This window comes from Amycolatopsis sp. EV170708-02-1, from assembly GCF_022479115.1.
Classification (GTDB): Bacteria; Actinomycetota; Actinomycetes; order Mycobacteriales; family Pseudonocardiaceae; genus Amycolatopsis.
Genome location: NZ_CP092497.1, coordinates 2,633,301 through 2,688,781 on the forward strand (window position 1 = coordinate 2,633,301; position 55,481 = coordinate 2,688,781).

Sequence of the window (55,481 nt, forward strand, 5' to 3'; positions counted from 1 at the left end):
ACGGGCGGTCCGGCCGCCGGCGCGTCCGGGTGCCGGGCGGAAGCTGGTCAGCGGGCTGCTCATCGCGGCGGTCGTGCCGTTCGCGGTGCTGACCGGGCTGCGGCTGGTCGGCTACGACGGCAACACGTACACGATCGCGGCGCTCGCGCTCACCCCGTACGCCGGGATCGCGACGCTCGTGCTCGGTGTCCTCGCGCTGGGGCTGCGCCGCTGGTGGACCGCGGTCGTCGCGCTGGCGCTGACCTGCACGATCGCGTCGCTGGTCCTCCCGCGCGCCTTCGCGAACGAGCAGAAGGCGCTCGACGGGAAGCACGTCCGCGTCCTGGCGTCGAACATGCTCGGCGGCCGGGCGGATCCGGCCAGGATCGTCGGCTACGTGAAGGAACACCAGGTCGACGTCCTGAGCCTCACCGAGCTGACGCCCGAGGCGATCAGCGCGCTCGACCGGGCCGGGTTGTTCCAGGTGCTGCCGTATCGCGTGCTGCATCCGGCCGAGTGGGCGTCCGGCTCCGGGCTGGTGTCGAAGTACCCGCTCACGCCGCTGAAACTGAGCGGCGACTCGGACTACAAGCAGCCCAGCGCGAGTGTGGATCTCGGGGACGGCGTCCGCGTCGAGGTCGTCGCGGTCCATCCGTCGGCGCCGATGTGGGACCGGCACGAGTGGGTCGCCGAGGCCAAGGACCTGCCGTACGCCGACGCCGAGCACGATTTCCGGATCCTGGCGGGCGACTTCAACGCGAGCCTCGACCACGCGCTCTTCCGCGAGCTGCTGACCAGGGGATACGTGGACGCGGCCGATCAGCTGGGGAAGGCGCTGCAGGGGACCTGGACGAACGGGATGGTGCCGCCGGTGGCGATCGACCACGTGCTGGCGGACAAGCGGACGGCCATCGCGGACTTCAAGGTGCTGGAGACGCCGGGCAGCGATCACGACGCCGTCTACGCGGAGATCGTGCTGCCCGGGCAGTGACCCCTCGCGTCTCGTGAGTGGTAAGGATGGTTCTAACCGTCCTTACCACTCACGAGGTGAGCAGCGCGTCCAGTGCTTCGAGGGTTTCCAGGCCGTTGGTCGCGAGGGAAACGCCGCGGCCGTGCCGGATCCCGGGTTCGCGCGGGTTGATCCGCACGAGGGCGCCGGTCGCGGCGCTGGCGAGCTCCGAGTATCGCCGCACGGTCGGCACGGCCTGTCCGGCGCCGAGTTCCACCACCACGAGGTCGCGATGCGTGCGGCGCCACGCGTTCAGCTCGTCGAGCTGCGCCTGGCTGCGCTGCCCGAACCAGTCGTAGTCGCCGAACATCAGGATGTTGGGCCGGGCGAGACCACCGCAGCGCGGGCAGGACGGCAGCGGGGACGTCGCGCGCATGGTGTCTTCGTCGATCGGGACCTCGACGTCGTCCGCGGGCCAGATCTCCTTGGTGCACCCTTCGAAGCACTGCAGGTGATGGATGGATCCGTGCGCCTCGGCGACTCGCGGGTAGCCCGCCTTCTGGAACTGTCCGTCCACATTGGATGTGAAGGCCCGGGTGCCGCCCGGTTTGCGCGCTCCCCACGACAGCAGGAGCCGGAATCCGTCGTGCGGGACGGTGGCGCGGTACAGCGCGAGCCGATGCCCGTAGAAACCCCAGGCCAGCTCGGGATCCTCGGCGAAATGCCGCGGGTCGGCCAGCTCGACGAAGCTGATGCCCAGCCGCTCGTACGGTGGATACGCCTTCCAGAAACCTTCATCGCCCCGGAAATCGGGCAGGCCGGAGTCGACGCCCATCCCGGCGCCGGCGCAGACGAGCAGCGCGCCGGCGCCGTCGATCAGTTCCGCGGCTCGTTCGAGCTCACTCACCCGGCTTCGAAGCCTGGACGACCTCGAATTCCAGCAGGTTCGCACCCGTGGAGACCGGCTTCGCGCGCTCGCCCGCGTGCGCCTCGCGCGCCGGGCCGGACGCCCACGCCTGGTACGCCTCTTCGGACTCCCACTTCGTGTAGACGAAGTACCGCGTCTCGCCCGAGACCGGGCGGAGCAGCTCGAAGCCGAGGAAGCCGGGCTGATTGTCGACGGCGTGCAGCCGCGCGGCGAACCGCTTCTCCAGCTCGGGGCCTGCGCCTTCGGGGACCTCGATCGCGTTGATCTTCACGACAGCCATGCGGCCAGCCTACGACGAAATCCTTTTGCGCCGCGATGTGATGCGTGGGACCTTCCAGACGATGGCTGACACCAAGATCCTCATCTCCGGAGCGAGCGTCGCCGGACCGGCCTTGGCCTTCTGGCTCACCCGGTACGGCTTCCAGGTGACCGTCGTGGAGCGCGCGCCGTCGTTGCGCCCCGGCGGCCAGGCCGTCGACCTGCGCGGAACGGCCAAGGAGGTCGCCCGCCGGATGGGGCTCGACGAACGCATCCGCGCGGCCTGCACGGATACGAAGGGCGAGACGCTCGTCGACCGGAAGAACCGCACGAAGGCCACCATCCGCGCCGACGACTTCGACGGCGACGGCGTCGTCGCGGAGATCGAGATCCTCCGCGGCGACCTGACCGGAGTGCTCTACGAAGCGACCCGGGAGAGGACGGAGTACGTCTTCGGCGACCGGATCACCGCGCTGGACGAGCGGGCCGACGGTGTCGGCGTCACCTTCGCGAGTGGTTCGAGGGCGACGTTCGACCTGGTCATCGGGGCGGACGGGCTGCATTCGGGCGTGCGGGCGCTGGTCTTCGGCGAGGAATCCCGGTTCGTCCGGCATCTGGGTTCGTACCTGGCGTTCTTCACCGTGCCGAACCGGCTCGGCCTGCGGAACTGGGCCGTCGGCTACGACGACGTCGGCCGGTCCGCGGGGATCCGCGCCATCCGCGACGGCGACGAGGCGATGGCGTACTTCGGGTTCGCCTCGCCGAAGGTCGACTACGACCATCGCGATATCGAGGCGCAGAAGGCGCTGGTCCGCCGGTTCGCCGCCGGGATGGAATGGGAGGCGCCCTGGCTGCTGGACCGGATGGACGAGGCGCCCGACTTCTACTTCGACTCGTGCGCCCAGGTGATCATGGAATCGTGGTCGCGCGGGCGCGTCGGGCTGCTGGGCGACGCCGCCTTCTGCCCCTCGCCGCTGTCCGGGCAGGGCACGAGCCTGGCGTTCGTCGGCGCGTACGTCCTCGCCGGGGAACTCGCCGCCGGTCTCGACACCGGGCTCAAACGCTACGAAGCCGTCATGCGCGAGTTCGTCGAGAAGACGCAGGAGCTGGGGCGGGAGAACGCGGAGTCGATCTTCGCGAAGTCGCGGACGGCGCTGCGGATGCGGTACCTGGCGATGCGGGTCATGCGGCTGAAGCCGTTCGCCGCGTTGGCCTCACGGAAAATGCGGGACGTCGTGAACGGCATCGACCTGCCGGACTACCCGGGCCGCGTTTAGAGGACTGAACGCGGGAGGGTGCCACGGCGACAGGTCGCGTGGCTCCGAGTCGGCCATGTGATCGGAACGTGCCGTCCGCCGGTGTCGCGAAAGCCACTTTCGGGACATCAGACGTCGCGAACGTGGCTTTCGCGACGCGCCAATGCGGGGGTACCCGGGCCGCGTTTAGAGGACTGAACGCGGGGTCAGCCGCGCAGGGTGCCGGGAAGGAGTTCGGCGTCCGGCGGGATCGTCGTCCCGTGGAACCACGCGTCGAAGAACGGCCGCAGGTTTTGCTCCGAAAGCTTGATCGTGAACGCCTCGAAGTCCGCCCACGTCGCGTTGGCGTTCCGGTACGCCGCCGGCCATTCCTTCAGCAGCCGCGCGAACGCGCCTTCGCCGATCTTCCGCCGCAGCGCGTGGACGGCCAGGATCCCCTTGTCGTAGACGCCGCGGAATTCCTGCCCGGCCCCCATGCCGACCAGTTTCGGCTTCCAGAAATCGGTGCTGCCCCGCATGATTTCGAGGGCGGCGCGATAACGGTCGTCCAGGTTCTCGTTGTCCCGCGACTCCTGCCAAAGCCATTGCGCGTACGACGCGAGACATTCGTTGAGGCAGATGTCCGACCACGAATTCAGCGTCACCGAATCGCCGAACCACTGGTGCGCGGTTTCGTGCACCACGGTGATCAGATCGGCCCACTTCGCGTAGGTCGGCCGGGTCTGGGTCTCCAGTGAGAAGTGGATGTCCTCGTCGAGATAGATCCCGCCCGCCGCGTCCACCGGATACGGCCCGAACTTCGAGCTCAGGAAGCCGATGATCTCCGGCAGCCGCCTGCCCGTGTCGCGCCGGTCCTCGGCGCCCGGCGCGTACGCGTTGACCACCGGCGTCCCGTCCGGGAGCGCCATCCGGTCGACGGTGAACTTGTCGATCGCGACCGTGGTCAGGTAGGCGGCCACGGGGGTGCGTTCCTGCCAGGACGTCGTGGTCCAGCCGTTCGCCGCGGTCTTCTGGATCTCGCGCCCGTTCGAGATGACCGTCCAGCCGTCCGGCACGCGGGCGGTCAGGGTGAACATCGCCTTGTCGCGCGGGGTTTCGTTGACCGGATACCAGAACGACGCCGAATGCGGCTCGCCGACGATGAACGCGCCGCCGTCCTTCGACTTCTGCCAGCCGTTCTCGCTGCCGCCAGCCTTGGGCGTCGCCGACGGATCGCCGCCGTAGAGGACCTTCGTGCGGAAGCTGGTCCCATTGCGGATCGGCTCGGCGGGCGTCACCACCAGTTCGAACTCGCCTTCGCGGGCGAACTTCGCCGGTTTACCGTCCACTTCGACGGATTGGACGGTCAGGCCGCGTAAGTCCAAGTTGTACCGATTGAGGTCTTGGGTCGCTTTCGCGATCACCGTGGTGTCGCCGTCGAGACGCCCTTTCGCGGGGTCGTAAGTGATCCCGACCTGGTATTCGGTCGCGTCGTAGCCGCCGTTTCCGTCCATCGGGTAATACGGGTCGCCCGCGCCCGACGCGCCCGGCGCTGGGTTCATCGGCGGCGGAGGGGGCGTGGCCGGAGGAGGATCGGCGCTGCAGCCGATAATCAGGGCGCAGACGACCCCCAGGACCAGACCGGCGGCGGGGACACGGCTGCGCATGGAGGGGAGCTTAGTGGTGATTCAGCGCGACGGGTTGGTCACTTTCGGCGGTGACGGGCCGCCGATCGTCCTTCTGCACGGCCTGATGGGCAGGGCGACGACGTGGTGGCGGGTCGCGCGAAGGCTCGAACCGTACGGGCGTGTCCACGGCCTCGACGCGCGCGGGCACGGACGAGGGCCGCGCGGCGGGCCCTGGCGCACCGAACGGTTCGCCGACGACGTCGCCGAGGTGCTGCGGACCTTCGGCGAACCCGCGGTCCTGATCGGACATTCGATGGGCGGCCTGCACGCGTGGGTCACCGCGGCCACCCATCCCGAGCTCGTCCGCGCCGTGGTCTGCGAGGATTTCGCGCCGGATCAGCGCGGCCGGACCGTGGACACCTGGCGCGGGTACTTCGAGTCGTGGCCGGTCCCGTTCCGGTCGCTGGCCCACGTGCGCGAGTTCTTCGGCGACACCGGCGACTACTTCATCGAATGCGTCGAGGAACGCGAAGACGGCTACCACCTCATCGCGTCACTCCAGGACCTGTACGAGATCGCGGCCGAGTGGGGACGGCGTGATTTCTGGGAATTCGTCGAGCGAGTCAAATGCCCGCTGCTCGCGATCGAGGGCGAACGCACCGCGATGCCGCACGGCCAGCAGGCCGAGCTGGCCGCACGTGTGCCCGGCGGCCTCGGACGGCACATCGTCGTCCAAGGCGCCGGGCACGTGGTGCACGACGAAGCGCCGGAGACCTACCTCGGTGCCGTCGAAGCGTTCCTCTCCGACGTCATCGGTCAGCCCTTCGCCAGCTGAGCGTCGATCCAGGCGCGCAGCTTCGTTTCGCCCGGGTAGCCGATGTTCCGCGACGACGGCAGTTCCGCGGCGTTGCGGACGCCGACCAGCGTCGGGAGATAGCGGATGTTGTACCGGGTGGACAGGTCACGGCTCTGGTCGACGTCGACCTCGCCCAGCAGGAACCGGCCGCCGTACTCACCGGCGAGCCGCTCGATCACCGGCTTCATCTGACGGCACGGCGGGCACCAGGTCGCGCCGAAGTCCATGATGACCAGCTTCTCCTTCGAGATGTTCATGACTTCGGCGTAGTTGGCCGACGTCACCGTCACCACGTTCTCGGCCGTCGGCGCCGCCGAGGCCACGCCGCCGCCGAAACCGGTGACGAGGGCCAGCACACCGGCCAGCACGCAGACGAACCGTTTGCACTTGGACAAGACGATCTCCTTTCAGGACGAAGACCACGTCGGCAGATCGTTCGCGACCCAGTCTTCGATGCCTTCGCGGTACTTGCGGACGTTCGTGTACCCGAGCTCCAGCAGGCGCCGTCCGACGAATTCGCTGTTGCGGCACGGCGTGTTCGCGCAATAGACGACGATCGCGGCGGCCTTGTCCGGAAGCACCGACGGTGCCAGCCGGTCGGTGAATTCGGCGGCTCGTTCGTAAGGGAAACCCGGAATGTTGAGCGCTTCCGGCAGATGTTCCTTTTCGAAATAGGCGACCGGCATCGTGTCGACCACGACCACCGATCCGGACTCCATCCGGGAGAGCAGTTCCGTTCGGGTGATCAACGGCAGCATGGTGCCCCTTCTTTCGGCAACCGTGATTGACGATTCACATCGTCGGCCGTCTCGCGGGACACGCTCTAGTGCCGCCTCGGCATGCCGAAGGGTTATCCGGCCGCCTCGTGAGTGGTAAGGACGGTTCTAGCCGTCCTTATCACTCACGAGACTCGACCGGCGATGTCACGTGACTAGCCGGGCGACACGCGTGATCCGGCGGACGACACGCGTGGCTGGAGGAACGACACGACCACGACCGGGGTTCCGCCGCGAGTCGTCCGTCTGATCACGTGTGTCGTCCATCCAGCCACGCGTGTCGTCCGGTCGGTCACGCGAACCCAGTGGTCATCCGGCGGCTACGCGGCCGTGGCGGTGCAACCACGAGCGGTACGGCGCCGTCCGTTCGGCGAGCCGCCAATATCCCGCCCTCGCCTCGGTGACGAGTTCCGGGAAACCGTGCGCGCACGGCCCGTCCTCTCGCCACGCGAGCACATGCCGCACGCACATCGGCGCCCCGCGAGCGGCCGGATGGCCAGCCCGTCCGCCGGTGGCCGGGTCGGCTGGACCAGCCCGACGCCGTACCCGCCGCTGACCAGGTCCTCCCGCACGGTGTCGATGTCGACGTCGTGGGTGATCCGCGGATCGAAACCGTGCGCGAGACACATTTCGCGGAACACCACCCGGCAGCCGTCGCCGCCGCTCGACACGATCCAGTCCTCCTCGGCGAGTTCGGCGAGCTCGATCTCCTCCTCGCCGGCGAGCGGATGCCCCGCGGGGATCGCGACGAAAGACGGCTCCTCGACCAGCGTCAGGGTCCGCACCTCCGGCGGCACCGGGAGGCCGCGACGGCCGCAGATCATGATCAGCGCGAGGTCGATGCCCCGGTTCGCGACCTGCGCGAGCAGCCGCGTGCGCGAAGTGTCGGCGCGCGTGCGGAACGGCTCGCCGGGGCGCAGATCGCGCAGTCCGCCGAGCAGCGACCCCGTGATGGCGCTGTCGTTCCAGCCGATCCTGATCGACTCGCCCGTTTCGGGCTCCTGACGGTGGAAATCGTGCTCCAGTTCGTCGAAGGTGAGCACGATCGCCCGCGCCCGGCGCAGGATCAGGGCGCCGAGTTCAGTGGGCCGCACCCCGTGCTGGTCGCGGTGGAACAGCGGGCCGCCGACCATCCGCTCGATCCGGCGCAACTGATGGCTGAGCGCGGGCTGCCCGAGCCTCAGCCCGGCCGCGGCGCGATTGAGACTGCCGGCGGCGGCGATCGCACAGATCACGCGAAGATGCCGAACCTGAATCTCCATGACTTCGTATACCGCGACCGGATCGCGCCCGGCACCCCCGAAAGTAGAGACCGCCGATTTCTCATAACCCGATGACAACATTCGGTGGCAATACCCGCATCATCGCGCCGTGGCTACGTTCGGTCGACGCACCGCAGATCACGCGAATCAGGAGCCGTCTTGCCGCGACCACTGCCACTCACGGAGCATTGCGCCGATCCGCTGGCGCGGGCCGAGCACGTTTGTCTCGGCGTCAGCCCGTTCAACAGCCATTTCACGGTGGAACGTATCGCCGATCTCGCCCGCTGGGCCATGTCGGCCTTTCGACGATTCCATTTCTTCGTCCCGGACGGCCCGTCCGCGTTCACCCTCGAAGCTCTGGGCTACGACCCGGTCCGCGCCGCGCAAAAGGCGCAGCGGCAGGGCAATTACACGCGCAACAAGATCGTCCGGGCACTGCAGCAGGTCTGCCCTTCGGATCCGCACACCTTGATACTGGACGCCTCGGCGCTGGAGGCCGACAGCGCGTATCTCGGCTTGCTTTCCGAGGCGCACCACCGGTTCGCCACCGACCCGGAGTTCGCCGAGCAGTGCCTCGGCGCCACGGGCTGGGTGCTGGACCGGCGCCTGCCCGAAGGCGAACACCCCACTCGTGACCAGTTGCGCAGCGCGGTCCGGTACTTCCTCGCCGAGTTACCGATGTTCGTCGGCACCGTCGCCGTCGCGGGCGTCGAAAGCTCCGTGTTCGCCTATCACCAGCGGGTCGCCTTCCTCGAACGGCTCTATCGCGGCGAACTTTCGTGGCGGCCGTTGCCGGGCCAAGGGTTCGTCGTCCTCGAACAAGCCGTCCCGGAACGGGTGGAATGATCGTGGAACACGACGACTTCTCCCTGCGCCGGGTGCCCGCCGAACGCCGCTACTCCTGGGTTTCCGTCGCGCTGCAACGGTTCGGGCAGGTGTCCTCGTTCCATCAGTTCCTGCTCGGCGCGGTGCTGGGTTTCGGGATGACGTTCTGGGAAGCGGTACTGGCCATCACGATCGGTTCGGTACTGCTGGAGATCATCACCATCCTGATGGGGGTCGCCGGCACCCGGGAAGGGCTTTCGACGTCGGTGCTCGCGCGCTGGACCGGCTTCGGCACCGGCGGATCGTCGCTGGTCGGGCTCCTGATGACGGTGAGCCTGGCCGGATGGTTCGGGGTGCAGAACGACGTCTTCGCCCACGGCCTGCACGCCCTGATGGGTGGCCCGCCAGTGTGGGTGTGGGCGCTCGCGGGCGGCGCGCTGGTCACCGCGATCGTCGTGTTCGGCTTCCACGCGATGGCCTGGACGGCGTATCTGACGGTGCCCGCTTTCCTGGTGCTGGCAGGGTTTTCGATCATCACCGCGCTCGGCGACCATTCGCTGCCCATGCTGATGTCCGAGCCGCCGCCGGGGCCGTCGATGTCGCTGGCGCAGGGCACCACGCTGGTGGCGGGCGCCTTCATCATGGGCGCGATCATGACGCCGGACATGACCCGGTTCAACCGGTCCGCGTCCGACGTGGTGAAGCAGACCCTGGTCAGCGTCACCCTCGGCCAGTATCTGATCGGCCTGATCGGGGTGCTGCTCGCGCACGCGGCGAAAAGCGCCGACGTGGTCGGGATCATCACCTCGTCGTCCGGGGTGCTCGGCACGCTGATCCTGGTCACCGCGATCCTGAAGATCAACGATTGGAACCTTTACTCGTCTTCGCTCGGGCTGGTGAACGCCGTGCAGGTGCTGCTGTCCCGGCGGCTGGACCGCACCGCCGCGACGCTGCTGCTCGGCGGCCTCGGCACGGTGCTCTCCGCGATCGGCATCCTCGACCACTTCACCACCTTCCTGACCTGGGTCGGCGTGCTCACGCCGCCGGTGGCGGGTGTGGTGATCGCCGAGTACTACGTGGTCCGGCGCTGGAAACCGGACCTGGATGCGACCCGCGCGTCGGGGGAACTGCCGTCCACCTGCCCGTCCTGGGTGCCCGCCGCGCTGATCTGCTGGGTGGCCGGAGCGGCGGTGGGGATCTGGCTGCCGTGGGGGATTCCTACGGTGAACTCCGTTTTCGGTGCTTTTCTGCTGTATGTTCTTCTCGGCAGACGGACCACGGCCGCGGCGGTTCCCGCGGCCACGACTTCTTCCGGCGGGTCGAAAACCCGTTCGTGACAAAGGAGTTCGACGTCGTACAGCTGGATGTCCACCACCTGCGGGTGATCCGGGCGATCGCGGACACGGGCAGTCTTTCCCGTGCCGCGATCGCGCTGGGCGTCACCCAGCCCGCGGTTTCCGCGCAACTCAAACGGCTGGAGAACATGCTGGGCTACCAGTTGTTCGACCGGTGCGAAGGCGGCGTGACACCGACACCGATGGGAGAGCTGCTCCTACGCCGGACCGCCGCTTTGCTGCCACAGCTGGACAAACTGCTCGAAGACATCGAGCAGCGCGTCTGCCCCAGCGGCCCGCCCGGCGTCGTCCGGGTGGCCGCGGTGGCCAGCGCGCTGGTGGCGTGTCTTCCGTCGCTGGTGACCCGGTTGTGGCCCGAGGTCGCCGAGGTGCAGGTCGTGCACGACGACCATCCCGAGCGGCTGCTGCCACTGCTGGCGCAACGCCGCGCGGAATTGGGGCTGGTCAAGGACTATCCGGGCTACGAGCTCGAAATCCCCGCGAACGTGGACACCGCGGTGGTGGTGACCGAGCCGACCTTCGTCCTGCTGCCGGAATTCCATCCGCTGGCGCGGGAGAAGGTCGTCGACCTGAGCGATCTGCGGGACGAATCGTGGGTGATGGTGTCCGATTCGTCGGCGGCCACGTTCACCAAATACTTCGCCGACACCTGTGCGCGGCACGGCTTCACCCCGACGTTCACTCATCAGGTGACTTCGCAGCAGGTGGCACTGCTCGTCGTCAAGGCGGGCGCGATCGGGCTGTCCCAGCCGATCTGCGATCCGTGCGATCACGGCATCGTGACCCGGCCGCTGCGCGGGGATGTGTTGCCGCGCAGGCATGTTCTCGCCTGGAACAAGGAGACCTTCGTGGCGGGACGGCGGGACGAGCTGCTCTCCGCCGTGGTCGAAGCGTACTGGGCCGAGGCGCGGAAGGCCCCCGTCTACGCCGAATACCTGGCCAGGCCTCGTGAGTGGTAAGGACGGTTAGAACCGTCCTTACCACTCACGAGGTCGTTCAGCTCCCGGGAAAGAGGAGCGAGTCCGGCGGCCGCACCGTGCCGTCCAGCCAAGCGTGGTTGAACTCGCCGAGATCGCGTTGTGTCATCGCGGAGACATAGAGCTCGAAGTCGTGCCAGTTCTGGTTTCCCTGCGGGTTGATCGCCGGGAAGCCCGCCAGGATCTGGAAGAACGCGTCGTCGCCGACGAGACGGCGCAACGCGTGCACCATCAGCACCGCTTTGGCCGTCGGCGCGAATTCCGTGCCCTTGCCGGGATCGGTGAGCTTGGGCGCCCAGAACGCCGCGTCGTCGCGTACTTTCGCCACCATTTCGCGGTAGCGACGGTCCAGATCGACGCCGTTCTTCTCGTCCCACAGCCACACCGCGTACCGCGCGATGGACTCGGGCATCAGCGCGTCGCGCCACATCTTGCCGCTCACCCCGGCTCCCCACCATTGGTACGCGCTCGCGTACAGCAGATCGGCGATCGTGGCGGCGCGGCCGTACACCGGCCTGGTCTGGGCTCCGTGCGTGTAGCCGAGGGAGCGGTCGAGGAACAGCCCGCCCGCCGCCGACTGCGGATAGTCGCCGAATTTCCCGGTGAGGAAGTCCAGCACCTCGGGCAGCCGCCCGCCGATCGTCTTCTTGCCCACGGCGCACGGGTGATAGGCGTTGATCGCGGTCCGTCCACCGGGAAGCGTGATCCGCTCGATCTCCCAGCGGCCGATGCCGAGCATCGCCGTGCTCGGCGCGAGGGCGGTTTCCTCCGACCACGTGACGGTGTGCCGCCCGTAGCCAGTGGGCACGTCGGAGACCTGGGATCCGTTGCCCAGCACGGAGAACTCGTCCAGGACGGTGACGGACACGCGAAGGGTCGCCTTGTCGGCTTCGGTGTCGTTGACGGGGAACCAGGTCATCGCCGAACGCGGCTGCCCGGTGGCGACGGCGGAATCGCCGTACGCGGCCAGCCAGCCGACCCGTCCCCGCGCCGTGGCGATCGGTTCCGGACGCCCGTCGTAAGCGACCACCACGGTGAACCGCGCCCCGTCGGCCAGCGGGGTCCGCGGGGTGATCACCAGCTCGTGTTCGCCCTCCCGGCGGAACGTCGCGGCCACGCCGTCGACGGTGACCGAACGGACGGTGAGACCACGCAGGTCGAGGTCGAACCGGTCCAGGTCTTGTGTCGCGGTGGCGGTGATGGTCGCCTTGCCGCTCAGGAACATCGAGTACGGCGCGTAGTCCAACGCGAGCGAGTACTGGTCGACGTCGTAACCGCCGTTGCCGTCCTGCGGGTAGTAAGGATCGCGTCCGAGGACGGTGCCGTCGGGCGAGACGTGTACGTACCCGTCGCTGCCGGGGGCCGGCGTTGCCACCGCCGAAGCCGGGCAGGCGCCGAGCATCGTGGTGGCGAGCAACGCGGTGCACAGTGGCTCCTGCCACCGAATCCGCACGGTCATGAACGAGCCTTCTCTCTGCCGGGGAGGGGTGTCCGGCCATCGTGCGTACGCCCGCACGGCGCGCGGCACTGCCAGCCGGTCATGCCGCCGGGTTATCCCGGCCGATAACCGCGCGGCATACCCGCCAGGGACTACCCGCGTCACCCAGCAAAAGAGATCGTCGAGGCATGCTGCCCCTCCCGGCGCTGCTCGCGCTGACGACCACGGTGTTCCTCGGCTGTCTCACCGAAGTGCTGCCCGCCGGGTTGCTGCTGGGCATGTCCGAGGATCTGGGCGTTTCCCCGTCGGCCACCGGGCAGCTGGTCACGGTCTACGCGATCACGACCGCGCTCACCGCCATCCCGCTCACGGGCGCGACCCTCCGGGTGCCCCGCAAACGCTTGCTCCTGGTGCTGATCTTCGGGTTCCTGGTGACCAACCTGGTGATCGCCGGGTCCTCGTCGTACCCGCTGATCCTGGCGGCACGGGTCGTTTCCGGTGCGCTGACCGGGGTGATGTGGTCGCTCGTCGCGGGCTACGCGATGCGTCTCGCCCCGCCGGGACTCACCGGACGCGCGCTGGCCGTGGCGATGTCGGGTACGCCGATCGGCTTCGCGCTGGGCGTGCCCGCCGGAACCGCGCTCGGCGAGTTCGCCGACTGGCGCTGGGCGTTCGCCGCGATGGCGCTGATCTCCGTGCCGCTGCTGGCGTGGGTGTCCGTCGCGGTCCCCGCCGTGCCCCCGGAACCGGCGGGCCCGACCCGGCCGCTGGCCGCGTCACGGCTGCCGGGAATGCGCCCCGTGCTGGCGACGGTGGCGCTGTTCTCGTTGGGGCACAACGTGGCCTACACCTACATCGGTCCGGTGCTCGCCGGGCTCGACGCGGAATCGATGCTGGGCGCGGCGCTGCTCGTGTTCGGATGCGCCACCGTGGGCGGACTGTTCGCGGTCGGCTCCGCGCTCGACAGCCGTCCGCGCGCCGTGCTCCTGTCCTGCTCCGCCGTGACCGCCGCCGCCATCCTCCTGATGGGGATCGGCGACGGTGTCCACGGCCTGGTGCTGGCCGCCGCCGGCTTGTGGGGCCTGGGATTCGGCGGCGCGCCGACCGCGTTCCAGGCCGTCACCGCCCTGCTCGCGGGCCCCACGGCCGACGCCGCCCAGTCGCTCACGATCGCGGCCTGGAACGGCGCCGTCGCCGGGGGAGCCCTCGTCGGCGGGCTGCTGCTGCCGCTGGGGACGTCGTCGCTCCCGTGGTGCGCGGCCTCGCTGATCCTCGTGCCGCTGCTGTTCAGCCGGCGAGTCGTGCTTTCAGCGCCCGCGGATCGGTGCCGGAGCCGACGATGAGCGGCCAGACGTCGGAGCCGAGGAACCCGGTCTCGTCGGTCGCCGCCGTCGCGCCGCAGGTGTCGCGCTCCAGCCCGTGCCGGGCCGCCACCGCGACCACCGCGTCCTTTGTGGACTGTCCGAACAGGCCGTCGACCGGGACCGCGAAACCGCGTGCCCGCAGAAGTTCCTGTGCGGTCCGCACGCGTGGTCCGGAGTCGCCGGGTTTGAGCAGCGGCCACTCCGGCAGGTCCACCTTGGGCGACGAGGCGCCCAGCAGCTTGCCGACCTCGGTGCGCAGTTCGGGAAGCCGGTTGTACAGCACGGTCCCCGGGCATTCGGTCGAGTTGAAGTCCCGGTGCCCCTTGATGAACTCCGGCGAGATCCCGTACTGCGACGCGATGTACGCGACCAGCTTCACCAGCGAGTCCCAGAGCGCGGGCGTGACGTCCTCTTTGCTGTAGAGGCCCTCGTTCTCGATCCCGATGCAGGTGCTGTTGTTGTTGCCCACGTTCGCGCCCAGCACGTGCTGGGTCCCGCCGCGCAGGATCTCCAGGCTGCGGTGCCGCCCTTCGGTGATGTGCCCGCCTCGGCTGTTCGTGAACTGCTGGCCGGTGTCGATCCAGCCACGGGTGTCCATATGGAAATTCTGGATCGAACGCGACGCCCAGAAGGCGTGTTCGAGCGTGTAGTCGGTGACGTTCCCCGGCTCCACCGTGTGGTGCACGACGATGTACGTCGGTTTGTGGTTCTGGACCTCGATGGCCCCGGCCGGCGGGCGGGCGTTCCAGGCCGTCGTGTCGTGGATCTTGGGTTCCGCCACCCCGGATGCCGCGTCGGCGGCGGAAATCGTCGCTGTCCCCAGTAGCCCGACGGCGCTTACCGTCAGGCCGCCCTTGAGCGCGGTACGTCGGTCGAAGTCGGCCACGGGCGTAACTCCCATCATGCGCGTTGGCCGGAAAACTAACCCGCGATCGCGCCGATGACAACCATTGACCAACTTTTGTCGTAATGCGTTAGTGTTCGCCAGGGAGTGCGAACAGACCGTCCCGGGTCTGTTCGAGGAGGCCGTCGACGAGCAGGGAGTCGAGGCAACGGTCGCGCTGCCCGGATTCGTCCCACACGAGATCGAGCCGCGCTTTCTCCACCGGGCCTTCGCTGCCGCGCAGGACGTCGAGCAGCAGCCCGCGCACCTGGCGATCGGTCCCGGCGAACTTCTGAACCTGCTTCGCGGGCCCGGCGTAGGCGGGTTTGCCGGCGTGCTGCCAAGCGCAGTCTTCGTAGATCGGGCAGTCCGCGCACCGCGGGGAGCGCGCGGTGCAGACGAGCGCGCCGAGTTCCATCAGTGCCGCGGAGAGTTTCGCGGCGGGCGCGTCCTCCGGCGGAAGCAGCGCCTCGACGTCGGCCATGTCGCGGGTGTTCGACGGCGGCCCGGCGTCACCCGCGCCGTGCACCGCCCTGGCGACCACGCGCCGGACGTTCGTGTCCACCACCGGTGCCCGCTTGCCGTAGGCGAAGGCGGCGACCGCGCGGGCGGTGTACGCGCCGATACCCGGCAACGCGAGCAGAGTGTCCACATCGGACGGAACGACGTCGCCGTGTTCGGCGGCGATGACGGCGGCCGCGGCGTGCAGCCGCAGCGCGCGCCGCGGGTAGCCGAGTTTGCCCCAGGCGCGCACGACCTCACCCTGCGACGACGCCGCCAGCGCCGACGGCACCGGCCAGCGCGCCATCCAGTCGAGCCAGATCGGCTGGACACGCGCGACCGGGGTCTGCTGCAACATGATCTCGCTGACGAGCACGCCCCAAGCGGAGCATTCCGGCTCACGCCAGGGCAGGTCGCGCCCCACTTCGTCGAACCACTCGGTCAGCACATCCGCGTCGACGCCCACCGGGCCCAGCTTAGTGGCGGAGCTGAAGGGCGCTTTCCCCGCATCGCATGCGGGGAAAGTCCCCTTCAGCCCTACGCGACCTCGGTCAGCCGGCCCAGCTTCACGTCGTAGACGAAACCGCGCACGTTGTCGGTGTGCGGCAGGAAGTCGCTGCGCCGGACACGCTGCACCGACCGGCGCACGCTGTCCTCCACCACCCGGAACGCCTCGACCGACCACGTCGGGCGCAGCCCGCTGGCGGCTTCGAGCTCGTCCTTGAAATCGTCTTCGGTGACCATGGACAGGCCACAGTCGGTGTGCTGCACGATCAGCACCTCACGCGTGCCGAGCTTCCGCTGGCTCAGCGCGAGCGAGCGGATCATGTCGTCGGTGACGACGCCGCCCGCGTTGCGCAGGATATGCGCTTCACCCTGGATCATGCCGAAGATCTCGAACACCCGGATACGGGCGTCCATGCAGGTCAGGATCGTCACGTGGAGCGATGGCCTCGGCGACGAGCGGTCACCAGGAGTGACATCACCCAGCTCCTGGTTTCGCTTCAGCAGTACGTCGATTGAGGTCACGTGTTCATTGGAACCGACGCGCCGGGCGAGAGCAACGCGTACGGGCGCAGATCACGGGCCGAACCAGCGTTCTTCAGCCGTTCGCGGCGGCGCGGACGTACGCCCGACCCGCAGTTCCGTCGGCAGCGTGATCACCTTCGGCCCGACCCGGTCGGCGGAGCTGAGCAGCAGCTTGCCCGCCGCCTTGCCCTTCTCGAGCACCGGCTGGTGGACCGTGGTGAGCCCGGAACGCTCGGCCTCGGTGATGCCGTCGAACCCGGTGACCGTCAGATCCTGCGGCACCCGCAGCCCACGGCGCTCCGCCTCGGCCAGCGCGCCGAGGGCGAGGATGTCCGAGGTGCAGATCACGGCCGTGACCTGCGGATACGCGTCGAGCAGCTGGCGCGCGGCCGACGCGCCGTCGTCCACGGTGTGGTCGAAGCGCTCGACCACCGGAACGGTCGCCCAGTCGACCCCGGCCGCCGAGAACGCGGCGGCCAGCGCCTCCAGCCGGATCCGCTGGACGTGGAAATGGGCGGCGCTCTGCCGCTGGATGGAGACGAAGTCGTCGTTGCGCTCGCGGGCCAGCCGCATGCACAGCACACCGATCTGCCGGTGCCCCAGCGAGATGAGGTGCTCGGCCATGGCGGTGACCGCGGCCGCGTCGTCCGGGCCGACCCGGTCGACGCCGTCGACGCGTGGCTGGTCGACGATGACCGTCGGCACCGGGCGCTCCAGCACGGCGCCGAGATGCGGGTCGTCGTCGGGGACCGAGTAGACGACGAAGCCGTCGACGCCGGCGCGGTGCACGGCCGCGACGTCCTCCCGGCCCGGGCTCGCCGGGACCAGATGCAGGCCGACGCCCGCGTCCTCGCAGGCCAGCGCGAGCCCTTCGAGCACGCCGACGGCGGCGGGGTCGCGGAAGGCGTAGGAGAGGTTCTCGGTGAGCAAAAGACCGACAGCGCCGGCTTTGCGCGTCCGCAGTGAACGGGCCACCGGGTCCGGGCCCGGGTAGCCGAGGCGGCGCGCGGTCTCGAGGACACGGCGGCGCAGCTCAGGGGACAGCTGGTCCGGTCGGTTGTAGGCGTTGGAGACGGTGGTCCTCGACACACCGAGCTCTGCGGCCAACGACGCCAGTGTCGCCTGCCTCCTGGTGCGGATAGGACGGCCCATCCGCAAACCGTAACGGTTCAGAACGTTTTGCAGAAGCATCACCCGACGTGTGGCAGGTCTCGATTCAGAGTGACCCTGGGTACAGCTCGTGCCTGGACGGGGAGCATGGTCATCCGGATGGGGTACAGTTGAATCTGACAACGGTTTCCATTACCCGGCATTGGGGACACCTGGCCTGGGCATCCGCAGGAGTGCAGTAAATGAATTCCCGCCGTACTAAGAGTGTTTTCGCGGCCGTGTCGGCCCTGGCCGTCCTCGCGCTCGGCGCGACGGCCTGCGCGTCGAGCGACAAGGCGTCGACGGGCTCCGGTTCGCAGAACGCGTCCGCCGCGAACCCGGGCGGTGGCGAGAAGATCAAGGTCGTCGCCTCGACCGACGTCTGGGGCAGCGTCGTGACCGCCGTCGGCGGCGACAAGGTCGAGGTCACCTCGATCATCCACGACCCCTCGGCCGACCCGCACTCCTACGAGACCACCGCGAGCGACGCCATCGCCGCGAAGAACGCGAAGCTGACGCTGTCCAACGGCGGCGGCTACGACGACTTCTTCTCGAAGCTCGCCGACCAGGCCACCGGCGCGCAGAAACTGGTCGCCGTCGACATCGCCGCGACCGGCAACGAGAACGAGCACGTCTGGTACAGCCTGCCCGGCGTCGAGAAGATCGCCGACCAGGTCGCCGCGAAGCTCGGCGAGATCCAGCCCGCCTCGAAGGACGCCTTCACCGCCAACGCGACCGCGTTCAAGGGCAAGACCCAGGAGCTGCTGAAGAAGGTCTCGGGCCTGGGCGCCTCGAACGCGAAGGTCGTCGCCACCGAGCCCGTCGCGCACTACCTGCTCGACAGCGCGAAGGTCACCGACGCGACCCCGCCCGCCTTCGCCGAGGCCGTGGAAGCGGAGCAGGACGTGCCCGCCGCCGCGCTCAACGAGGTCAAGCAGCTGATCTCCGGCAAGCAGGTCAAGGCCCTGATCAACAACGCGCAGACCACCACCCCGGTCACCCAGCAGGTCGTCGGCGACGCCAAGAACGCCGGGATCGCGGTCGTCGACGTCACCGAAACGCTGCCCCAGGGTGTGACCGACTACATTGCATGGATGACCAAGGAAGTGGACGCGCTGGCCGGAGCACTGAAGTAGTGACCTCCGTACCCGCCGAAGCCCGCCCCGCGGTCCGTGTCCGCGGGGCGAGCCTCGCGTTCGGCACCCGGACCCTCTGGTCCGGGCTCGATCTCGACGTCGAGCCCGGCGAGTTCCTCGCGATCCTCGGGCCCAACGGCTCCGGGAAGAGCAGCCTGCTCAAGGTGCTGCTCGGCCAGCAGGGGTTGCCCGAGGGCACGGTCGAGATCGCGGGGCGGCGCCCCGGCGGGACCAACCGGCGGATCGGCTACATCCCGCAGCAGCGTGCCCTCGACGAGGGCCTGACCATGCGCGGGGTGGACCTGGTCGGCCTCGGCCTGGACGGGCACCGGTGGGGGACCGGGCTCTTCGGGATTGCGAAGCGGCGCCAGCTGGTGGCGAAGGCGATCGAGTCCGTCGGCGCCCAGGCGTACGCGAAGCAGCCGGTGGGGCGGCTTTCCGGCGGCGAGCAGCAGCGGCTCCGCGTCGCGCAGTCGCTGGTCGGCGACCCCGAAGTCCTGCTGTGCGACGAGCCGCTGCTCTCCCTCGACCTCGCGCACCAGCGCGCGGTCAGCGAGCTGATCGACGAGCGGCGGGCCTCGGCGGGCACGGCCGTCCTGTTCGTCACCCACGAGATCAACCCGATCCTGTCCTATGTGGACCGGGTGCTCTATCTGGTGAACGGCCAGTTCCGGGTCGGCAAGCCGGACGAGGTGATGAACTCGGAGACGCTGTCCGAGCTGTACGGCACGCGGATCGAGGTGCTGAAGGTCGGCGGGCAGATCCACGTCGCCGGAGCCCAGAGCGCGTTGTGCGAGGACGAACCCCACCACATCGACGAACGGGCCAGTTAGCACCGTGGACAAGATGTTCGATTTCGCCTTGACCGGCGAACTCCTCGGCCTCGATTTCGTCCAGACGGCCCTGCTCGCCGCCGCCGTCCTCGGCCTGGTGGCCGGGGTGCTCGGCCCGCTGGTGGTCATGCGGCGGATGTCGTTCGCCGTGCACGGCACCGCCGAGCTGGCCTTCACGGGCGCCGCGGGCGCGCTGCTGCTGGGCGTCGGTGTCGAACTCGGCGGCCTCGCGGGCGCGGTCATCGCCGCCCTGCTGATCGGGCTCCTCGGCGGCCGCGAGTCCGAACGCGACTCCGTGATCGGCGTGATCCTCGCCTTCGGCCTCGGCATGGGCGTCCTGCTGCTGTCGTTCTACGAAGGCCGCAGCGCGAACAAGTTCGGCATCCTCGTCGGGCAGATCATCACCATCGACTCGACCAACCTGAACCTGCTCGTCGGCGCGTCGGTCGTGGTGCTGGTGGTGCTCGCGGCGATCTACCGGCCGCTGCTGTTCGCCACGGTCGACCCGGCGGTCGCGACGGCGCGCGGTGTGCCGGTGCGGCTGCTGTCGCTGATCTTCGCGGTGCTGGTCGGGATTTCGAGCGCGCTCGGGGTGCAGATCGTCGGCGCGCTGCTGGTGGTCTCGCTGATGGTGACCCCGGCCGCGGCGGCCGCGCGGGTCACGGCGAGCCCGTGGAAGGCCACCGTGCTGTCGATCGTGTTCGCAGAGATCGCCGCGCTCGGCGGGATCATCCTCTCGCTCGCGCCCGGGAAGCCGGTGAGCGCGTTCGTCACCACGATCTCGTTCGTGATCTACCTGGTCTGCCGTCTCATCGCATGGCTGCGGGGGCGTTCGTCGCGGATTCGCGTCGAGCCGACGGCGACGGCGCAGCCCGCGCTGCGCTAGCGGATCGGATTCTCGGCGAGCGCCTTCTTGAGCGGTTCGAGGAAACTCGGGTCGATGAAGGCGAGCTGACCGCCGGCCACACTGCGCTCCACCGCCTCGACGACCACGACGTTCGCGTTCACGAAAGCGTCGACGGCCTCGGCCTGTGACGTCTTCTGCGTGAAATGCGCCAGCATCGTCAGGTTCGTGAACGCGCCCGAGAGATACCGCGAAGACGCCTTGGTGAACGAGTCGCCGTAGATCAGGATCTTGTCGTCCACGGTCCCGATCAAGGGGCTCGCCGTGCGGTAGACGGGCCGGTCGATGTCGCCGTTCGGCTCGCCCGCGCGCTCGACGACGCCGTCCGGGCGGAGGCTGTACAGCGTGTTCGTCTTCGTGCCCTGCTTGCTGATCAGCGGTGGCAGATCGGCCACGGTGTCGTACTGGCCGACGGGAACGCTGACCCAGGTCTGGGTGACCCCCGGTTTGATCGCGTTCGCGATGGCGCGCGTCATCACCAACGCGCCCTCGTCGGCCCAGTGGGTGTCGTTCGGCGGGTAGATCGGACGCTGCACCCGGCCCTCGGAAGCACGGAGTTCGGGCCGCAGGTCGATCGCGCGCGCGTCCTTGAGCATCCGGTGCCAGGTGGTCGCCTCGGCCGACCGCGAGCAGTCCTTGCCCGGGTACGTGTCGGGCAGGAACTGCGGCACCATCGTCGACTTGTCCGGCGCGACGACGAACTCGAACCGCCGCCCGGACTGCTCGACCGCGCGCCGCAGCTCGTTGATCTTGGCGATGGTCTCGGGCAGCGGACGGGAAGGATCGCATTTCGCGTCGGCGTCGTAGCCGTAGTACAGCCAGCCGTCGCGGCCCTGCACGACCCGGCGGTAGCCGGACGCGGCGTTCGGCGTCGGCCCTGGGTGGGCGCGGTCTTGGACGGCGACGGCGCGGGCGGCGCGGGGATCGGGCCGGCCTGCTGCTGCGGTGGCGGCTGGTCGAGCGGGGCGCCCTCGCCGAAGACGCCGCGGCTGATCGCGTCGGCGGCGGCGATCGCGCCCGGGCGGAACGACAGCTGGTCGATCGCCCAGGCGGGCATGTCGGTGAAGAAACCCCAACCCCGGTCCAGGCCGGGGAAGCTCGCGAGCTTGTGGTTCTCGATCTCGCCCGGCCGGACGCCGAACACCCACAGCAGCGCCGGGGTGGTGAAGAACAGAAGCGCGCTGATCAGCGCGGTCAGCTGCCTGCCGCCGTGGCGGGGACGGTGCAACGCGTGCTCGCGCGGAAGCCACGCCTCGTGGACGGCTGGCAGCTGCTGGGGTTCGGACGCCACCCCTCCACCGTAATCATCCCGTGTCTCCCGCACGTGAGAACCGCCCCCAAAGCGCGTTTAGCCCGCTAAACGCGATCCTTGGTTCCGGGGCCGATGTCCCCAATGCGGCATTGGAGACACTGAGCGTCCCCAATGTGGCATTGGGGGCATCGCGCTCCTCGGGCCGTGGCCGCACGCTCCGTCCCCGCGTCCCGCCCCGCGCCCCGCGCCCCGCGACGCCCCGCGACCCGCCCGTCCTGCGCCCCGCACCCGCCCCCGCCCTCAATCGCGTTTAGCAGGCTAAACGCGATCAGCCCTTCAGGACGGCCGGACAACCCGGATCGCGTTTAGCCCGCTAAACGCAGGTGCTCCGCCACGCCCCGTCCTCGATCGCGTTTAGCGGGCTAAACGCGATCAGTGCAGCATCAGCAGCACCTGGAGCTCACCGACCAGGAAGCCGATGAGCCCGCCGACCGCGATGAGCTTCCATTCGTCCTGCCGGAACGCCGGCCTCAGCAACCCCTCGAACTCCAGCGGCGTCAGCCCGAGCATCCGCCGTTCGACGATCTTCGCGACGTCCATCGCCTCGGTCAGGTAGCCCTCGGCGTGGCGGATCGTCGGGGGCAGCCGCTCCAGCGCCTTCCGCGCGGCCGCCTGTTTGATCTCCTGCAGCCGCTGCCCGCCGACGGCCATCGCGACCATCGGTTTCGCGACACTCGCCTGCTCGTCGACGGCGTGCGCCACGAGCCGCTCGACCAGCGCGTACAGCCGGTCCGACCGTGGCCCGCGCAGGACGGCGTCGAGAAGGTTCGGCACGGTGAGGATCTCGTTCGCGATCATCTCGCCGTACTGATGCGCGACCTCCGCCCGCCGCCGCTGGAACTTGCCCTGCAGGATCACCCGGCCGAACCGCACCGGCTCGCGTGGCACGAAGATCAGCTTGATCGCCAGCCAGTCGGTGAACAGCCCGATGCAGCCGCCGAAGATCGGCAGCACCCACGGCTCCTTCGTCAGCGCCCACACGAACGCCTGCACGACGCCGAGCCCGAAGCCGAAGTAGATCCCCGTTCGCGCGATGAACGCCATCTCCGGTCGCGACGTCTCGCGGATCAGCCGGACGAGCAGCTTCTTGTCCCTGGTGAGCCGCTGCACGGTCATGTGCTGGAAGTCGAGCACCTCGTCGAGGTTCTCGGTCATCTCCTCCATGAACTCGCGCACCAGCCGTGGCGTCGACGCCTGGACCTGCTTGATCAGCAGCTCCTGCGCCATCGTCGGCATGACCTCCCAGAGCCGGGGATGGTGCTTTTCGAGCACTTCGCGGGCGACCTCGTCCACGGCCCGCAGCAGCGGCTGCTCGATCTCGCGCGTGATAATCGCCGGGTCGATCCGCCGGAAGACCTCCTTGACGTCCAGCAGGTTCGACGTCAGCAGCTCGGTCGCGACGGCGGCCATCCGCCCGCCGTGTTTGGGCACCACGCCCTGCCAGCCGAGGAAGGGTTTGATCCCGACGAATTCGAGCGGTTTGAACATCATCTCGATGGCGACGCGTTTGGTGACGTAGCCGATCAGCGCGGCGACGAACGGGATCGCGGCGTACAGCCACCAGTGCCGGGCGAGGTCGTCCAGGACGACGTCCACACGACCTCCTCGCTTCGCTCAGGGAAGGGGGAAACGGTATCGGGTGGCCGTCAGTGAAGCAGCAGAAGCACCTGAAGTTCACCGACAAGGCCGCCGATCACCGCGCCGACGGCGATCAGCTTCCACTCGTCCTGCCGGAACGCCGGGCGCAGCAGCTGTTCGAATTCGAGCGGGTTCAGCCGCCGCATTCTGTCCACAATGGTGTTCCGCACGTCGAGCGCGTTGACCGCGTAGCTCTCGGCGTGGCGGATCGTCTCCGGGATCCGCGCCGCCGCCTTCGCGGCCGCCGTCTGCTTCATCTCCTGGAACCGCCTGCTCCCGACGGCCATCGCGACGAACGGTTTCACGACACTCGCCTGCGCGTCGATCGTCCGCTGCACCTCACGGGTGATCATCGCGAACAGCTTGTCCGATTTCGGCCCGCTCAGCACGGCTTCGAGCAGGTTCGGGATGGTGATGATCTCGCGCGCGATCATGTCGCCGTAGTCGGCGGACACCTGGTCCTTGCGCTTCTGGAACACGCCTTGCCAGGTGTACAAGCCGAAGAACCGTTTCGGCTCGCGCGGCAGGAAGATCATCTTCAGGGCGATCCAGTCGGTGAACCAGCCGATGCCGATACCGAACAGCGGCAGCACGATCGGCGACTTCGTCAGCGCCCACACCAGCAGCTGCACACAGCCGAGGGAGAAGCCGAACACGATCCCCGACCGCGCGATGAACCGCATCTCCGGCCGCGAGATGTCGCGGATCAGCCGGTTCAGCAAGGCCTTGTCGCGCACCAGGTTCGTCACGACCATGTGCTTGAGGTCGAGGACGTCCTCGATGTTCTCCGCGATCTCGCCCATGATCTTCGTGATCGCGCGCGGCGCCTCGGCCTGCACGCGTTTGAGCAGCAGTTGCTGGGCGGTGTTCGGCAGTACTTCCCAGAGTCTGGGCTGGTACTGCTCCATCACTTCGCGGGTGACGTCCTCGACGATCCGCAGCAGCGGCTGCTCGATCTCCTTCGCCACCTGGGCCGGGTCGAGCCTGGCGAAGATCTCCTTCGGGTCGACGAGGTTGTTCGTCAGCATCTCGGTGGCGGTGGCCGCCATCCGCTCCGCGTTCGCGGGCAGCACTCCCTGCCAGCCGAGGAACGGTTTGACGCCGACGAATTCCACCGGTTTGAACATCATCTCGATGGCGACGCGTTTGGTGACGTAGCCGATCAGCGCGGCGACGAACGGCATGGTGACGTACACCGGCCAGTGCTCGCCGAGATCGGCGATGACGGCGTCCACTTCCGAGCCCCTCCCGCGTCCTGCTTGAAGGGCAACCTAGCCGCCTGTCCTCAATGGAGGAGTAACAGGACCTGAAGTTCACCCACGAGCCCGCCGATCACCGCGCCGACCGCGATCAGCTTCCATTCGTCCTGCTGGAAGGCGGGACGAAGGATCCCTTCGAACTCGAGCGGGGTCAGCTGCTGCATCTTCGTGACGATGGTGTTGCGGACGTCGAGCGCGTCAGTGGCGTAGCTCTCCACGTGTTTCACCGTTTCGGGGAGATACGCGATCGCCTTTTCGGCCGCGGCCTTCTTCATCTCCTGGTACTGGACCCCGCCGACGGTCAGCGCCACCAACGGTTTCGCGATGCTCGCCTGCGCGTCGATGGTCCGCTGCACCTCGCGGGTGATCATCGTGAACAGCTTGTCCGATTTGGGCCCGGTGAGCACGGCCTCCATCACGTTCCGCACGGTGAGGACCTCGTCGGCGATCAGCGCGCCGTAGTCCTTGGCGACCGCCTGGCGGCGTTTCTGGAACATGCCCTGCCAGCTGAAGAACAGGAACCGGCGCGGCTCGCGCGGGTAGAAGATCATCTTCAGCGCCAGCCAGTCGGTGACGAACCCGGTGACGAAACCGAAGATCGGCATGATCAACGGCTGCTTCGTCAACGCCCACGCGACGAACTGGATCAGGCCGATGACGAAGCCGAACCAGATGCCGGAGCGGGCGATGAAGCGGAGCTCCGGGGTCGCGACCTCCTTGATCAGGCGGCAGGTCAGCGATTTGTCGCGGACCATCGCGTTGATCAGCATCTCGTTGACGTCGAGGACCTCGTCGATGTTCGTCGACACCTCGCGCATCAGCCGCGCGACGACCTTCGGCGCCTGCGCGCGGACCTGGTCGACCAGCATGCGCTGCGCCCGGGTCGGCAGCAGTTCCCACAGTCTGGGCTGGTACTGCTCCATCACTTCGCGGGTGACGTCCTCGACGGCTTTGAGGAGCGGCTCTTCGAGCTCCTTGACCATCTCCTCGGGATCGAGCCGGGAGAAGATCTCCTGCGGATCGACGAGGTTCTTGGTCAGCAGGTCGACGGCGGTGGTCGCCATCCGGCGCGAGTTGGCCGGGATGACCCCCTGCCAGCCGAGGAACGGTTTGATCCCGACGAACTCCAGCGGCCGGAACATCATCTCGATGGCGACGCGTTTCGTGATGTACCCGATGAGCGCGGCGATGAAGGGCATCGTGGCGTAGACGTGCCAGTGCTCGCGGATGTCTTCGAGGATCGCCGAGATGTCCAACCGGGCCTCCGCTGCTTACGACCTGTCAACAATGCAGGATGCCATGTGATCGGTCCACCGCACGCCGAGTGCAGCCGTTTGGCGGTACTGCCCGACGGGTGCCCGCTCATTAAGGTGGCCGCCATGGTCGCTCCTGAGAAGACGGCGCCTCAGGCGCCCTCAGCGAAATCGTCCCCGTTCGCGGGCGCTGTCCGCGGTTACGACAAGCGTCAGGTCGACGAGCGTCTCGCCGAACTGGCGACCGAACTCAAGCAGACCTCACGCAGCCGCGACGAGGCCGTGGCGACCGCCGGTGAACTCACCAAGGCGCTCGGCCACGCCCAGAAGGAGCTGGACGAGACCAAGGCCGCCCTCGTGCGGATGAGTTCGAGCCCGTCCGGTGCCGGCGCGATGGCCGAACGCGTCCGCATGATGATGCAGCTCGCCGAGGAGGAGATCGCCGACCTCAAGGCCGCCGCGGAGGCGGACGCCAAAGCGACCCGGGCCGAAGCGGACAAGTACGCCCACGAGACCCAGCGCGCCAGCGACAAGGCGGCCAAGGACGCGCAGGCCGAGCGGGAAAAGCTGCTCGCCGACGCCAAGGCGGAGATCGAGCGGCTGAACTCCGAGGCGGCGCAGAAGCGCAAGGAGCTGGACCTGGAGAGCGTCCGGGCCCGCGCCGCCGCGGACAAGAAGGCCGAGGAGGCTTCGGCGGCTCGTCGCGCGGAGGCCGAGAAGGCGTCCGCGGACAAGATCGCGGAAGCCGATCGGGTGTCGGCGGCCAAACGCGCCGAAGCCGAGCGGATCTCGGCGGAGAAGATCGCCAAGTCGGAGAAGTCTTCGGCGGAGGACATCGCCGCGAAGCAGGAGCAGGTCGCGGAGGCCCTCACCGACGCGAAGACCCAGCAGGCCGAAGCTCAGCAGGCGCGGAAGCTCGCGCTGGAACTCCGGTCGAAGGTGGCCGACCGGCTCTCCGCCACGGACGTCGCCGTCCAGGAGGCCATCCGGCTGCTGGCTCCCGCCCCGGATGCCGACGAGGCGGCCAAGCCCACCGAGGCACCCACGCCGAAGCCCGCTCCTACCAAGTCCAACGGCCCACGCCCCTCCTGAGCTCTCAACGCCGGACGACGGCGAACAGCTCGTCGTCGATCCAGCCCCTGGTGTGCAGCTCGGCGCAGAATCGCTGGTACGACTCGGCGAGCGCGGCACTCTCGCGCTCGTCGGGTTCGACCAGTGTTCCCTCGCCGAGCCCCGCGGACGCCTCGGTGAGCCCGCCCGGCAGGACCCCCGCCGCGGCGAGCAGCGCGGCGCCGTAACCCGTTTCCGCCTGCGGTGACACCCGCAGGCCGAGGCCGGTGACGGTCGCCCTGATCCGTGTCCACAAAGGACTCTTGCTGCCGCCGCCCGCCGTCAGCAGCGGATCGGTGACCGTGACGCCGAGGCGGCGCAGGTGATCCAACGCCAGCCGCTCGAGGAAGGCGACCCCCTCTAGCCTGGCCCGGTGCAGCTGCACCTCGTCGGCTTCGCCCGAAACGAAGCCCTCCGCGTCCGGACTGGCGAACGGGAAGCGTTCGCCCTTGCGCCGCAACGGATACGCGACCACCTTCGCCGGACCCAGCGCGGCCGCCGCCGCGTCGAGTTCGGGAAGGCGATCCTGCCCGGCGACGGCCTCTCCGCCGGTGTTCGACGCGCCGCCGGGCAACCACCAGCCGTCCGGATGACGGTGGCTGTACATCGCCCCCGTCGGATCCGGCACCAGCTCTTCGGTGACTCCCTTGAGCACATACGTCGTGCCGAGGATGCCGACGAAGCTCCCGGGGGCGACCGCCCCGGCCGCGAGCTGGCCCGCGCAGCCGTCGGTCATCCCGGCCACGACCGGGCAGCCCGCCGGGAGCCCGGCGACCGGACGGGCGACCTCGCCCAGCACGGTGGCCGGCGCGACCACCGAGGGGAGCAGGCCCGCCGGCACTCCCAACGCCTCGAAGACCTCGGCAGGCCATTCGAGGGCGAGCGGGTCGTAGCCGCTCTTCAAGGCATGCGACCAGTCGGTCGCCACCGGCCCGCCGGTGAGCTCCGCGGCGATGAGATCGGGGGTGTGCCGGATCCCGGCGACGCCGGGGACGTGCCCGGCCAGCCACGCGATCCGGCCGAGCGCGGCCGTGGCGGACACGCCGAAACCGAGCCGCCGCCAGCGATCCGCGCCGAGCCCGGTGGCCTCGCGGTTGAGCTCCGCGCCGCGCCTGTCGTCGTACATCAGCGCGGGGGTGACCGGCTCACCGGACGCGCCGACCCCGACGATCGTCCCCGACGTCGCGGCGACGGCCACCGCGGCGACCTCGCCGCCCCTGCCCGGCAGCTCGCCGGTGACCTTCGCCAGCACCGTCTTCACCGCCGGCCACCAGGACCGGGCGTCCTGCTCGCTGTGCCCGCGGCCGTCGCGGACCGGCGCGGGCAGCGGCTCGGCGGCCGAAGCGAGGACGGTGCCACCGCGCACCGCGAGGGCTCGGACCCCCGCGGTGGCGACGTCGATGCCGATCGTGACGGGTTGGTTCACGTGGTGACGACCTTCTCTCCGACTTCTTGCAGACTCTTGTCCTCTTCGATCGCCTTCGCCGTCTCATCGGGCAGCTTCAGGTAGCGCACCATGACCGCCGCGACCAGATACAGCGCGGCGAAGACGATCACCACACCCGCCGCGCCCAGCGGGCCGAGGAACACGCTGACGATCGCCGGGCCGACGAACGCCGCCGCGCCCGCGCCCAGGTTCAGCAGGGCCATGGCGCCACCCTTGTTCTCCGGGGCGAGGGAGGGGAGCAGCGCCGAGATCGGCACGAACCCGGCGAGCGTGGCGCCGTACAGCGCGCCCACGAGCAGCGCGAGCCAGTAGTACTCGGCGCCCATCGCGATCGGGACGAAGTAGAGCAACAGGATCGAGATCGCGCAGCCGATCGCGCCGAACCAGAAGATCGTGGTGCGCCAGCCGATCCGGTCGCTCAGCACACCGAAGATCAGGTTGAAGAAGATGTTCGTGCCGTAGATGACCGAGACCAGGAGGAGCCAGCGGCTCTCCCCGAACCCGATGTCCTCGATGAAGATCGTCGGGAAGAACACCAGCATCCCGAACTCGGGCGCGGTGTTGATGACGCGGACGAGCATCCCGACGCCGACGCGGGGCTTCTTCCACGCGATCGACACGCTGGACACGAGGCTCTGCACCGGTTTCACGTCCGGCGGCGCGAGCCGGGTGTACCCCGTCCGCTGCCGGACACCGAAGATCGCGAGCAGTCCGCCGAGACCGAGCAGCACCACCGACACCCAGAGCGTCCCGTACTGGCCCAGCACCGGGTTCGTGAAGCTCGCGACCAGCGCGCCCAGCGTCGGCAGCCCGCCGGTGAACGCGAAGTAGAACCAGCCCACCGCCGCGCCGAGCCTGGCGACCGGCGCCACCGCGGTGATCCAGACCAGGAAACCGAACGCGAACATCGGATAGCCGAATCCGCGCAGACCGTAGAACACCAGCATCAACGGGTAGTTCTCACCCGATACCGCGACCGCGAGGAACAGCACGTCGAACACCAGCCAGATGGCCAGGCCGATCATCATCACGCGACGCGGGCCCCACAGATCCGACAACGCGCCCGACAACCACGACGCCAGCATCACGGCGACGCCGTACACGGTGATCACGTACGAAGCCTTGATCTCGGTGCCCGCGCCGTTGTCCGCCATGAACGGCGCGATGAAGCCCGACTCGACCCCGTCGCCGATCATGAACAGCAGCAGCCCGGCGTAGCCGAGGAACAACGGGGCGGGCAGGCCCCAACGGTTCAGTACGCGGGCGAACCCGCTCCCGGATCGCGATAACGGCGATGTTACCTGGTTCATGCACGCCTCCATGACGTCGTGTTCAGCGTATCATGGATCGTGTTAACTTAACTTTCAAGATGTTACGTCGGTGGATTTTCGTGTTAGCCTCGCGCGCCCGGGGCGCTGGTCTCGGCCGGGCGCGGGCCATCGAGCGTCCAGGAACATCCCCGCTCATCGATGTCGGCTCCGTCGCGAGATCAGGTCTGGTAGGCAATGCCGGTCCGTCGGAACGCGTTGCGAAAGCCGCTTTCGCAACGCTGCCTTCCGTCGATGGGTGCCCCACCCCTCTGGTTCAAGTACGTGAAGGCCCCTTCACCGCGTCTAGCGCAGCGAAGGGGCCTTCACGTACTTTCAAACGAGCCCTCAGAGCTCCGCGATATCCACTTCCACCTGGCTCCGCATGTCCTCGGCCAGGTGCTCTTCCACCCCGTCGTCGACGATCAGCACATCGAAGTCGCTCAACGGCGCCAGCCGGTGCAGCGCCGCGCGTTCGGTCTTGCTGTGGTCCATCAGCAGCACCTTCGTCCGGGCGCTGGCCAGCATCGCGCGTTTCAGCATCACGATCTCCGGCTCCTGGTGGAACGTCATCCGCGTGTTCATCGCCGAGGTCGAAACGAAGGTCGCGTCGACGTTGATCCGCTCGATCGCTTCGAGGCTCTGCATGCCGAGGAACGAGTCGTGGGTGGCGGAGTAGTCGCCGCCGATGCAGATGAGCCGCAGATCGGGAACGCCTTTGAGCAGTTCGATGGCGCCGAGGTAGTTCGTCGCGACGGTCAGCGGGGTGACGCGATACAGCATCTTCGCCAGCGCGAGCGCGCTCGTGGAATCGTCGAGCAGGATCGACATCCCCGGTTCGACGCGGGCGAGCGCGTGCGCGGCGATGGCCATCTTCTCCTCCGAATGCACGTTCATCCGGTAGTCGGCGTTGCTTTCGAAGACCGTCGACGGCATGGCGGACACACCTCCCCGGTACTTCCGGAGCAGGCCGCGCCGCGCCAGTTCGTCGACGTCGCGGTGCACGGTCATGGTGCTGACGCCGGTGAGTTCCACCAGTTCGGCGATGCTCGCGGAGCCGATCGTGAAGACGTGTTCGGTGATCAGCTGCTGACGCGTGTTACGAGAGTGCGCGCTCGCACCGGCCGTCTTCTCATCGCTCATGTGGTCCAGTATCGCGTGCGGGCCGGCTGATTGAGCCGCAGCAGGCCGGTGCGCGTGCCGTCGATCTCGATCTCCGTGACGGCCGCGTTGTCCAGCCGCGGGAACACCGTGCGGTAGTTCCCGAGCGGGATGCCGAGCAGTGCGCACAACGTCAGCCTGATCAGCGTGTTGTGCGCGACGACCAGCACCGTTTCGCCCGGCGCCTCGGCCGCGATGCCGCGCAGGGCGCCGGCTCCCCGGGCGGCGGCGTCCGCGGGAGGCTCGGAGCCGGGGAAGGCGCCGCTCACCGGGTCGGCGAGAAACCTCGCGACCGCAGCGGGATCCGCCTCCGCCAGCTCGGCCCTGGTGCGCCCCTCCATCAGTCCGAAGTGGACTTCGCGCAGCTCGTCGACCACTCGCAACGGCAGGTCCAACGCCTTGGCGGACGGCTCCGCGGTGCGGCGTGCCCGGCTCTGTGGCGAGCAGAACACGGCCGACGGCCCGGCCGCCGCGGCGAACGCGGCCAGTTCGTCCGCCTGCCGGAGCCCTTCCTCGGTCAGCGCGACGTCGCTGCTGCCCGCGTACCGGTTCTCGGCGTGCCATTCGGTCTGGCCGTGCCGTGCCAATAACAACCGTGCGACCACGGGATCCCTCCTCGGGGCTTGTCCAGATCACATCATCGATGTTAACTTAACAGCATCGATGTGAAAGGAGATGCCGGATGGCACTCGCCGCGGTGGTGTTCGACCTGGACGGTGTCCTCGTCGACAGTGAACACCTTTGGGAGGAGAACTGGGTGGCGTATGCCGCCCGGCACCGCACCGAATGGACCGCTGAGGACACCGCGTCCGTGCAGGGGATGAGCGCGCCCGAATGGGCCGCGTACCTCGCGAAGCGGTCCGGCACCCCGGAAAGCGCGGCCGAGGTCGAGCGTGCCGTGGTGGACGGCATGATCGCCGCGATCGAGGCGGGTGAGGCGCCCTTGCTGCCGGGCGCCGGCGAGATGGTCCGCGAGGTGAGCGCGAAGGTGTCGGTCGCGCTGGCGTCGTCGGCCGCCCGCCGCGTGATCGACGCGGTACTCGACAAGCACGGGCTCACCGGCGAGTTCTCCGCGACCGTCTCCAGTGCCGAGGTCGCCAGGGGCAAGCCGAGCCCGGACGTCTATCTCGAAGCCGCGGCCAGGCTGGGCCGGTCCGGCGAGGAATGCCTGGGCGTCGAAGACTCCAGCAACGGCATCCGCGCCGCCGCCGCGGCCGGGCTCACCGTGATCGCGTTGCCGAATCCGGTGTACCCGCCGAAGCCGGACGCGCTGGAGCTGGCCGCCGAGGTCGCGGAGAACAACGACGACGTGCGGCGCAAGCTGCTCGCGTACCTGTCCGGTGAGTTCGCGGAAGCGAGCGGGCGATGACGGTCCTGGGTGCCGCGGAGACGTTCAAACGCGATTGGCTGGACGGGTTCGTCACCGCCTACGGGCGTTCGGTGCGCAAGGTCCCCGGTGCCTACGGCGTGCTGCGCCGGGAAGAATCCGAACCCAAGGTCGCGGTGGTGATCGGCGGTGGCTGCGGGCACTATCCCGCGTTCGCCGGGCTGGTCGGCCCCGGGCTGGCCGACGGGGCCGTGGTGGGCGACGTGTTCACCAGCCCGAGCGCCGAGCAGGTCTATCGCACCGCGCGGGCCGCGGAGAGCGGAGCCGGCGTGCTCTTCGGCTACGGCAACTACCAGGGCGACGTGCTGCATTTCGGGCTCGCCGCGCGCCGGCTGGCCGCCGAGGGCATCGAGAGCAGGACCATCCTGGTCACCGACGACATCGCCAGCGGCCCGGCCGACGCGCCGGAAAGGCGTCGTGGCGTCGCGGGCGACTTCCTGGTCTTCAAGATCGCGGGTGCCGCCGCCGAACGCGGTGACGATCTGGCCGCCGTGCACGCGGTGGCGGAGAAAGCGAACGCGAACACCCGGACGTTCGGGGTGGCGTTCGGCGGGTGCACGCTGCCCGGCGCGTCCGCTCCGCTGTTCACCGTCGGCGAGAGCGAGATGGAGCTGGGGCTCGGCATCCACGGCGAGCCCGGTGTCCGCACGGTCGGCAGGCTGAGCGCACGGGAGCTGGCCGACGAGCTGGTCGACGGCCTGCTCCCCGAGCTGCCCGCTGGCGACGGACGGGTGGTGGTCCTGCTGAACGGGCTGGGCCGCACCAAGTACGAGGAGATGTTCGCGACGTACACCCGCGTGCACGAACGGCTCGCCGCGGCGGGGCTCAGCCCGTCGCACACCGAGGTCGGCGAGTTCGTGACTTCACTCGACATGGCGGGTGTCTCGCTGTCGATCCTGGTGCTCGACGACGAACTCGCCGAGCTCTACGCGGCCCCCTGCGACACCCCTGGCTACCGGAGCACCGGTGCCGCGCTGGCACGGGTACCGCTGGAGTCCACAGTGGACTCCCTGCTGGCGGAGACCGAACCGGGGCAGGGCATCGTGGACCGCGCGCTGACGGCGGCCCTGCACGACATCGAGGCCAACGAAGCCGAACTGGGCAGGTTGGACGCGGTCGCGGCCGACGGCGACCACGGGCTGGGTATGACCAGGGGCATGAGGGCCGCGGTGTCCGCCGCGCGGCGCGACGGAGACTCGCTGTCCACGGCGCTTCTGGCGGCCGGGACGGCGTTCGCCGACGCTGCGGGCGGTGCGTCCGGCGCGCTGTACGGCGTCTTGCTCGCCGAGACCGGCGCGGGGCTGCGTGGCCTGGCGGGCGAAGAGGTCACCACGGAAGCTCTCGCGGGCGCGGTGGACGGCGCGGTGAAGGCGTTCGTCGAACTGGGCAAGGCCGAGCCCGGCGAGAAGACCATGCTCGACGCCATCGAGCCGTTCCGGCTGGCGTTGCGCGAACAGGCCGCCGCGGGCGCCGACGTCCCGCAGGCCTGGCAGAAGGCGGCCCAGGTCGCGGTGAGCGCGGCCCAGGCCACGGCGGACCTGCTGCCCGTCAAAGGCCGGGCGGCGCGATTGGCACAGCGGAGCAAGGGGCATCCCGACCCTGGGGCCACTTCGTTCGCGCTGCTCGTCACCGCGGTCGGCCAGGCTCTCGGAAAGGAAGACTGAATGCGGATCGTGGTGGCGGCGGACAACGCCGGGGTGGCACTCAAGGACCAGCTGCGTGACCTGCTCCTCGCCGACGACCGGGTGGACGAGGTCACCGACCTCGGCGTGGCCGACGGGTCCGACGACAAGGCGTACCCGCTGCTCGGCCTGGCGGCGGCGGAGACGATCGCGCGGGGCGAGGCGGATCGCGGGGTCCTGGTCTGCGGCACCGGGATCGGCATGGCGATCTCGGCGAACAAGGTCCCCGGTGTCCGGGCCACGGTCGCGCACGACTCGTACTCCGCCGAGCGTTCGGTCAAGTCGAACGACTGCCAGGTGATCACCTTCGGCGCCCGGGCGATCGGTCCGGAGCTGGCGAAGAAGATCGTCGCCGAATGGGTCGGCCACCGCTTCGACCCGGCCTCGGCCAGCGCGAGCAAGGTCGCGCACATCACCGAATACGAGCAAGCTCACTGAGACGGCCCGAAACGGGCACGGAGAGAGGACGCAGAGTTGCGGATACTCGCTGCGGGAGACCATTTCGTCGGCACCGGCCTGCTGGCCGGCGCCGTCCGTGCCGAGATCGGCGCCGGGCACGAGTTCTCGGAACTCACGCTGCCGTGGCCGGTGGAGCCGTTCGGTCCGGTCGCGAACGTGCACGAGGCCAGCGGCACCGAGGAGCAGGTGATCGAGGCCTTGGCGGGAGCCGAGGTCGCGGTGACCCAGATGGCGCCCTTCACCAAACAGGTGTTCGCCGCCGCGCCGGGGCTCAAGCTCGTGTCGGTGTGCCGGGGCGGCCCGGTCAACGTCGACCTCGCGGCGGCCACCGAAGCGGGTGTCGCGGTGACGTACGCGCCCGGCCGCAACGCCGGTGCCGCCGCCGAATTCGCGGTGGGGATGATCCTGGCCGCGATGCGCCGGATCTCGACGTCCTCCGCCGAACTGCTGGGCGGCACGTGGCGCGGCGACTACTACGCCTACGACCAGACCGGTCTCGAACTCGACGGGACCACCGTCGGCCTCGTCGGGTACGGCGCGATCGGTGCGCGGGTGGCCAAGGTGCTCGTCGCGTTCGGCGCGAAGGTGCTGGTGTCGGACCCGTTCGCCGACCCGGCCCGGATCAGCGCCGACGGAGCGGAGCTCGTCGAGCTGGACGATCTGCTGCGCCGCAGCTTCGTGGTGAGCCTGCACGCCCGGCTCACCGAGGAGACCCGGCACCTGATCGACGCCGCCAAGCTCGCGTTACTGCCGAAGGGCGCGGTCCTGGTCAACACCGCGCGCGGTGGCTTGCTGGACTATTCGCCGCTGCCGGAAGCCCTGCGCTCGGGACGGCTCGGCGCGCTCGCGCTCGACGTGTACGACGTCGAGCCACCGCCGGCGGACTGGGCGTTGCGGGACGCGCCGAACGTGATCGCGACACCGCACCTCGCCGGGGCCAGCAAACAGACGGCGGAGCGGGCGGCGGATATCGTCGCCGCCGAAGTCGGCCGGTACGCCCGCGGGGAGGCGCTCGCGAATCTGGCGAACCCCGAGGTCCTGCGGCCATGATCATCGGCGTCGACATCGGCACGTCACTGACCAAGGCGGTCGTCTTCGACAAGGCCGGGATGTCCGTGGCGAGCGCGTGCACCACGTCCGAGGTGCACCACCTGCCGGGTGGTCTGGTCGAACAGGACCTCGACCAGGTGCTGGGCACCGTGGCGACGGTCGTGCGCGAGGTCGCCGCTGGGCTCGACGGTCCGGTCACCGCGCTGGCTCTCACCGGTCAGGGCGACGGGCTGTGGCTGCGCGACGAATCCGGCGAGGCCGTGCGCCCGGCGATCTCCTGGCTCGACGGACGGGCGAACTCGTTGCTCGCCCGGTGGCAGGCCGACGGAGTGACCAGGGAAGTGTTCCGCCGGACCGCGTCGGGGATGTTCCCCGGTTGCGCCGCGGCCATCATGTCCTTTTTGGACACTCATGAACCGGAGTCGCTGGACAGGGCGGCGGTGGCGGGCTACTGCGTCGACGCGGTGCTCCAGCGGTTGACCGGCGAGATCACGGTCGACGCGTCGGATGCTTCGCTGCCCTTCCTCGACCCGGCCACCCGGCGTTACGACGAAGCCGCCATCGCTGCCGTCGGTCTCTCCCACCGCCGGAGCCTGCTCGTGGAGCCGGCGGCGCCGAAGACCGTGTTCCGCTTGGACGAACGCGGAGCCGGGCTGCTCGGTCTCCCGGCCGGGCTGCCCGTCACCGCGGGGCCGTTCGACCTGCCCGCGAGTGCCATCGGCGCCGGTGTACGACGGCCGGGCGACGGCATCCTCACCGCAGGCACCACACTCGCCTGCCAGGTTCTGACGGACTCGGCGGAGTTCGATCCGGAAGGCGAACCCGCGGGGATGTTCCTCTGCACGCCGGAAGAAGGTGAGTTCCTGCGGGCGATGCCGGCGATGGTCGGCACGGCGGGGATCGACTGGATGTGCCGCCTGTTCGGAATCGAGGTCGAGGAGATCGGTTCGCTGCTCGACGCGAGCGGGCCGGGGGCGGGCGGAGTCCGCGCGCTGCCGTTCCTCTCCGCGTCCGGTGAGCGGGCGCCGTTCGTCGACGCTTCGGCGAGGGCACAGTTCTCCGGGCTGAGCCTGGAGAGCGAGCGTGGCGACATCGTCCGGGCGCTGTGCGAGTCGATCGCTTACGCGGCAAGGCATTGCTTCGAGGCGGCCGGGCTCACCGGCACGTTGTACGCCTGCGGCGGCGGGGTCCGCTCGCTCGAGTGGACCCGTATCTTCGCCGACGTCCTCGGCCGGCCCATCGTGATCCCCGGTGATCCCGGGGTCGGCGCGCGAGGCGCGGTGATCGTCGCGGCGGACGCCCTCGGCGAACCGGTCGACCGGGAACTCTGGGCGGAAAGCGCACGCGTCGTCGAGGTCCGGCCCGAGAACGTAGGGTTCTACGAGCAGGGCTACGCCGACTATCAGGCCTCACTGGCCGCGGCCCGCGGACTTTGGAGGTTGTGACGGTGATCCTGGCCAACGAACGCTTGGCGGTCTGCGAGTTCGCCCGCCGGATGACCGCGGACGGGCTCGTGGTCGGCACCTCCGGCAACGTCTCCGCGAGGCAGGGCGAACTGGTCGCGGTGACCCCGACCGGGGTCGACTACGCCGGGCTGCGGCCGGAAGACATCCCGGTGGTCGGCCTGGACGGCGAGATCGTCGACGGCGCGCTCAAGCCGACCAGCGAGCTCCCGATGCACCTCACGGTGTACCGGCAGGCGGTGGATCCGGACGGCAAGCCGGTCTCCGCGGTGGTGCACACGCATTCCGTGCACGCCACGGCGGTCTCCACCCTCGTCACCGAGGTGCCGCCGATCCACTACATGCTCGCCGCGATCGGTCCGACAGCCCGCGTCGCCTCCTACGCGACGTACGGCACCGAAGAGCTCGCCAAAGCCATGCTGGAGGCGCTGCACGGACGCCGAGGCTGCCTGCTGGCGAACCACGGCACCACCACCTTCGGCGACAGCCTCGGCTCCGCGTACAGCCGGGCGCAACAGCTCGAATGGGTCTGCCAGGTATGGCTGACGGCGCGCGCGACCGGAACGCCGAACCTGCTCCCGCCCGACGAGATCGAGCACGTCGTGGAGAAACTTCGCGGCTACGGGCAGCGTTAGCCCGTGTCTCTTGGGGAAAGCTTTCTTCCCCCATGGGACGGACCGGGTTCAATCCGGCGAGGGACGTGGCGGGCAGCGGCGGCTGTGATCGTGGGAACCGAGCAAAGTGATCGGTATCCGATGGTCCGAGGAGCACGCATGACCGTCCGCCAACCCACCGCGTCCGGGCGGCTGCGTGCCGCCTGGACCAGCGCGCACGCCCCGGTGCCGGGAGTCCCCCGGTGGGCCAGGATCGCCGCCTACACCATCCCCTTCGTCGTGCTTCCCTCCGGCCTGTGGCGGATCATGACCGTCGTCTTCCACATCGGCGACGACGGCACCCATGGCACGGGCCGGCTCCCGTCGTGGTTGCCGGGGCCGGTGTACATCATCGGCTTGTCGATCGTCTCCGAGCTGTTCGCGTTCACGGCGATCGGGCTGATCGCCGCGTGGGGAGAGGTCGTCCCACGCTGGATCCCGCTGCTCGGTGGCCGCCGAGTGCGGCCCTTCGCCGCCATCGTGCCGGCCGCCCTCGGCGCCGCGGCCCTGACGGTCCTGTGGACGGCCGCCGTCGTCACCGAGATGTCCGGGCGCACCCTCCAGGGCGACCCCCTCCCGGCCGACTACCCCACGAAGTCCTTGCACGGCTGGCAGCTCGCCTTCTTCGAACTCAGCTACGCGCCGCTCCTGCTGTGGGGCCCGTTGCTGGCAGCGGTCTGCTTCGCCTACTGGCGAAGGCGACGGCAGGTTCGCTAGCGCCCTAGGACGCGGCGGGCTCGGCGTCCACGGCGTGCACCGCGTCGAGAAGCTCGACGACCGTCGGATCGTCGACGGCCTCCTTGATGCACTGCCACAGCTGGAGATTCGCCAACGCCCAGCGCGAGTAGTTCTCCGCCGCCTTGGGGTTGTAGAAGTAGTAGCCGCTGTCGTGGACGTCGCGTTGTTCGCCGACGATCTTGTGCGCCAGTTCGCGGAGGCTCAACCCGTTCTCCCGCAGGTAGCGGTGGGCGAGGACGACGGGCGTCACCGGCAGCGCCTTGAACAGCGTGTCGGCGTCGCTCAACGCTTGAGCCTCGAGCGAGATGTGGCGGCCCCTGGTGGCCATTTCGGCTTCGTCGATGATCTCGTCGACCCACCGGCCCACGTTCTCCTCGACACCGCATTCCCGCAGGATCTCCATCCGGAGATCTCGTCCGGCGGCCGCGGGGGAGTTCCGGAGCACGATGTAGTTCACATCGTGCACCAGCGCCGCCACCTCGACGACGGTGCGATCCGCGCCGTTGTGGTCGGCGAACCCCGCGGCCTTGGCCCGGACGAAACTCACGTGGTGCCAGCCGTGGAACTGAAGTTTGTCCGCGTAACGCCAGCACAGTCGCCGGACGTGCTGCTCGACGGCGTCGATGGTGTGGGAAGGAATCGTGCTCTTTCGCGCGCGCATACACCTCTCCGATCCCGTTCAGGAGACGGGTGGAGTAATGGTATGCGCCTTCGACGGCGGTGTGTAGTTAGATGCGGCCGGCGAGATCCCCCAATCGGACCTCAACCGGAACGTGACGATGCCCTGTCCCGGTCTTCGGGTCAAAGGAAAGACTGAACTCGCTCACGGGGCGTGATTTCACCAGAAACGTCATAGTCCCTTCGGTGGCCTCGGGAATCCGATGGAACTCGTCCGCGTACATGACGCCTACCGACCCGGTCTGACACAGCGTGCTACGTCGTAACCGAACCGATGTGATCAATCCGGAAAGCTGGTCGCGCAGGGTGGAATAACGTTCGTGGACGTAGTTGCCACGGAGGATCGTGGTGCAGAAGTGGTATCTGTGATTGTGCACGGAATCGGCGTACCCCTCACGCCAGTCCTCCGGCGCCTTGTACTCGTGCAGCCAGATCGAAAAGGGATCTGTCGGGCTGTCGAGCAGGCACCAGGCGAAATGGGTGGTGGTCTCCCGTGACCGCTCCAGTACCGCGCTCGCCTCGTCCGGGCTCAGCGAGTCCAAATGCCGTCGGAGGTCGTCGCGCAACTCCGGTCTCGAAGTCCAGTCCCGGAAGATTTCGTCGACGATCTGCCAGTGCTGTGCCAGCGGCAGGTCTGTGGTGCGGAGAAGCGCGGAGAGCTGGGTGAGGGGGGACAAGCGAGTGAGCAACTTCAGCTCCTCAAATCTAGTGCTCTGCGACGCCGAGAGGTCAGGGGTTCAACTCGGCGAGTGTGGTGAACTCCTTCCGGAAGGAATGGAATTTCCCTTCCAGTTCGAGGAAGTTCTCTTCGGACAGGGGAGAGCCGGTGATCTTTTCGTACAGGGCGAGGAAATCCGCCCGCGTGGTCGTGGTGGAGATGCGGAAGTGCCGTCCGGACCGGGACTGGGACACGCGCAGGAACTCGGAGCGTTCCTTGTTGTACAGGAAGGAACCTTCGCTGAACCGCAGCGTGCGCGGATACAACGTGGTCGCGCCGCGGATGTCGCTGTACAAGGTCACCCAAACGCTCTCGTCGAACACTTCGAGCCGATCCAGGGGCGGGTCGGCGACGACGGTGATGTCCACCAGCGAGCACCGGCTGCGCGCCAGGAACAGCCCGACCAGGCCGATGCTGATCTCGTCGTTGAGCCGCGACCGGATCGTCTCGTAGTCCACGCCCGCTTCTTCGCTGCGCAGGAGATAGCGCGCCCTGCCACCGATCGCGCCCTCGTCACGTGGGTCGGCGATGACCACGCGGAGCTCCCTTTCGGTGCGGGACAACAGCAATCGGGCCGCGGCGTGCCTGCCGGAGAACCCGCGGAAGAAGTAGTGCCTGGTCACGTCGAGGTCTTCGGTCATGACCCGGTTGAACAACGGATCCGGATCGGTGGTCGCTTCGAAGACGTGGGTGGGGAAGAATTCCTTGTTGAGCGAACGGTATTCGGCGCTGAGCGCTTCCAGCGCGCGCCGGCTTTCCTCGATCACCGGGGTCACCATCGCGCGCTGGGACGCGGTGGCGGTGATCAGGGTCTGGCCGAAGCCGACCACCGCGGAGATCAGGGTGCCGGTGCCCAGTGAAGTGAGCAATGTCTTGCCGGCGCCGGGATCCATCATGCTGGAGATCCACAGGCTGAGGCCCGCGACGACGACCAGTACGGTGAGCAGCAGACTCGTCCTGGTCCAGAAGATCTCTTGCAACGGGGTACGGCGGAGCCGGTCGGCTTCCGCGGGCACGAGGGTCACCTCCTTGATCAGCACCCGAACGGACGAACGCAGTGCGTATCTGTTCGAGTGCGGGGAGTTACTCTACGCGCATCGTGACAATGTCGAAATAAGAAAATCGGGGGAAAGGGACCAACAACGAATGTGACGCTCGGCGATGCCGGTTTCGCATCGGAGGTTTTGCCGGATCGCGGAAAAACCACTCACGGAGAGTGCGGAAGGATTCCTTCGTGCCACGCGGGACCGGGCTTCGCCGACGACAAGGTTTCGACGACGGCCGAAGACGGTGCGGTGTACACCGTGGGGAAGTCGATCTCGCCCTTCGCCGGGTCCAGCGTCCAGGCGAGCCGCTCGTCTTCCGGCTGACTCGCTCGTATGAAAGGAAAGTGCGCGTCCGCGCCATTCTTGTTGCCCCTCGGGTCCAGTCGGATCCACCGGTCCGGACCACTGAGGTACACGGCGTTGAGCCCGTGCAGGACGCCGATCCGCTGATAACAGAACCCGGCCGGGATGCCTTGGCTCCGAAGCAAAGCGGCCAGCAGGTGGGTCTTCGCGTAGCAGAGCCCGACGCGCTCGCGCAGAACCTCGGACGCCATAAGGGTGACGCGTGGATCGGCGGCGTCCACCGTATGGGCGATGTCGTCGCGTACGAAGTGAAACATCGAACGAATCACGTCGATCTCGGTGCCGCCGGTCGGTGACAGGCGGTCAGCCGTTTCGCGGATCAGCGGATGATCGTGATCGACGATCGCGTCGGCGGCGAGATAATCTTCGAGCCGCTCGGATTCGATCTTCAGCGTGATTTTCACGCGGCACCACCCAGTACCGTGTCGACGACCTGTTCGAGGAATTTCGCATCGGCTTCGCCACCGCGCAGCAGCGATCGGAACCAGATCGCCCCCGCCAGCAGATCCATCACCAGTACCGGATCGACGCCGTCGCGCAGTTCGCCTCTCGCGATGGCGCGGTCGAAGATCGGCTCTTCGCGGGCCATGCGGTCGGCGAAGAAACTTCGTGCCACGTCACCGAGTTCCGGGCGCCGTGGGCCTGCGGTCAGGGTCGCCGTGACGACCGGCGCGGTGCGCTTCGAGGTCAGCAGCCGATGGATTTGTGTTGCCACGGCGAGAAGATCGCCGCGCAGGCTGCCGGTGTCCGGGATGTCGACGGCGAACAGGCCCGAGTCGCGCAGCGCGGCGGCCAGTAGCGCGTCCTTCGACGGCCACCAGCGGTACAGCGTCGTCTTGTTGACGCCGGACCGGGCTGCGACGGCCTCGATGGCGAGCTTGTCGTAGCCGTGCTCCGCCAGGAGTCCGAGGGTGGCGGCGAAGATCTCCTCCGCCTTGCGAGGGCCGTTCCGAGTGCTCACCCGCCGAGAGTACAACGCACCGTTGCGTTGCGCGATGGTCACGCGTACTTTGCAACGCAACGGTGCGTTGCAATCTGGAGGCAAACCATGATCCCCGTTGTCTTCGTCCACGGCATCCGGCTCAGTGGCGCCGCCTGGGCCGAGCAACTTCACCTGCTCGGACATCCCGCCACGGCGGTCGATCTCCCGGGCCACGGCACCCGCCGCGGCGAGCGGTTCACCCTGGCCGCGGCGGCGGACGCGGTCGCCGAAGCGATCGACGAACCCGCGCTGGTCGTCGCGCATTCGCTCGGCGGTTACGTCGCCATCGCCGCGGCCGCGCGGTATCCGGATCGCGTGGCGGGCCTCGTCGTCGCGGGCTCGACGTTCCTGCCCGGCAGAGCGCTGGAGATCCCGTTCCGCCTGGCGCATCGCTCGCTCATGCGGCTGCCGGACCGGGGCGAGCGGTTGAGCCGATGGCAGTTCGAAAGCGTCCTTCCGCCGAAACTCGCCGAAGCGGTGATCGGCGGCGGCATCGCGACCGAGGTCATCCCGGACATCGCCGAGGCTTTCGCGGACTTCGACGTGCTCGCGGACCTGGCGGCCTATCCGGGCCCGACCTGGCTCGTCAACGGCTCACGCGACCACTTCCGGCGCCATGAACGCCGCTTCCTCGACGCGTGCGCCGATGGCAGCCTGGTCAACGTCCCGAAGGCGGGGCACTACCTGCCGATGGTGCGAGGCAAGGAGTTCGCTCGGCTGGTGCTCGACGCGGCCCGATCTTCGGCATCCGGTAAATCAGAGGCGTCCGGTGCCGCCCGCGGCTAGGATGATCGTCATGTGCTCCGTCATCCACAACTGGCAGGCCCTTCGCCTTCGGTCGACGCGCTGACCCGGTGCCGCCTCTCGGCGGTGTCGAGGTCCACGTCCATCGTTCGCCAAGGATGACAAGGATCTTTCACCATGCGCGCACTTTCGCGCCCCATTTTCGTCTTCGTTCACGGCGGCTCCAGTAACGCGCGGGCCTGGGGTCCGTTGCAGAACGAGCTGGCATTGCTCGGATACCGTTCGCACGCCGTCGACCTGCCCGGCCACGGCGACCTGGCGGACAGCCCCGCCGCCTACTACCGCCAACCCCAGGATCTCACCGCATTGGCGGCCGCTCCCTCCCCGCTGCGTGGAGTTACGTTGCGGGACAACGTGAATCACGTCGTGGACACCCTGCGGCGGCTCGCCGGGGAGGGGCCGGTCGTTCTGGTCGGCAACAGTCTCGGCGGGTTGACGATCAGCGCCGTCGCCAACGCCGCGCCAGAGCTGCTCGACCGGGTCGTCTACCTTTCCGCGCTCTGTCTCAGTGACCCGGCCATGCTCACCGAGCCGTGGGACGTGGTCGACGACAATCTGCTCGACGCGCTCGCGGCCCGGATCACCGTGCCGGACGTGGACGAACCCGGTGTGGCGCGGCTGAACTGGCGTAGCGCCCACGGCGACCCGGAGCTGTTCGCCGAGCTGAAGGCCGCCATCATGGCCGACTCCACCGATCACCAGTTCCGGCTGTTGCTGGATTCCCTGGATCCGGACGAGAACTACGCGGTGCTCGAACCGGGGGCGGTGGTCCGGGCCGACGGATGGGGACGTGTCCCGCACACCTACGTCCGCCTCGCCGCGGACCGCGGGATCACCCCGGCGGTCCAGGACTACATGATCCGCAAGGCCGACGAGCTGACGCCGCACAACCCGTTCGAGGTGCACACTTTGGCCTCGTCGCACGTCGGCTACTTCAGCCGGCCGAGGGTCTTCGCCGACCTGCTGACCGGCCTCCTGTGAAACGACGCCGAGAGTGCCTCGCGGGGCACTCTCGGCGTGCTCAGCCCCGCAGCCTGTCGATCTCTGCGGTCAGTTCGGAACGCAGGGAGCCGTGCTCAGAGCCGAGCGAAGCGGCCCAGTTCTCCACCGGATACAGCCAGACCGGCCGTCCGGCCACGTCGGTCGGTTCCCAGTCGTAACGCGGCCAGACATGCGCGTGCAGGAACGGATCCGTATTGCCGAGGATCTCCAGATTCACCCGGCGGAAGCCCGGATCCCTTCGCGCGCAGACGTTTTCGACCGCCTCGCCGAGCAACTCCATGTCTGCCAGGAATTCCAGCCGCCGCGGCCGAGGTAGATCGCTCAGCCTGCCGACGGCGGGGGAATCGGTCAGCAGGACGCAGTAGCCCGGCAGGAACTGCGTATCGCCGATCACCGCGAAACCCGCGTCCAGGCGCCGCAGCACGGTCGGGTTCTCCCCGCGCAGCGCCGAACCGACGCGATCCCGCTTCCAGCCGTCGGTCATGTGACCAAGCTAGCCGACCGGGAGGATCGAACCGCCCTGGCTGGTGAGCTGGGTGGCGAGCCGGACCGGCTCGTGATGCGGCGCCAAGACGATCGAGGCGAACGGGGTCGCACTGGACCCGGCCCCGTAGTTGGTCTGCATGTGGACGCTGACGTGCACGTTCCGGTCGGCGGGGATCTCGAACACGACCGACCCCCACGAGACCACGTACTGCCTGCCGTCGATGCTCGCGAACGGCACGTAAGTCAGCCTCATGTTGGGGAAGGGACGCATGTCGACGGTGAGCAGACGGCGAGGACCGTCGTGGTTGTCCACGTACGGGATCACTCCGGGCTGGGCCGCCAGGTTGGTCATTCTCAGGCTCCCTCAGAACTGGTAGTAGAGGAACGGGCTGAACGTCCCGGTCGCGATCAGGATGGCCGCGTACACCAGCCCGACGGTCATCACGCCGATCCGCAGCGCAGTGGCCGGGCGGCTCCGCGAAGACTCCAGCAGCGGCCCGGTCACCGGATGCGCGGGCAGGAACACGATCGCCAGCGCGCACAGCAGGATGACGAGCCGCTGGTTGGTCACCGCGCTCTCGACGACGTCGGTGAGCCCGGTGAAGTCCGGCAGCACCATGTGCCCGATCATGCCGAGAGCGTGCGGCAGGTCCTTCGCGCGGAAGAACACCCAGCCGAAGACGACGAGCACTAGTGTCAGCGCGCGGCGGCTGATACGGGCGGCCTGCGACTTCGGGGTGACGTCGTAGCCGAAGGCGCGTTCCACGATCAGCAGCGCGCCGTGGTAGATGCCCCAGATCAGGAACGTCCACTGCGCGCCGTGCCAGAACCCGGTCAGCACGAACACGATGCACAGGTTCCGGTACGTATGCCCGGCGCCGGTGCGGTTGCCGCCCAGCGGGATGTAGACGTAGTCGCGGAACCAGCGGGACAGCGACATGTGCCAGCGTCGCCAGAACTCGGTGATGGTCACCGACGAATATGGTCTCGCGAAGTTCTCCGGGAGCCGGAAGCCGAGCATGCGGCCGAGCCCGATCGCCATGTCGGAGTACCCGGAGAAGTCGAAGAACAGCTGCAGCGTGTAGCCGATCGCGCCGAGCCAGGCGATCGCGAAGGTCATCTGGTCCGCCGGCGTGTTGAAGCAGGCGTCCACCATCGGGCTGAGCGAGTCCGCGATGATCGTCTTCTTGCACAGCCCGAGCGCGAACCGCGGGAAACCGGCGGCGATGTCGTCGAGGCGGTGCGACCGCTGCTGCGGCAGCTGGTCGGCGATCTCGCGGTACCGCACGATCGGCCCGGCCACCAGCTGCGGGAACATCGCGATGTACGCGGCGAACGACACCGGGTCGCGCGGGGCGCGGCGTTCACCGCGGTAGATGTCCACCACGTACGAGATGTGGTGGAAGGTGTAGAACGAGATGCCGATCGGGATGACCAGGTCGGCCACCGGGAAGCCGCCGCCGAACCAGTGCGTCACGGCCGCGATCTGCTGGGTCGCGAACCCCGCGTACTTCCAGATCAGCAGCATGCCGACGTTGAGGCCGATGACGCCGAGCAGCAGCCGTTTGCGCCGTTTGTTCTGCAGGTCCCAGGCGTTCGGCTCCAGCGCGGGCCCGGCGAGGAAGTTGACCACCATGCAGCCGAGCAGCACGAGCGTGTACGGCCCGGCGCCGGTGGCGTAGAAGATCAGGCTGCCGACCGCGACGATGCCGTTCCGCCAGCTGCGCGGGCACACCAGCACGGCGAGCAGGACCGCCGGCATGAAGTACCACAGGAACAGCGGTGAAATGAACGACATCGGTGCGGGGTCCCCCAGGGCGGTTACGCGTTATCCGCTGGTGACCTTAGCCTGAGCGCCGGTCGGCGGAGCTGAGATGGCCTCGGAAAGTGACCACACGCATGAACCCGCACGGCCGGAGGCCTCAGGTGAGGTGGACGACCATCCCGCGCCCTGCCGATGTCGATCGCGGACGCGGGTTCACCAAGGGACACTGACCACCCCGCATCGTGTGACGAAGTGCGGGGTCAGACACGTCCCGCGAGCCGCCGGCGGCGCGCCACCTCGGCCAGCAGCACCCCGGCCGCGACCGAGGCGTTGAGCGACTCGACGCCGGCCGCCATCGGGATCGAGACGGTGGCGTCGCAGGTCTCGCGCACCAGCCGGGACAGGCCGCGGCCCTCCGAGCCGAGCACGATGACCAGCGGGTCCGCCGCGAGGTCCAGTTCGTCGATGTCGACCGAGCCGTCCGCGTCGAGGCCGACGACCATCAGGCCTTCGTCCTTCCACGCCTTCAGCTGACGGGTCAGGTTGGTGGCGACGGCGATCGGCAGCTTGGCCGCGGTGCCGGCGGAGGTCCGCCACGCGACCGCGGTCATGCCCGCGCTGCGCCGCTCCGGCAGCAGGACACCCTGCGCGCCGAACGCGGCGGCCGAGCGGATCACCGCGCCGAGGTTGCGCGGGTCGGTGACGCCGTCGAGCGCGACGAACAGCGGGGTCTGCCCGGAGTCCTTCGCGACGGCCATCAGGTCGCGCGGGTCGGCGTACACGAACGGCGGGACCTGCAGGCCGAGGCCCTGGTGCATGGCCCGGTTGGTCTTGCGGTCCAGTTCCTCGCGCGGGATCTCCAGGATCGAGATGCCCTTGTCGCCGGCGAGCCGGACGGCCTCGTTGACGCGGTCGTCGATCTCGATGTTGATCGCCACGTACAGCGCGGTCGCGGGCACGTCGGCGCGCAGCGCCTCGACCACCGGGTTGCGTCCGGCGATCAGTTCCGGCTTGTCGGCCTTCTTCTGCCGCGCCTGGTCCTTGCGGTCGCGCGCGTTGGCCATCCGGTACGCCTTGTGGCCGGGCCGGTCCTCGGCCTTGGGCGTCGGGCCCTTGCCTTCGAGGCCCTTCCGGCGCTGGCCGCCGGAGCCGACGACCTGACCCTTCTTCGTGCCGGGCTTGCGAATAGCGCCCTGGCGCCGGGAGTTGCCTGCCATCAGTGAGAATCCTTGAGCTAGAAACCGAGTAAGTGTCAGACGTCCTTGACGGTCCACTGTGGACCGTTCGGGGTGTCCTCCACCACGATGCCCGCCTGTTGGAGGCGGTCACGCGCGGCGTCCGCACGGGCGAAGTCCTTGTCGGCGCGGGCCTGCTGCCGTTCGGTGAGCAGCCCTTCCACGAGATCGGACAGCGCCTGCCGGGTGGGCGACTCGTTGCCGCCCGCCTCGGACCAGCGCGCGGAGAGCGGGTCGAGGCCGAGCACGTCGGTCATCGCGCGCACGGAGGCGGCGATTTCGAGTGCCTTGGAATTGTCGGCCGCGTCGAGGGCGGCGTTACCGTCGCGGACCGTGTTGTGCAGCACGGCGAACGCCTGCGGGGTGGCCAGGTCGTCGTCGAGAGCGGCGGCGAACCCGGCCTGGATCTCGCCGAGGTGCACGGTGCCGGCGCTGCTCGCGGTCCGGCGGAGGAACTGCTCGATCCGCCGGTAGCCCTGCGCGGCTTCCGTGAGCGCTCCGTCCGAGTATTCGATCGTCGACCGGTAGTGCGGCTGGACCAGGTAGTACCGCAGTTCGGGGGCCCGGTAGTTCCGCAGCATCTCCGGGATCGAGACCGTGTTGCCCAGCGACTTCGACATCTTCTCGCCGGACATGGTCACCCAGGCGTTGTGCAGCCAGAACCGCGCGAACGGGTCACCCGCCGCGTTCGACTGGGCGCGCTCGTTCTCGTGGTGCGGGAACACCAGGTCGACGCCGCCGCCGTGGATGTCGAACTCGGCGCCGAGGTACGTCGTCGCCATCGCCGAGCATTCGAGGTGCCAGCCGGGGCGGCCGGAACCCCACGGCGTCGGCCACGACGGCTCGCCCGGCTTCGCGCTCTTCCACAGCGTGAAGTCGCGCGGGTCGCGTTTGCCCTCGCCGAGGCTCTCGCCCTGCTGGACCTCGTCGAGCTTCTGGCCGGAGAGGTCGCCGTAGCCGTCGAACGCCTTGACCGAGAAGTACACGTCGCCGCCCGAGGCGTAGGCGTGCCCGCCGTCGATCAGCCGCTGCATCAGCTCGACCATCTGCGTGACGTGCCCCGTCGCCCGTGGGGCGATCGAAGGGGGCAAGCAGCCCAGCGCCTCGTATGCCGACTCGAAGGCGCGCTCGTGCGTGGCGGCCCACTCCCACCAAGGGCGATCCGCCGCGGCGGCCTTGGTGAGGATCTTGTCGTCGATGTCGGTGACGTTGCGGACCATTAGCACGTCGAGTCCACTGTGGACGAGCCAGCGGCGCAGGACGTCGTAGTTCAGCGCGCCGCGGACGTGGCCGATATGCGGGATGCCCTGCACGGTGGCACCACACACGTACATGGACGCCGTTCCGCTACGGGCGGGATGGAACTCCCGCACGCTTCGGGTCGCCGTGTCATAGAGGTGTAGTGCCACCCTAAAAGGGTACGGGGTCGGCGTGAGCGGTGTCGCAGTGACCGTATTACAGCACGTTATGGGTGCGCAGGGCGCTGAGCAGGGCGTCCGGCCGTTCCGTCGTCGGCAGGGGCTCTACCAGCGCGAACGCGCAGCCGATGTCGCGCGCGGCGCCGTCCGCTTCCTCGCTGTCGCCGACCATGAGCGTTTCCGCCGGGTCGACGCCGAGCCGCTCGACGGCCGTGCGGAAGATCTCCGGCTCCGGTTTCACCGCTCCGACCTCGAACGACAGGATGAACTCGTCGACGTAGGCGTCCCAGCCCCGGCGGCCGAACGCGGGCCGGATGTCGAAGGCGATGTTGCTCAGCACCCCGAGCTTCACGCCCTTGCCGGAGACGCCCTTGAGGACGGCCTCGGTATCCGGGTACGGCGTCCACTGGGTGGGATCGATCAGCCGGGTGTAGAGCGCGACGGCCTGATCGGCGTGCGGCACCCCGGACTGCTTGAGGACCTCCAGGTACACCTTCCGGTGCAGCACGGGGTCGCGGTCGCGGTGGTTCCAGGCGTACAGGTGCTCCTCGTCGAGATCGACGACCTGACCGACCGGCGCGGTCATCCGGCGCATCAGTTCGGTCTGGGCCTCGATGTCCAGGCTCTCGCCCTCGTGGTCGGTGAGGTCGGCGAGCCAGGTCTCGTCCTGTTCGAGCCGGAAGACCGTGCCGGAGAAGTCGAACAACACAGCGCGAAAGGTCACGAGGTCCACATTAGCCGGATCTCGTGAGTGGCGAGGACCGTTAGAACCGTCCTCGCCACTCACGAGGAGGGGGTCAGGCGGCGTTGCCGGTGATCTTGGTGGGCGTGATCCGGACCAGCACGCGGACGACCTCCGCCGGCTCCTCCGGGTAGTCCTTGCCGAGGTACTTGTGCGACAGCTCGTTGATCAGCTCGCGCCCGCCCTCGTCGGTCATCTCCACGGTGCCGCGGATCTCGACGTAGTTGTACGGGTTCTCCTGGTCGAAGACCGAGACGGACACCCGCGGGTCCCTGGCCATGTTCCGCTCCTTGAGACGGCCGCGGACGGTCGCGAAGATCACCGTGTCGCCGTCCCGCTTCGCCCACAGCACGGACGTCTGCGCGGAGCCGTCGGCGTTGATGGTCGCCAGCACCGGGAAGTTGTTGCCGTCGAGGAGTTTCTTGGTCGCGTCGTTGAAGGTCACACCCATGCCGGGAAGCCTAATCACCGGACGTTCCCGGCGATCCGCTCGACCCGCAGGCGGACGATCACCCGCTCGACGTCGTCGCCCTCCGGCGGCGGGTCCTGGCCGAGGTACTTGTGGCTGAGCGTCTTCGGCAGGGTCTTCCCGGGATCCGGGGTGATCGTGACCGTGCCGCGCAGCTGCGTGTGCCGGTACGGGTTCTCCGCGTCGGTGATCGACACGCTCGCGCGCGGATCGCGGCGCAGGTTTCGCACCTTCAGCCGGTCTTCGGTGGCGCTGAAGACCAGATCGCCGTCGTCGAGGCCCACCCAGACGATCGAGGTCTGCGGGCCGCCGTCGGCGTCCAGCGTGGCCACGGTCGCGAAGTTCTTGCCGTCCACCAGTGCGCGGACCGGTTCGGGAAGTGTGACTGCCATGACAGCCCGAACCGGCTTCCGGCCGCGGCTATTCCTGCGAGGGCAGCAGAAGCGCCGTCGCGAACGCCGCGATGCCCTCGCCGCGTCCGGTCAGGCCGAGCCCGTCGGTCGTCGTCCCGGATACGCTCACCGGCCCGCCGACGGCCTCGCTCAACACCTTCTGGGCCTCCTCGCGGCGCTTCCCGACACGCGGCGCGTTGCCCACGATCTGGACGGTCGCGTTCCCGACGGTCCAGCCGCCCGCCTCGACCAGACGCCGTGCCTCCGCGAGGAATTCGACGCCGTGCTTGCCCGCCCACCGCGGATCGCCGGTGCCGAACACCGCGCCGAGATCACCGAGCCCGGCCGCGGACAGCAGCGCGTCGCACAGCGCGTGCGCGGCGACGTCGCCGTCGGAATGGCCGGCACAACCGTCGACGCCGGGCCAGAGGAGCCCGGCGATCCAGCATTCGCGGCCCGCCTCGACGGGGTGGACGTCGACGCCGTTGCCGATCCTCACAGCACATCCTCTTTCCCGGCGGAAGCGATCGCCTCGGCCAGCTTCAGTTCGAACGAAGTGGTGACGCGCATCGCGTCGGGGTGCCCGGCGACGGTGTGCGCGCCGTCGAGGGACGGCTCGCCGGCGTACGAGAGAAAAGTCTCACGAGTGAAGCCGAGGGGGGTTTGCGTCGTGCGCAGGTACGTGCGGTCTTCGGTCCCAGTGATCACTTTCGCCGCATCAGTCACCTTCACGGTGTCCGCCATCGGCAGCACGGGAACCACGAAGGGGGCCCCCGCACGGACCGCGTCCGCGACGGCACGGACCGTGCCCGGGGGAGTGAAGGCGCGCAGGGCGTCGTGCACGAGGAAGACCGGATCCCCGGCGATCTCTTTTTCGACGGTGTCGAAAGCGTGCTTGAGCGACGAGCCGGGTACTATCCGGCAACGCTCCTCGAAGCCGCTCAACGCGGCCGAAAACGAATCAGCACACCGCTCGGGGGCCGCTACGACCACCAGATCGAGATCCGGCAGAGCGAGCAGCCCCCGCACAGTGTGCGTCAGTAGAGCTTCACCATTGACCGGCGCGAGAGCGAGCTCCGCGTCGGAGGCATGGTGTCGAACGACAGTGACGAACGCGATCGTGCTCATAAGGACGGTGCTCATATGTGCGCGATCGTAGAGGTATCCCCCGCAGCCTCACCTGGCGTGGGACACCCGCCGGTTCAGACTGCCGCGGTTTCCAGAACTTCGTCGAGGAGGACTTCAGCCTTGTCCTCGTCGGTGCCCTCCGCGAGCGCCAGCTCGCTGACCAGAATTTGCCGCGCCTTCGCCAGCATGCGCTTCTCGCCGGCTGAAAGTCCGCGGTCCTTCTCTCGCCGCCAGAGGTCGCGCACCACTTCGGCCACCTTGTTCACATCGCCGGAGGCGAGCTTCTCGAGGTTGGCCTTGTACCGACGAGACCAGTTGGTGGGCTCTTCGGTGTGCGGAGCACGCAGAACGTCGAAAACCTTGTCCAGTCCTTCTTGCCCGACGACATCACGAACGCCGACGATCTCGGCGTTGTCTGCGGGCACGCGAACCGTAAGATCCCCTTGCGCGACTTTGAGGACGAGGTACTTCTTCTCCTCGCCCTTGATCACGCGGGTCTCGATGGCTTCGATGAGTGCGGCACCGTGGTGCGGGTAGACGACGGTCTCTCCGACCTTGAAAACCATGTGTCCTCTGCCCCTTTCGCTGAATTCATCTTAGCACGTGCCGACGAGGCCCACCTAGTGGCCCGCGATCGTCGTCGCAGGTCAGCGGCCTGACGGTGGTCCGCCCGGGGGTTGACAAACCCAATTCGCCCATGCTCACGCTGGTGAGAAGCGAACGATTTCCAAATCCTTTGTGGACGGTTGATCTTGGGCGCGTCACCGCATTGGTGGGGTGCCAACACGCACCGGGTTCTTGGCCCGCGAAGGCGCCCGGCTAGTCTTCGCGGTGAAGAGGCCGTGAGATGGAAGGACTCCGACGTGAGGCTGCAGAATCGTCGCGTGTTCGGCGCAGGTGTGCTGGCGCTCGGCGCCGCGCTCGTGCTCGCCGGCTGCGGTGCTGGTCAGATCACCCAGACCGACTCGCAGCAGCCCGCGGTCAACGGGACGTACGCGCAGGCGAAGGACCTGGTGCTGCGGAACGCCGCGCTCCAGTTCCCGACCGAGGGCCAGGCGTACCCGGCCGGTGCCGCCGCGCCGCTGACGCTGACCATCGTGAACCAGGGCAAGCTGGACGACGAGCTCGTCTCGGTCTCCTCCGAAGCCGCCGCTGACGCCAAGATCACCGGCTCCAAGGTCGTCGCCGCGAGCCACGCGGTCGTGATCGGCCCGTCCGACTCGGTCGAGTCGACCAAGGAGGTCGCACCGACGAGCGCCCCGGCGTCCTCCGCGCCGGCTTCGTCCTCGGGTGCGCCGTCCTCGTCGGGTGCGCCCTCGTCTTCCGGTGCCCCGTCGAGCTCCGCCGGGACGGTCACGCCGTCCGCGGGCCCGGAGACGACCAACGCGCCGGACCAGGTGGGCAAGGCCACGATCGTCCTGCAGGGGCTGAAGCAGCCGGTGTGGGCGGGCCAGACCATCAAGGTCACCTTCGTCTTCAAGAACTCCGGCTCCATCACCGTGGACCTGCCGGTCGCGGCGCCGTCGCACCCGGGCAGCCGGGCGCCCGCGCCGGAGAAGCCCAAGGCCGAAGGCGGCGGGCACTAGATCTTCCGAAGCCGGGCTGAAAGGGCCCTTCACCGCATGACATGCGGTGAAGGGCCCTTTCGCTGCGTCGGATGCGGGGAAAGTCCCCTTCAGCCCGTCGGTGCCGGGGTTTGTCGGTGGTGGCCGCTAGCCTCGCGGAGTGGTCAAGAAAGGCAGCACCTACCGCTGCGGTGAGTGCGGGTACGAGGCGCCGAAGTGGGTCGGGCGCTGCCCCGAATGTCAGGCGTGGGGAACCCTCGAGGAACGCGGCGACGCCCGCCCCGCGATAGCCAGGGTCGCGGCGGGTGCGCCCAGTGCCCCGGCACGCCCGATCGGCGAGGTCGACGTCGAGACGGCACGCGCGAAGCCCACCGGAGTCTCCGAGCTGGACCGGGTGCTCGGCGGCGGTTTCGTGCCGGGGGCGGTCATCCTGCTCGCCGGGGAGCCCGGTGTCGGCAAGTCGACCCTCCTCTTGGAGGTCGCCTATCAGTGGGCCGCCACCGCGGGCCGCGCGCTGTACGTCACGGGCGAGGAGTCGGCGGGTCAGGTGCGCCTGCGTGCCGAGCGCACCGGCAACGTCCACGACGAGATGTTCCTCGCCGCCGAGAGCGATCTCTCCGCGATCCTCGGCCACGTCGACGCGGTCAAGCCGGGGGTGCTGATCGTCGACTCGGTCCAGACCATGGCCTCCCCGCAGGTGGAGGGCGCGCCGGGCGGGGTCACCCAGGTCCGCGCGGTCACCTCCGGGCTGGTCGCGCTGGCCAAGGAACGCGGGCTGCCGATCGTGCTGGTCGGCCACGTCACGAAGGACGGTTCGGTCGCCGGGCCGCGGGTGCTGGAGCATCTGGTCGACGTCGTCCTGCAGTTCGAGGGCGACAAGCATTCGACGCTGCGGATGCTGCGCGGCATCAAGAACCGCTTCGGCGCCGCCGACGAGATCGGCTGCTTCGAACTGGTCGAGGAGGGCATCGTCGGCGTGCCCGACCCGTCGGGGCTGTTCCTCAGCCACACCGCGGAGCCCGTCGCGGGCACCGCGGTCACGGTGACGATGGAGGGCAAGCGGCCGCTGCTGGGCGAGGTGCAGGCGCTGGTGTCGGCGACCCAGTCACCGCAGCCCCGGCGCGCGGTGAGCGGCCTCGATTCGGCACGTGTCGCGATGGTGCTGGCCGTGGTGGAGAAGCGGGCGGGGATCAAGGTCGGCGACAAGGACGTCTACGTCGCGACGGTCGGCGGCATGAAGATCACCGAGCCCGGCATCGACCTCGCGGTGGTGCTGGCGCTGATGTCGTCGGCGCGGGACACCCCGCTCTCGCCCAAACTCGTCGCGATGGGCGAGGTCGGGCTCTCGGGTGAGGTCCGGCGGGTGCCGAGCGTCGGGCGGCGGCTCGCGGAGGCCGCCCGGCTCGGGTTCACGTACGCGCTGGTGCCGCCGGATTCCGGCAAGATCCCGCCGGGGATCCGGGTACTGGAGGTCGCCGACGTCGGAAGCGCGCTCAACGCCGCGAAACACGCCCGTTAGGGGCCGCCGTCGTCGGTGATCGTCACCGAGATCTTCGTGTCGAACAAGGTCAGCCCCGGCCACTCCTCCCGCTGATCGGAGGGCCGGACGGCGCGGCTCCCGACGACGGCCGCCGTCGCCCGGTCGACGATGAACGTGCGCGTCTGGTTCGGCAGCGTGACCGAGAACGACAACGCCGGCCGCCCGTCAGGAGTGGTCACGGTCTCCAAGACGATGCCGGGCATCTTCGCGAGCGCTTTGCACAGAGCCACCCGTTGCGCGCCGAAGCCCTGGGACGAGCGGAGCACGTTGAAGGCCATTTCGAACATCTCGGGCGTCGAGTTCTGCTGTCCCGAGGGGCGGCCGTCCGGCCAGATGCCGTCGTGGCGGAGCCGCTCGGCCATCTTCACGGGGTCGATGGGCAGTTCCTCGAGGAAGCCGGGATCGGGCCGCGTCCATCCGCTTTCGGACGGCAGGCGGTCCTGCGGCGGCAGGACCGGAGGCGCGTTGGTGGCCCTCGGGGGCGGCACCGACGTCGTGGTGGTGGTCGGCGGCGCGCCGCCGCCTTCGCTGACCGTGGAAGACGGGCCCGGCAGCGCCTCCCCGTTCCTCATCGCCGTCTGGTAGTCGCCTTTGATCCAGCGGATCTCGCCGGTCCCGGTGAACCGGCTCTTGATGGGCTTCCAGCCAGGGACCGGCAGCCAGCGTTCGAGGATCTCGTGGGTCTGGTAGACCAGGCCGGATTTGGTGACGCGCGTGGTCCAGGTGGATTCCGTGACGAGCCGGTACTGGTCGTCGCGAAGCGGGAAGTCGTCGCCGTGGAGGGAATCAAGGACGTCTTCGCCCGGGGCGGTGACCGAGTGGTCCGCGGGGGCCGTGCCGTCGCCGTCGGTGAAGGCGTTCGTCGCCACGATCCCACCGCCGGACACCAGTGCCGCGGCGGCCGCGGCGGCGATCCATCGCCACGCGCCGGGCCGTTTGCGCGCCCGGGGAGCGAGCGTCGGGA

At 68.9% G+C, this 55,481-nt stretch carries 57 protein-coding genes and 1 pseudogene (2 of these 58 cut by a window edge); 22 read left to right on the plus strand and 36 right to left on the minus strand.

Annotated features, from left to right (window positions below):
• A protein-coding gene (locus MJQ72_RS12045) for an endonuclease/exonuclease/phosphatase family protein (protein WP_240599273.1) crosses the window boundary here: on the plus strand, window positions 1-970 show its 3' portion. 59 nt of this gene lie to the left of the window's left edge; the window shows 970 of its 1,029 coding nt (coding positions 60-1,029); its start codon lies beyond the left edge, outside the window; the stop codon is at window positions 968-970.
• Between the two features lie 49 nt (window positions 971-1,019).
• Here the strand turns inward: MJQ72_RS12045 and MJQ72_RS12050 are convergent, their stop codons facing one another.
• Together MJQ72_RS12050 and MJQ72_RS12055 are read right to left on the minus strand one after the other, a co-directional pair.
• Window positions 1,020-1,835: a Sir2 family NAD-dependent protein deacetylase gene (locus MJQ72_RS12050; protein ID WP_240599274.1), complete on the minus strand. Its 816-nt coding sequence runs from the start codon at window positions 1,833-1,835 to the stop codon at window positions 1,020-1,022.
• On the minus strand, window positions 1,828-2,136 hold the full coding sequence (locus MJQ72_RS12055) for an antibiotic biosynthesis monooxygenase (RefSeq protein ID WP_192743939.1): 309 nt from the start codon (window positions 2,134-2,136) through the stop codon (window positions 1,828-1,830). The genes MJQ72_RS12050 and MJQ72_RS12055 overlap by 8 nt, the downstream gene beginning before the upstream one ends.
• A gap of 61 nt (window positions 2,137-2,197) precedes the next feature.
• On the opposite strand from MJQ72_RS12055, the gene MJQ72_RS12060 reads away from it, so the two are divergent.
• Window positions 2,198-3,391 (plus strand): FAD-dependent monooxygenase, encoded by a 1,194-nt coding sequence (locus MJQ72_RS12060; protein ID WP_240599275.1) that lies wholly within the window; start codon window positions 2,198-2,200, stop codon window positions 3,389-3,391.
• A gap of 185 nt (window positions 3,392-3,576) precedes the next feature.
• Here MJQ72_RS12060 and MJQ72_RS12065 read toward each other — a convergent pair whose 3' ends face one another.
• Window positions 3,577-5,016: a M1 family metallopeptidase gene (locus MJQ72_RS12065; protein WP_240599276.1), complete on the minus strand. Its 1,440-nt coding sequence runs from the start codon at window positions 5,014-5,016 to the stop codon at window positions 3,577-3,579.
• Here MJQ72_RS12065 and MJQ72_RS12070 point away from each other — a divergent pair.
• Window positions 5,015-5,812: an alpha/beta fold hydrolase gene (locus MJQ72_RS12070; protein WP_240599277.1), complete on the plus strand. Its 798-nt coding sequence runs from the start codon at window positions 5,015-5,017 to the stop codon at window positions 5,810-5,812. The genes MJQ72_RS12065 and MJQ72_RS12070 overlap by 2 nt on opposite strands.
• Here the strand turns inward: MJQ72_RS12070 and MJQ72_RS12075 are convergent.
• From MJQ72_RS12075 to MJQ72_RS12085, 3 genes are all read right to left on the minus strand, one after another.
• Window positions 5,794-6,228, minus strand: a complete 435-nt coding sequence (locus tag MJQ72_RS12075) for a co-chaperone YbbN (protein WP_240599278.1) — start codon at window positions 6,226-6,228, stop codon at window positions 5,794-5,796. The genes MJQ72_RS12070 and MJQ72_RS12075 overlap by 19 nt on opposite strands.
• 12 nt (window positions 6,229-6,240) lie before the next feature.
• Entirely contained in the window at window positions 6,241-6,591 is a 351-nt protein-coding gene (locus MJQ72_RS12080) for a rhodanese-like domain-containing protein (protein ID WP_240599279.1), read from the minus strand.
• A gap of 338 nt (window positions 6,592-6,929) precedes the next feature.
• Complete coding sequence (locus MJQ72_RS12085; protein WP_240599280.1) at window positions 6,930-7,871, minus strand: LysR family transcriptional regulator; 942 nt, start codon at window positions 7,869-7,871, stop codon at window positions 6,930-6,932.
• 159 nt (window positions 7,872-8,030) lie between these two features.
• On the opposite strand from MJQ72_RS12085, the gene MJQ72_RS12090 reads away from it, so the two are divergent.
• The 3 genes from MJQ72_RS12090 to MJQ72_RS12100 are packed head-to-tail and all read left to right on the plus strand — an operon-like array spanning window position 8,031 to window position 11,010.
• Window positions 8,031-8,717 (plus strand): tRNA-dependent cyclodipeptide synthase, encoded by a 687-nt coding sequence (locus MJQ72_RS12090; protein WP_240599281.1) that lies wholly within the window; start codon window positions 8,031-8,033, stop codon window positions 8,715-8,717.
• Entirely contained in the window at window positions 8,714-10,033 is a 1,320-nt protein-coding gene (locus MJQ72_RS12095) for a cytosine permease (RefSeq protein WP_240599282.1), read from the plus strand. Before MJQ72_RS12090 ends, MJQ72_RS12095 begins: the two co-directional genes overlap by 4 nt.
• Entirely contained in the window at window positions 10,030-11,010 is a 981-nt protein-coding gene (locus tag MJQ72_RS12100) for a LysR family transcriptional regulator (RefSeq protein ID WP_240599283.1), read from the plus strand. Before MJQ72_RS12095 ends, MJQ72_RS12100 begins: the two co-directional genes overlap by 4 nt.
• 37 nt (window positions 11,011-11,047) lie before the next feature.
• Here the strand turns inward: MJQ72_RS12100 and MJQ72_RS12105 are convergent, their stop codons facing one another.
• Complete coding sequence (locus MJQ72_RS12105; RefSeq protein ID WP_240599284.1) at window positions 11,048-12,487, minus strand: M1 family metallopeptidase; 1,440 nt, start codon at window positions 12,485-12,487, stop codon at window positions 11,048-11,050.
• Window positions 12,488-12,654: 167 nt separating this feature from the next.
• Between MJQ72_RS12105 and MJQ72_RS12110 the strand changes: the two genes are divergently transcribed.
• Window positions 12,655-13,809: an MFS transporter gene (locus MJQ72_RS12110; protein ID WP_240599285.1), complete on the plus strand. Its 1,155-nt coding sequence runs from the start codon at window positions 12,655-12,657 to the stop codon at window positions 13,807-13,809.
• Here the strand turns inward: MJQ72_RS12110 and MJQ72_RS12115 are convergent.
• The 4 genes from MJQ72_RS12115 to MJQ72_RS12130 form a co-directional block, all read right to left on the minus strand.
• A complete protein-coding gene (locus MJQ72_RS12115; protein WP_240599286.1) occupies window positions 13,754-14,716 on the minus strand; it encodes an N-acetylmuramoyl-L-alanine amidase in 963 nt (320 codons plus the stop codon). The genes MJQ72_RS12110 and MJQ72_RS12115 overlap by 56 nt on opposite strands.
• A gap of 88 nt (window positions 14,717-14,804) precedes the next feature.
• Window positions 14,805-15,680 carry an A/G-specific adenine glycosylase gene (locus MJQ72_RS12120; RefSeq protein WP_240599287.1) on the minus strand — a complete coding sequence of 292 codons (876 nt, stop codon included), beginning with the start codon at window positions 15,678-15,680 and terminating at the stop codon, window positions 14,805-14,807.
• A 71-nt stretch (window positions 15,681-15,751) separates the two neighbouring features.
• Entirely contained in the window at window positions 15,752-16,243 is a 492-nt protein-coding gene (locus MJQ72_RS12125; protein ID WP_240599288.1) for a carbonic anhydrase, read from the minus strand.
• Between the two features lie 51 nt (window positions 16,244-16,294).
• Window positions 16,295-17,395 carry a LacI family DNA-binding transcriptional regulator gene (locus tag MJQ72_RS12130; RefSeq protein WP_037336281.1) on the minus strand — a complete coding sequence of 367 codons (1,101 nt, stop codon included), beginning with the start codon at window positions 17,393-17,395 and terminating at the stop codon, window positions 16,295-16,297.
• A 200-nt stretch (window positions 17,396-17,595) separates the two neighbouring features.
• Here MJQ72_RS12130 and MJQ72_RS12135 point away from each other — a divergent pair, with 200 nt between their 5' ends.
• Genes MJQ72_RS12135 through MJQ72_RS12145 form a run of 3 tightly spaced genes read left to right on the plus strand, consistent with a single transcriptional unit; the run spans window position 17,596 to window position 20,247 of the window.
• The gene (locus MJQ72_RS12135; protein WP_240599289.1) at window positions 17,596-18,528 is read left to right on the plus strand and encodes a metal ABC transporter solute-binding protein, Zn/Mn family; all 933 of its coding nucleotides are present in this window, start codon (window positions 17,596-17,598) and stop codon (window positions 18,526-18,528) included.
• A complete protein-coding gene (locus MJQ72_RS12140; RefSeq protein WP_240599290.1) occupies window positions 18,528-19,361 on the plus strand; it encodes a metal ABC transporter ATP-binding protein in 834 nt (277 codons plus the stop codon). The genes MJQ72_RS12135 and MJQ72_RS12140 overlap by 1 nt, the downstream gene beginning before the upstream one ends.
• 4 nt (window positions 19,362-19,365) lie before the next feature.
• On the plus strand, window positions 19,366-20,247 hold the full coding sequence (locus MJQ72_RS12145; RefSeq protein WP_240599291.1) for a metal ABC transporter permease: 882 nt from the start codon (window positions 19,366-19,368) through the stop codon (window positions 20,245-20,247).
• On the opposite strand, the pseudogene MJQ72_RS12150 reads toward MJQ72_RS12145, so the two are convergent.
• The 4 genes and pseudogenes from MJQ72_RS12150 to MJQ72_RS12165 all read right to left on the minus strand — a co-directional run bounded on the left by MJQ72_RS12150 (window position 20,244) and on the right by MJQ72_RS12165 (window position 25,730).
• Window positions 20,244-21,556, minus strand: a pseudogene (locus MJQ72_RS12150) (hypothetical protein). The gene MJQ72_RS12145 and the pseudogene MJQ72_RS12150 overlap by 4 nt on opposite strands.
• Window positions 21,557-21,949: 393 nt before the next feature.
• Complete coding sequence (locus MJQ72_RS12155) at window positions 21,950-23,173, minus strand: DUF445 domain-containing protein (RefSeq protein WP_240599292.1); 1,224 nt, start codon at window positions 23,171-23,173, stop codon at window positions 21,950-21,952.
• A 50-nt stretch (window positions 23,174-23,223) separates the two neighbouring features.
• Entirely contained in the window at window positions 23,224-24,450 is a 1,227-nt protein-coding gene (locus MJQ72_RS12160) for a DUF445 domain-containing protein (protein ID WP_240599293.1), read from the minus strand.
• Between the two features lie 50 nt (window positions 24,451-24,500).
• Complete coding sequence (locus MJQ72_RS12165) at window positions 24,501-25,730, minus strand: DUF445 domain-containing protein (protein ID WP_240599294.1); 1,230 nt, start codon at window positions 25,728-25,730, stop codon at window positions 24,501-24,503.
• A 123-nt stretch (window positions 25,731-25,853) separates the two neighbouring features.
• On the opposite strand from MJQ72_RS12165, the gene MJQ72_RS12170 reads away from it, so the two are divergent.
• A complete protein-coding gene (locus MJQ72_RS12170; protein ID WP_240599295.1) occupies window positions 25,854-26,819 on the plus strand; it encodes a hypothetical protein in 966 nt (321 codons plus the stop codon).
• Window positions 26,820-26,823: 4 nt separating this feature from the next.
• On the opposite strand, the gene MJQ72_RS12175 is transcribed toward MJQ72_RS12170, so the two are convergent.
• The 4 genes from MJQ72_RS12175 to MJQ72_RS12190 all read right to left on the minus strand — a co-directional run bounded on the left by MJQ72_RS12175 (window position 26,824) and on the right by MJQ72_RS12190 (window position 31,357).
• The gene (locus tag MJQ72_RS12175; RefSeq protein ID WP_240599296.1) at window positions 26,824-28,263 is read right to left on the minus strand and encodes an FGGY-family carbohydrate kinase; all 1,440 of its coding nucleotides are present in this window, start codon (window positions 28,261-28,263) and stop codon (window positions 26,824-26,826) included.
• Entirely contained in the window at window positions 28,260-29,594 is a 1,335-nt protein-coding gene (locus tag MJQ72_RS12180) for an MFS transporter (RefSeq protein WP_240599297.1), read from the minus strand. Before MJQ72_RS12180 ends, MJQ72_RS12175 begins: the two co-directional genes overlap by 4 nt.
• A 345-nt stretch (window positions 29,595-29,939) precedes the next feature.
• Complete coding sequence (locus MJQ72_RS12185) at window positions 29,940-30,734, minus strand: DeoR/GlpR family DNA-binding transcription regulator (protein ID WP_240599298.1); 795 nt, start codon at window positions 30,732-30,734, stop codon at window positions 29,940-29,942.
• Entirely contained in the window at window positions 30,731-31,357 is a 627-nt protein-coding gene (locus MJQ72_RS12190; RefSeq protein ID WP_240599299.1) for a histidine phosphatase family protein, read from the minus strand. The genes MJQ72_RS12185 and MJQ72_RS12190 overlap by 4 nt, the downstream gene beginning before the upstream one ends.
• Before the next feature lie 77 nt (window positions 31,358-31,434).
• On the opposite strand from MJQ72_RS12190, the gene MJQ72_RS12195 reads away from it, so the two are divergent.
• From MJQ72_RS12195 to MJQ72_RS12225, 7 genes are all read left to right on the plus strand, one after another.
• Window positions 31,435-32,121, plus strand: coding sequence for an HAD family phosphatase (locus tag MJQ72_RS12195; RefSeq protein WP_240599300.1), 687 nt, complete (start codon window positions 31,435-31,437; stop codon window positions 32,119-32,121).
• Window positions 32,118-33,803 (plus strand): dihydroxyacetone kinase family protein, encoded by a 1,686-nt coding sequence (locus MJQ72_RS12200; protein ID WP_240599301.1) that lies wholly within the window; start codon window positions 32,118-32,120, stop codon window positions 33,801-33,803. Before MJQ72_RS12195 ends, MJQ72_RS12200 begins: the two co-directional genes overlap by 4 nt.
• Complete coding sequence (locus MJQ72_RS12205) at window positions 33,804-34,259, plus strand: ribose-5-phosphate isomerase (RefSeq protein WP_037335333.1); 456 nt, start codon at window positions 33,804-33,806, stop codon at window positions 34,257-34,259.
• Window positions 34,260-34,295: 36 nt separating this feature from the next.
• Window positions 34,296-35,330 carry a 2-hydroxyacid dehydrogenase gene (locus MJQ72_RS12210; RefSeq protein ID WP_240599302.1) on the plus strand — a complete coding sequence of 345 codons (1,035 nt, stop codon included), beginning with the start codon at window positions 34,296-34,298 and terminating at the stop codon, window positions 35,328-35,330.
• On the plus strand, window positions 35,327-36,775 hold the full coding sequence (locus tag MJQ72_RS12215; RefSeq protein WP_240599303.1) for an FGGY-family carbohydrate kinase: 1,449 nt from the start codon (window positions 35,327-35,329) through the stop codon (window positions 36,773-36,775). Before MJQ72_RS12210 ends, MJQ72_RS12215 begins: the two co-directional genes overlap by 4 nt.
• Window positions 36,776-36,777: 2 nt before the next feature.
• The gene (locus tag MJQ72_RS12220; RefSeq protein ID WP_240601310.1) at window positions 36,778-37,428 is read left to right on the plus strand and encodes a class II aldolase/adducin family protein; all 651 of its coding nucleotides are present in this window, start codon (window positions 36,778-36,780) and stop codon (window positions 37,426-37,428) included.
• 138 nt (window positions 37,429-37,566) lie between these two features.
• On the plus strand, window positions 37,567-38,163 hold the full coding sequence (locus tag MJQ72_RS12225; RefSeq protein ID WP_240599304.1) for a hypothetical protein: 597 nt from the start codon (window positions 37,567-37,569) through the stop codon (window positions 38,161-38,163).
• A gap of 4 nt (window positions 38,164-38,167) precedes the next feature.
• Here the strand turns inward: MJQ72_RS12225 and MJQ72_RS12230 are convergent, their stop codons facing one another.
• From MJQ72_RS12230 to MJQ72_RS12250, 5 genes are all read right to left on the minus strand, one after another.
• Window positions 38,168-38,845 (minus strand): HD domain-containing protein, encoded by a 678-nt coding sequence (locus tag MJQ72_RS12230; RefSeq protein ID WP_240599305.1) that lies wholly within the window; start codon window positions 38,843-38,845, stop codon window positions 38,168-38,170.
• A 67-nt stretch (window positions 38,846-38,912) separates the two neighbouring features.
• Window positions 38,913-39,551: a hypothetical protein gene (locus MJQ72_RS12235; RefSeq protein WP_240599306.1), complete on the minus strand. Its 639-nt coding sequence runs from the start codon at window positions 39,549-39,551 to the stop codon at window positions 38,913-38,915.
• Between the two features lie 40 nt (window positions 39,552-39,591).
• Window positions 39,592-40,638 carry a hypothetical protein gene (locus MJQ72_RS12240; RefSeq protein ID WP_228688429.1) on the minus strand — a complete coding sequence of 349 codons (1,047 nt, stop codon included), beginning with the start codon at window positions 40,636-40,638 and terminating at the stop codon, window positions 39,592-39,594.
• A 149-nt stretch (window positions 40,639-40,787) separates the two neighbouring features.
• Window positions 40,788-41,393 carry a transglutaminase family protein gene (locus tag MJQ72_RS12245; RefSeq protein ID WP_240599307.1) on the minus strand — a complete coding sequence of 202 codons (606 nt, stop codon included), beginning with the start codon at window positions 41,391-41,393 and terminating at the stop codon, window positions 40,788-40,790.
• The gene (locus tag MJQ72_RS12250; RefSeq protein ID WP_240599308.1) at window positions 41,390-41,950 is read right to left on the minus strand and encodes a TetR/AcrR family transcriptional regulator; all 561 of its coding nucleotides are present in this window, start codon (window positions 41,948-41,950) and stop codon (window positions 41,390-41,392) included. Before MJQ72_RS12250 ends, MJQ72_RS12245 begins: the two co-directional genes overlap by 4 nt.
• Window positions 41,951-42,037: 87 nt before the next feature.
• Here MJQ72_RS12250 and MJQ72_RS12255 point away from each other — a divergent pair, with 87 nt between their 5' ends.
• The gene (locus MJQ72_RS12255; RefSeq protein ID WP_240599309.1) at window positions 42,038-42,757 is read left to right on the plus strand and encodes an alpha/beta fold hydrolase; all 720 of its coding nucleotides are present in this window, start codon (window positions 42,038-42,040) and stop codon (window positions 42,755-42,757) included.
• 135 nt (window positions 42,758-42,892) lie between these two features.
• Window positions 42,893-43,756 (plus strand): alpha/beta hydrolase, encoded by an 864-nt coding sequence (locus MJQ72_RS12260; RefSeq protein ID WP_240599310.1) that lies wholly within the window; start codon window positions 42,893-42,895, stop codon window positions 43,754-43,756.
• A gap of 40 nt (window positions 43,757-43,796) precedes the next feature.
• Here the strand turns inward: MJQ72_RS12260 and MJQ72_RS12265 are convergent, their stop codons facing one another.
• The 11 genes from MJQ72_RS12265 to MJQ72_RS12315 all read right to left on the minus strand — a co-directional run bounded on the left by MJQ72_RS12265 (window position 43,797) and on the right by MJQ72_RS12315 (window position 51,978).
• Window positions 43,797-44,261, minus strand: coding sequence for an HIT family protein (locus MJQ72_RS12265; RefSeq protein ID WP_240599311.1), 465 nt, complete (start codon window positions 44,259-44,261; stop codon window positions 43,797-43,799).
• 9 nt (window positions 44,262-44,270) lie between these two features.
• Complete coding sequence (locus MJQ72_RS12270) at window positions 44,271-44,615, minus strand: hypothetical protein (RefSeq protein WP_240599312.1); 345 nt, start codon at window positions 44,613-44,615, stop codon at window positions 44,271-44,273.
• 12 nt (window positions 44,616-44,627) lie between these two features.
• Entirely contained in the window at window positions 44,628-46,061 is a 1,434-nt protein-coding gene (locus tag MJQ72_RS12275) for an MBOAT family protein (RefSeq protein WP_240599313.1), read from the minus strand.
• Window positions 46,062-46,288: 227 nt separating this feature from the next.
• Window positions 46,289-47,245 (minus strand): 23S rRNA (guanosine(2251)-2'-O)-methyltransferase RlmB, encoded by a 957-nt coding sequence (rlmB, locus tag MJQ72_RS12280; protein WP_037335364.1) that lies wholly within the window; start codon window positions 47,243-47,245, stop codon window positions 46,289-46,291.
• Window positions 47,246-47,280: 35 nt separating this feature from the next.
• On the minus strand, window positions 47,281-48,672 hold the full coding sequence (cysS, locus tag MJQ72_RS12285; protein ID WP_240599314.1) for a cysteine--tRNA ligase: 1,392 nt from the start codon (window positions 48,670-48,672) through the stop codon (window positions 47,281-47,283).
• Window positions 48,673-48,718: 46 nt separating this feature from the next.
• Window positions 48,719-49,405, minus strand: a complete 687-nt coding sequence (locus tag MJQ72_RS12290) for an HAD family hydrolase (RefSeq protein WP_240599315.1) — start codon at window positions 49,403-49,405, stop codon at window positions 48,719-48,721.
• A gap of 73 nt (window positions 49,406-49,478) precedes the next feature.
• Window positions 49,479-49,874, minus strand: coding sequence for a PPOX class F420-dependent oxidoreductase (locus MJQ72_RS12295; RefSeq protein ID WP_240599316.1), 396 nt, complete (start codon window positions 49,872-49,874; stop codon window positions 49,479-49,481).
• A gap of 14 nt (window positions 49,875-49,888) precedes the next feature.
• On the minus strand, window positions 49,889-50,284 hold the full coding sequence (locus MJQ72_RS12300) for a PPOX class F420-dependent oxidoreductase (RefSeq protein WP_240599317.1): 396 nt from the start codon (window positions 50,282-50,284) through the stop codon (window positions 49,889-49,891).
• 28 nt (window positions 50,285-50,312) lie between these two features.
• Window positions 50,313-50,783, minus strand: a complete 471-nt coding sequence (ispF, locus tag MJQ72_RS12305; RefSeq protein ID WP_034310203.1) for a 2-C-methyl-D-erythritol 2,4-cyclodiphosphate synthase — start codon at window positions 50,781-50,783, stop codon at window positions 50,313-50,315.
• A complete protein-coding gene (locus MJQ72_RS12310; protein WP_240599318.1) occupies window positions 50,780-51,412 on the minus strand; it encodes a 2-C-methyl-D-erythritol 4-phosphate cytidylyltransferase in 633 nt (210 codons plus the stop codon). The genes ispF and MJQ72_RS12310 overlap by 4 nt, the downstream gene beginning before the upstream one ends.
• 74 nt (window positions 51,413-51,486) lie before the next feature.
• Window positions 51,487-51,978 (minus strand): CarD family transcriptional regulator, encoded by a 492-nt coding sequence (locus MJQ72_RS12315; protein WP_005165253.1) that lies wholly within the window; start codon window positions 51,976-51,978, stop codon window positions 51,487-51,489.
• Between the two features lie 297 nt (window positions 51,979-52,275).
• Between MJQ72_RS12315 and MJQ72_RS12320 the strand changes: the two genes are divergently transcribed.
• On the plus strand, window positions 52,276-52,998 hold the full coding sequence (locus tag MJQ72_RS12320; protein WP_240599319.1) for a hypothetical protein: 723 nt from the start codon (window positions 52,276-52,278) through the stop codon (window positions 52,996-52,998).
• Between the two features lie 139 nt (window positions 52,999-53,137).
• On the plus strand, window positions 53,138-54,496 hold the full coding sequence (gene radA / locus MJQ72_RS12325; RefSeq protein ID WP_037335382.1) for a DNA repair protein RadA: 1,359 nt from the start codon (window positions 53,138-53,140) through the stop codon (window positions 54,494-54,496).
• Here the strand turns inward: radA and MJQ72_RS12330 are convergent.
• Window positions 54,493-55,481, minus strand: the 3' portion of a protein-coding gene (locus tag MJQ72_RS12330; RefSeq protein WP_240599320.1) for a CU044_5270 family protein. The gene runs 130 nt beyond the window's last position; only the last 989 of its 1,119 coding nucleotides appear in the window; its start codon lies off the right edge, out of view; its stop codon occupies window positions 54,493-54,495. The two genes, radA and MJQ72_RS12330, sit on opposite strands and share 4 nt — an antisense overlap.

What these genes read in the sequence shown, in the direction of transcription:
- MJQ72_RS12055 (WP_192743939.1), bottom strand. Translation starts at nt 2,136, where the DNA reads ATGGCTGTCGTGAAGATCAACGCGATCGAGGTCCCCGAAGGCGCAGGC.
- MJQ72_RS12060 (WP_240599275.1), top strand. Translation starts at nt 2,198, where the DNA reads ATGGCTGACACCAAGATCCTCATCTCCGGAGCGAGCGTCGCCGGACCG.
- MJQ72_RS12070 (WP_240599277.1), top strand. Translation starts at nt 5,015, where the DNA reads ATGGAGGGGAGCTTAGTGGTGATTCAGCGCGACGGGTTGGTCACTTTC.
- MJQ72_RS12065 (WP_240599276.1), bottom strand. Translation starts at nt 5,016, where the DNA reads ATGCGCAGCCGTGTCCCCGCCGCCGGTCTGGTCCTGGGGGTCGTCTGC.
- MJQ72_RS12080 (WP_240599279.1), bottom strand. Translation starts at nt 6,591, where the DNA reads ATGCTGCCGTTGATCACCCGAACGGAACTGCTCTCCCGGATGGAGTCC.
- MJQ72_RS12085 (WP_240599280.1), bottom strand. Translation starts at nt 7,871, where the DNA reads ATGGAGATTCAGGTTCGGCATCTTCGCGTGATCTGTGCGATCGCCGCC.
- MJQ72_RS12095 (WP_240599282.1), top strand. Translation starts at nt 8,714, where the DNA reads ATGATCGTGGAACACGACGACTTCTCCCTGCGCCGGGTGCCCGCCGAA.
- MJQ72_RS12105 (WP_240599284.1), bottom strand. Translation starts at nt 12,487, where the DNA reads ATGACCGTGCGGATTCGGTGGCAGGAGCCACTGTGCACCGCGTTGCTC.
- MJQ72_RS12110 (WP_240599285.1), top strand. Translation starts at nt 12,655, where the DNA reads ATGCTGCCCCTCCCGGCGCTGCTCGCGCTGACGACCACGGTGTTCCTC.
- MJQ72_RS12130 (WP_037336281.1), bottom strand. Translation starts at nt 17,395, where the DNA reads ATGGGCCGTCCTATCCGCACCAGGAGGCAGGCGACACTGGCGTCGTTG.
- MJQ72_RS12135 (WP_240599289.1), top strand. Translation starts at nt 17,596, where the DNA reads ATGAATTCCCGCCGTACTAAGAGTGTTTTCGCGGCCGTGTCGGCCCTG.
- MJQ72_RS12170 (WP_240599295.1), top strand. Translation starts at nt 25,854, where the DNA reads ATGGTCGCTCCTGAGAAGACGGCGCCTCAGGCGCCCTCAGCGAAATCG.
- MJQ72_RS12180 (WP_240599297.1), bottom strand. Translation starts at nt 29,594, where the DNA reads ATGAACCAGGTAACATCGCCGTTATCGCGATCCGGGAGCGGGTTCGCC.
- MJQ72_RS12185 (WP_240599298.1), bottom strand. Translation starts at nt 30,734, where the DNA reads ATGAGCGATGAGAAGACGGCCGGTGCGAGCGCGCACTCTCGTAACACG.
- MJQ72_RS12195 (WP_240599300.1), top strand. Translation starts at nt 31,435, where the DNA reads ATGGCACTCGCCGCGGTGGTGTTCGACCTGGACGGTGTCCTCGTCGAC.
- MJQ72_RS12200 (WP_240599301.1), top strand. Translation starts at nt 32,118, where the DNA reads ATGACGGTCCTGGGTGCCGCGGAGACGTTCAAACGCGATTGGCTGGAC.
- MJQ72_RS12205 (WP_037335333.1), top strand. Translation starts at nt 33,804, where the DNA reads ATGCGGATCGTGGTGGCGGCGGACAACGCCGGGGTGGCACTCAAGGAC.
- MJQ72_RS12215 (WP_240599303.1), top strand. Translation starts at nt 35,327, where the DNA reads ATGATCATCGGCGTCGACATCGGCACGTCACTGACCAAGGCGGTCGTC.
- MJQ72_RS12225 (WP_240599304.1), top strand. Translation starts at nt 37,567, where the DNA reads ATGACCGTCCGCCAACCCACCGCGTCCGGGCGGCTGCGTGCCGCCTGG.
- MJQ72_RS12230 (WP_240599305.1), bottom strand. Translation starts at nt 38,845, where the DNA reads ATGCGCGCGCGAAAGAGCACGATTCCTTCCCACACCATCGACGCCGTC.
- MJQ72_RS12255 (WP_240599309.1), top strand. Translation starts at nt 42,038, where the DNA reads ATGATCCCCGTTGTCTTCGTCCACGGCATCCGGCTCAGTGGCGCCGCC.
- MJQ72_RS12260 (WP_240599310.1), top strand. Translation starts at nt 42,893, where the DNA reads ATGCGCGCACTTTCGCGCCCCATTTTCGTCTTCGTTCACGGCGGCTCC.
- MJQ72_RS12265 (WP_240599311.1), bottom strand. Translation starts at nt 44,261, where the DNA reads ATGACCGACGGCTGGAAGCGGGATCGCGTCGGTTCGGCGCTGCGCGGG.
- MJQ72_RS12270 (WP_240599312.1), bottom strand. Translation starts at nt 44,615, where the DNA reads ATGACCAACCTGGCGGCCCAGCCCGGAGTGATCCCGTACGTGGACAAC.
- MJQ72_RS12275 (WP_240599313.1), bottom strand. Translation starts at nt 46,061, where the DNA reads ATGTCGTTCATTTCACCGCTGTTCCTGTGGTACTTCATGCCGGCGGTC.
- rlmB (WP_037335364.1), bottom strand. Translation starts at nt 47,245, where the DNA reads ATGGCAGGCAACTCCCGGCGCCAGGGCGCTATTCGCAAGCCCGGCACG.
- MJQ72_RS12295 (WP_240599316.1), bottom strand. Translation starts at nt 49,874, where the DNA reads ATGGGTGTGACCTTCAACGACGCGACCAAGAAACTCCTCGACGGCAAC.
- MJQ72_RS12300 (WP_240599317.1), bottom strand. Translation starts at nt 50,284, where the DNA reads ATGGCAGTCACACTTCCCGAACCGGTCCGCGCACTGGTGGACGGCAAG.
- MJQ72_RS12310 (WP_240599318.1), bottom strand. Translation starts at nt 51,412, where the DNA reads ATGAGCACGATCGCGTTCGTCACTGTCGTTCGACACCATGCCTCCGAC.
- MJQ72_RS12315 (WP_005165253.1), bottom strand. Translation starts at nt 51,978, where the DNA reads ATGGTTTTCAAGGTCGGAGAGACCGTCGTCTACCCGCACCACGGTGCC.